Source organism: Bacteroides zhangwenhongii, from assembly GCF_009193325.2.
GTDB classification, from domain to species: Bacteria; Bacteroidota; Bacteroidia; order Bacteroidales; family Bacteroidaceae; genus Bacteroides; species Bacteroides zhangwenhongii.
Genome location: NZ_CP059856.1, coordinates 2,766,300 through 2,823,970, shown reverse-complemented (window position 1 = coordinate 2,823,970; position 57,671 = coordinate 2,766,300). Strand labels below are relative to the sequence as shown.

Here is a 57,671-nt window from a genome sequence, read left to right as displayed (position 1 = left end):
AACAATCGACTTATGAGATTAATTATTCAACCGGACTATCAGTCTGTGTCTCAGTGGGCTGCACATTATGTTGCTGCAAAAATAAAAGCTGCTAATCCAACTCCTGAAAAACCATTTGTATTAGGATGTCCTACCGGTTCTTCCCCACTTGGAATGTATAAGGCTTTGATCGACCTGAATAAGAAGGGCATTGTTTCTTTCCAGAATGTCGTAACGTTCAATATGGATGAGTATGTAGGTTTACCGAAGGAACATCCGGAAAGCTACTATTCTTTTATGTGGAATAACTTCTTCAGCCATATTGACATTAAACCGGAGAATACAAATATTTTGAACGGTAACGCTCCTGATTTGGATGCGGAATGTGCACGTTATGAAGAGAAGATTAAATCATACGGTGGCATAGACCTGTTTATGGGTGGTATCGGTCCTGACGGGCATATTGCTTTCAACGAACCGGGATCCTCGCTGACTTCACGCACTCGTCAGAAAACATTGACAATGGATACAATTATCGCTAACTCCCGTTTCTTTGACAATGATATCAATAAAGTGCCTAAGACTTCATTGACAGTGGGAGTCGGTACTGTGCTTTCCGCAAAGGAAGTGATGATTATCGTTAATGGCCATAACAAGGCACGTGCTTTGTATCATGCGGTAGAAGGAGCTATCACTCAGATGTGGACTATCAGTGCTCTGCAGATGCACGAAAAGGGTATCATCGTGTGTGACGATGCTGCTACGGTAGAACTGAAAGTAGGTACCTATCGTTACTTTAAAGACATTGAATCCGCTCATCTGGATCCGGAGTCTTTGATTAAGTAAGAAGTGGAATATACTCTATAAAAACGGGCTGCAATCAATTCAACGTTGATGCAGCCCGTTTTCTATATGAACAATCAGAGTATGAACAATTATAAATGGTTCAATTCTCCTCCAGCCAGCCTTTTCCCTGACGCACGATTTCCGGTTCGTTTTCTGTGCATTTTACGACAGTTGACGGCTCTATGCCTCCGATACCTCCATCAATAACAAGATCCACGATATCTCCGAACTTTTCGTCTATAAGTTCCGGATCGGTCATATACTCCAAGTCCTCGTTTTCCTCATGAGGCAGGGTGGTAGTCATGATGGGAGCGTCCAGCAGCCGTGCTATCTCTCGGATAATATGATTGTCCGGCATACGGATACCTACTTCTTTTCGGTTACGGAAAATCTTAGGCAACCGGTTTGTTCCGTTCAGAATAAAGGTGAATGGTCCCGGAAGGTTATGCTTCATAAGCTTAAATACATTATTGTCGACTTTGGCATATTCGCTGATACTGCTCAGGTCATAGCAGATAATTGACAAATTATTCTTGCGCGGATCTATCTCCTTAATACGACATATCCGTTCTATCGCACGTTCTTTCAAACCATGACAACCGATAGCATACATCGTGTCGGTGGGATAGATGATAAGTCCGCCATCATTCAGGATATCAATGATTCGTTGTAAATCCTGCGGGTTATTATTTTTATCATATAGCTTCAGAAGCATAACCTTTTTCTCCTTTTTTATTTGAGTTTCTTCTTTAAGAAATCCAGTGCTTTCTCTGCCGCCTTTTCCGTCACTTTCTGCTTGACAGAATCTTTATTGGCGGTAGCGGCTGAATCCAGACCTAGTTTTTGTCCCAGTTTGCTGATAGCCTCGTCGGCTACGGCCTCAACAGCCTGACTTGCCATGCTCTTTGTATCAACACTGACTTTAGGAGAGGTAAACGAGCCTCCGATCTTCAAGTCGAGGGTCATCAGTTTGGAAATGTTACCGGCAGAAGCGGGCAGCTTGATCTTTCCTGTATAATCGATGGTTTGGTCGAGCCCTGTACTACCTGAAAGATTCAAGTTGTAATCACCCATCTTGATATCAAACGGTTTTGTTTCCACACGTCCGTCTTTGATAGTGAAATCCAGCGTCATATCTTTCACTTTCATTTCCTTCAGGCTCGGCTGCTTCACAGCGTCGGCAATCTGGTCAATCGCTTTTACTCCACTCAGGCTAAGGTCGCGGGTGGAGAGGCTGCCGTCCCCTTGCATTGTGTCCAATACAGGGCTCATAGTTGCGTCCAGATCAGTCAATACATTGATACTGCCGGAGAAATTACCTTTCAGGTTTTCAAAGATAGGAGCCATCTTCTGTACCATATCCAGTTCTTTGTAAGCCTGTGCGAAAACGATATTCGACAGTTTGAATCCGGCTTTCATCTCCGGTTTCTTCACGTTGGCGGTAGAATAATATCCATTCATTACTACATTTCCTCCCATTGTATTCATGGAAAGGTTTTTCATGTCTACCTTACCGTCTTTCACAATGAGTTTGCCATTCATGTTGTTGAAGGCCATCTTATCGAACAATACTTCTTTCAGATTTGCGTCCATTTGGAAGTCAATGTTACGGGGGACTTCAAAGATTCCGGTTGAAGTAGCAACCGAGTCTGTTGTGGCTGTATTCGGTGTTGCGGCTGTTTCTTCGGCAGAATCACCCATGAAATCATTCAAATTAAAATGATTGGAGCGAATGTTCAGATTTCCCTTCAAGGTAGTTCCTTTCAGTACATATCCGATATAGTTCTCGAAGCGGCTATCGGCTGTGATATCATTCTTTCCGATATTGACGGTCGTTTCGCTCAACTGAAGATACTTCGGAGTAAAAGTGAAAAGGGATTTCTGGATTTCTACATCCGGCATATCTTTCATCTGAAGTTTCATGCCTGTCAATCCGATCGTACCGGCAGCCTGTATATGTTCATATTGTTCCTTTTCTATATAAGAAAGACGGCCGGACATCTGCATATCGGCATTGATCGTCCCATTCAGCTCCATATCACCGAGTGGATACACTTGTTTGATCATACCTAAATTAAGGATGCCCTTTGCTTCCGCTTTAAAGTCCGGGTCGCTGATTGGAGTTTTCACGTTGGCAGTCAGACTGAACGGATTTCCTGCTAGACGGAAGCTGAACGGATTGATGGTAACGGTAGTCAAGTCAATATTTCCTCCCGGATTCTGAACATTGGCGCTGATGTTGATTTGATCTACACCAGCCGGCAGAGCCGGATAGCGGAACATGGCATTCTTGACCTGCATATCGATATTGAATGCGGGTACGGTATCTCCCTGCAGAACGCCTTTGGCAGTAGCAGTCAGAGTAGCAGTCCCGTCAGTTTTCAGACTTGAGAACTCAGTAGCATAGATAGCCGGAATCAATGAAAGAATTTCTTTAAACCCGATATCATTCGTATTAAGTTTCAAATCCATGTCAATAGCGGGATCTTGTAGGGCAACCCAGCCGTCAATACCTGCCTGAATGGCATTAAGGCGGATAGTATTATCCTTCAATGTATATTTATTATTGGCTAAGTCGGCGTCTATATCCATTTTAGCGGAAATATTGGCATTTGCCAAGAAAGGAATGCCGTTCATCTTGTAAGTCAAAGATTGGGTTTCCGCTTCCAGTTGCAATGTGGTACGGTCACTTCCCAAATCGCCGGAACAAACGGCATTGAAGTCGCGGATGTCAGCATACATTTTTCCTTGCTGATCGTCATAAACCAAGTTCATGTTTTTGATGACAAACTGTTGTAGCTTCACCTTGAAAGGAGAAGATTCCTCTTCTGCCATAGGTGTTTCCTCTGTTGCTGTGGTGTCCGGCTTCATGATATCCCAGTTCACTTGCCCGTCCGGCAATACAATAGCGTGCAGCCGGGTATCTTCAATGAAGATTTTAGAAATATCATAGCCACTATCTCCGAAAAGTGAAAATAGATTGATAGCTGCGGTAACCTCTCCGGCTTGTACGAGAGTATCGTTAACGAATTCTCCTGTACCTTTCAGCCAGAAATCTTCGAGTGTGACAGAAGCCTGTGGAAAGTTGCGGAACAGGCTAATGTTAAGTCTCTCAAAATCAAATTGTGCATTAAGCATTTTGTTGCCTTCTGTTTTTACGATATCGGCTATCTTACCTTGGAAGGCGAAAGGGAGAAGGAGCATGAGGATGATAATAACTCCTACAGTGATAGCTGCGATTTTCAAACCTTTTTTCATTTACTTTTATTTTAAGAGTTTGACGAATATACAAGAGACAAAACTAATAAAACTTTTTGATAATAAAGGATAAAAGGAGAGTTTTATGATTTCTTTTTCCTTAGTTCTTCCGCAATTCTCCATTGCAGTGCAGCTTCTCCTTCTTTTCCTGCTTTTATCAGTGCATCTCCGAAAAGTTCGTGCGCGCCTGCGTGTTCCGGTTTCAGACTGGTGGCTTTATCCAAATCGGCAATAGCCCCTTCCGTATTTTCAAGTTTCAGACGGAGTTTTCCCCGGTTATAGACAGCTTTGAAGTTGGCGGGATGGAGGCTTACGGCAGTATTGAAGCAGTTTTCCGCATCAAAATATTCTTTATTATTAAAGAGGGTAATCCCCTTTCGTATCCAGGCGTCCACATAATTGGGATCGAGGCTGAGCGCTTTGTCATAATTGGCAATGGCAGCTCGCGCATCGTGGGCTTGGGTAATACATTCGTTACCCATCAATAAATATTCATGAGCATATTGCCGCAGACGCTCCTGCTGTTCCTGTAATTGTTCCTTGAGTCTCCTGTTCTGTTCTTTCAGCGTATTGATGATACCCAGTTTGCGACGGATCAGCCGACGGGGAACAGGCTTTTCTATATCATAACGGGAATGAATAGCACGGAAGAATTGTTCCAAGCATTCCTCCATGTCTCCTTTGTCGAAAGCACGTGCGGCGGCAACATATTGTACGTCGGCCTGTGCTTGTTTCAAAGCCTTGTCAATAGCCTGACGATTATTAAACCGTCCGGCAAAGTTCACAATCTCGGGCCGGACGAAAACATCTGCCCGGCTGATGGGCTTTTTAAGCTGAATCCCCTCCAGAGAAGTGCACCGGCTGAGTGCCACGTATGCTTGCCCTCCGGCAAATACACCACCTGTGAAATCGATGACTACCCGGCTGAAAGTGAGCCCCTGACTCTTATGAACAGTTATCGCCCAAGCCAGCCGAATGGGATATTGAGTAAAGCTGCCCAATACCTCTTCTTCTATTTCTTTGGTCTTTTCATTGTAACGGTAGCGGATGTTCCGCCATGATTCCCGTTTTACATCACATTCTTTTCCGTCATCGGTGATAACGTATATCGTTTCTTCTTCCTCATCAATTCCGGATATGACACCGATCGTTCCATTCACCCATCGGCGGTCGAAATCGTTTTTGATAAAGATAATCTGGGCACCGGGTTTGAGTACAAGTTCTTGCGAGGTAGGCAGGCTGCTTTCGGGAAAGTCTCCTTCGATAACTCCCTCGAAAGTGATTGGATCTCCCGGCAGTTCCGCCAACTTCTTCTCATTGATAGAGTCTACTGTATCCCGTCTTGTAGCAAGAGTGATGTACATATCGGCTTCCGATTCCTCAATCTGGCTCCCGTATCGGGTATTCAGCAGTTGCAGATCGGCTGCTCCGGCCGTATTCGTACGGATATGGTCGAGAACGCTGACAAAAACAGGATCGGTCTGTCTGTATACTTTCTGAAGCTCGATGGATACCAAGTCTATCTGACCGAATACTCGTGCGGAGAAGAAATAGGGAGTAGGATAGAAGCGGTTCAATATATCCCGTTCATCGTTCTTTACGACCGGTTCTAATTGAAAAACATCACCCACCAATAACAGCTGCTTTCCACCGAAAGGTTCGCGTAAGTTATGAGAATATACACGCAGAATACGGTCGATTGCATCAATAATATCCGCCCGTACCATTGAAATTTCGTCGATAATCACCAGTTCTATCTGTTCCAGTAACTTTCGATGCGGTTTCGTATATTTAAAGAATTCGTGGATGCGTCCCCGTTGGAGACTGAGATTCGGGTCATCCGGCGGCAGTGGATGAAAAGGCAGTTTGAAGAAACTATGCATCGTACTTCCTCCGGCATTGATGGCGGCAATACCTGTCGGAGCAAGTACAACATATTTCTTCTTGGTGTTTTCGCAGACGTAACGCAAGAATGTAGATTTCCCTGTACCCGCCTTTCCGGTTAGAAAAACAGATTGGCGTGTATATTGAATCAGGTTCAAGGCATCTTGAAACTCTGCGTTGTTAGTGTCTACGCTCATGTTGATAAATAGAGTAAATCCCCCTTGTTAAATAATTCCGAAATGTTTCATCGCTTTGCTGATACCATCCTCGTCGATCGGAGCCGTTACGTAATCGGCGGCAGCTTTTACGTCCTTTTCAGCTTGCCCCATAGCCACGCCGATAGCAGCATGACGGAGCATGCTGATGTCGTTTCCCCCATCTCCGAATGCCATCGTGTCTTCCAGTCTGATATCAAAATAACGGATTATTTCGTCTATGCCTTTTTGTTTGGTATCTCCTTTGGCGGTTATATCGGCAAAGGCGGGATACCAACGGCCTATCTCGCAAGTTGGGATTGACGGGCGGATTTCTCTTTCTTCTTCCTCCGTAATGAAAGGAGTCATTTGTATAATCTCCTTGCCGGTCGCTTCTGCAAAAGAGACGGTCGGGATAACATCCACGTGTAGGAAATCATAAAAAATCTTCTTTACCATCTCGTTGGGCTGGCAAACGGAAATATGATGTTCCTCTACAAAAATGCAGGGTACTCCTTTCTTTTCGCAGAAATCTCCCATTGCTTTTACCTCTTCCTGGGGGATGGCGTTCTTATAAATAACTTGTTCTCCGACAAAACAATAGGCTCCGTTCATCGTGATGTATCCATCAATGAGATTCCGCTTCTGTAGCTCGGAGAGATTGTTGATAATGGCTTTCGGACGTCCGGTAGCGATAAATATTTTATGTCCTTTCGCATGGGCGGCTTCCAGAGCCTCGATAGTGGAAGACGGGATACGGTGAGTATGGAAGCTGACCAGTGTACCGTCTATATCAAAAAATAAAGCTTTCGTCATAGATTCCTTTTTGAATTGAAGACAAAAGTACTACTTTTGTCTCATATAACATAAAAACATCATGCAGTATGAACTATAATTTTGATGAAATAATAAACCGTAACGGTACGGATTCCGTAAAATGGGATGGAGTGGAAGGCCGTTGGGGACGCAATGACCTGATTCCTATGTGGGTAGCCGATATGGATTTCCGTACGGCTCCGTTTGTGATAGAGGCTTTGAAAAAGAGGTTGGAGCATGAAGTGCTGGGATATACATTCGCCTGTAAGGAATGGGCGGCTTCCATTATCCATTGGTTGAAAGAACGTCACGGATGGTCGGTCACCGAAGAAATGCTGACGTTTACTCCCGGCATTGTTCGCGGGTTGGCTTTTGCTATCCACTGTTTCACGGAAAAAGGAGATAAAGTGATGGTAATGCCGCCTGTCTATCATCCTTTTTTCCTTGTGGCGCAGAAAAATGAACGCGAAGTTGTATTCAGCCCGTTAGTATTGAGGGACGGACAGTATTACATTGATTTCGACCGTTTCCGCCGGGATGTACAAGGTTGTAAAATACTGATTTTAAGTAATCCTCATAATCCGGGCGGACGAGTATGGACGAAAGAGGAACTTTCGCAGATTGCTGATATTTGTCAGGAAAGCGGTACTTTGGTTATCTCCGATGAGATTCATGCAGACCTGACTTTGCCACCTTATAAACATCCCACTTTTGCTTTGACTTCAGAAAAAGCACGGATGAACTCACTTGTCTTTATGTCTCCGAGCAAGGCTTTCAATATGCCGGGACTGGCAAGCTCTTATGTAATCATCGAAAATGAGGAACTTCTTCAACGCTTCCGTACCTACATGGAAGCGAGTGAATTTTGTGAAGGCCATCTGTTTGCCTATCTGAGTGTGGCGGCGGCTTATAGCCATGGCACGGAATGGCTGGATCAGGTGATAGCATATATCAAAGGCAATGTAGACTTTACCGAAAACTATCTGCGGGAACACATTCCTGTCGTCAAGATGATTCGTCCGCAGGCTTCCTATCTTATCTTTTTGGATTGTCGGGGGCTGGGATTGAATCAAGAGAGTTTGAATCGCCTGTTTGTAGAAGGAGCGCATCTGGCACTGAATGACGGAACAACATTCGGCAAGGAGGGCGAAGGCTTTATGCGGTTAAATGTTGCCTGCCCGCGTGCTACATTGGAACAGGCATTAAAGCAGTTGGAACGAGCAGTCAATAATGGATAAGAACTTTATCGGATATCTGACTGCCCTTGTCCGTTACAGGTGTTCGGCAGTTCTGTTGTCAGAATTTGTCGGATTGGCGTAACTGAACTGAATATTGCTTTGTTCATTTTCTTTCAGTTCCATATCGTTTCTGTTTTTGGCATACAATGTAATGTCAGATAAATTAAAGTTTCTCGTATAACATATTTTTCCGGGACTGTTTGTCGTTGCCTTGATGGCATGGAGATAGAAATTCTCCAAGCGTAAGGAGTCGTTCCATCCGGAAGCAGAGATAAATTCATTTACGTTTTCTGCTTTTACATCAGACAGATACACGTTCCGGAAATGTGGATATCCTTTTTCCGGCGGATTAACGGGAGTCAGCATTACTTTCCAATGCTCGGGAATTTCTTTGCCTTCATATTCTTTAGGCAGGACGCTGTAGCTGTAATTGGGATTCCAGTTTAGATCCGCCGCCAGAACCTGTTGCACATTCTTAGCATTGATTCGGGTCATGTAGATGTTTTCGACCGTTCCTCCGCGATTCATGGCGCTTTTCAGTCGCAGTACCGTAGAAGTTCCTTCTGCATCCAGATTGTATCCTAATATATTACGGATATTTCCTGAAGTCTCACTTCCGCAAGTGATGAGGCCGGCGCCTTTGCGGGCTATACAGTTACGTATCACAATTTTTTCGGTAGGACGGTTCACCCGCAGGCCATCTGCGTCTCGTCCGGATTTGATGCAGATATTATCATCATTGCAATCTATGTCGCAATTTTCAACTAATACATGGGTGGATGAGTCGATGTCGATGCCATCCGTACTGGGACCGTGTCCTCCGATATTATTATTGATTGTTAATCCGTTGATGGTGCAATGGTCGGAATAAAGAATCTGACATCCCCAGAAACCGGTACGCATTAAAGTGAATCCGCTTAATGTGATATCCGAGCTGCGTTCAACGAGGATTCCCCGTACACGTTTGCAGTCATAGTCGACAATCCAGCGCAGTCCTTTCGCCTCATATTCTTTCCTCATTTCCCAGTATTTATCCCAAAATACCTTTCCCCGACAGTCCAGTGTACCTTCTCCGCTGATAGATGCGTTTTTCTCATCTATGATATTGATAACTGCCGATGGCCATATCATTTCGATTCCTGCAACTCTTGAACGGAATTCCGGATAATGGTGAATTTGAGGACTGGCCAGTAAAGTCACACCCTTGTCCAAATGGAGGTTTACTCCGCTTTTGATAAAGAGTGCCCCTGTCTGATAATATCCCGGTTGGAGAGTGACGGTTCCCCCGCCGGAGACGGCACAACTGTCGATTGCTTTTTGTATAGCTGTTGTACTGAGTACAGTACTGTCTGCTACCGCACCTAAAGAATTGGCAGATAGGGTTATATGATTGATAGGTTCTTGCCGGCTACCGACACTGTCAACCCATGATAAATCAGGCTGTTGCGGAAGTGCTCCCCATTGGAAGTCTTTTCCGGTTTGTTTGGCAGGAGTGCATGCGATAAGCAATGCCCCTGTTATAAATAGAGAAAGTATACCTTTATTTTTCATATATTATATCAGTTAACAATGGAAGGCTTTAGTTCGTCCGGTGAATCTTTCGTATAAGATTTCACATCTCCGGCTATTTTAGTAAATAATGTCTGAATCTGTTCGGGACTTATGCGTGTATCCGGGCGGAAAGCATCCGAATTCATATAATCAAGAATCGCTTTATGCATCTGACGGGCAACAATCCTTTTCTCCGGTTGGGAAGTGATGTCCATGCTGGTCATTATCAGTTTGCCGTTCAATACATTAGCCTCGAACAGCATTCCTATTTTACGGCTGATAAACCAAGTGTCTATGCTTTGAATAGTCGGTTGGAATTCAGCAGGGAAATGCGTAAACTGCATAACTTGCGCTTTGTTCAATAGTTCCCACCATTGCAGGTTACTGTGATATTCAGTCGGAAAGTCACGGAAAAGCGGGTGATAATCATTCAGGAAAATACCTGTCGTATGCGGCGGGCGCATCTTGAACCAAGATGTATTCCAGAAAACGGGTGTGAAATATTGCTTGACCTCCCTGCCGTATTTTATTTTCCCGGCTGCTGTTATCAATACGTTTCCACCTTCCTGCAAGATGGATATCGCTTTCTCGTCCAATGTGTCCGTTGTGTATACGTTTCCTTGTGTAAGTTTCACTTTGTCAGGATATACCCAGAAGTCCCAATCGTTGACAATATCACTGTTTTCCAAACGTACTTCCAGATTCAGTTTTTGGGGAGTACGGATATCGTTCAGTTTCATGTCTATGCTGCCCAACGAGAATAGATTGCCGATAGGAATATCCCGTGTACTAACCACTCCGCGAGCATATATCTTGCCATATTTATCTTTTACGCAATAGACTGTATTTGCTTTTTGCAAAGCTTCTTTTCCGAAGTGGGATATTTCGATATCTGCATGAAACGTTTCGTTATTGGTGTATGTGAATTTGGGTATACGTGCCAACAGAACGGTCGGACTGCAAAAACGGCGGAACTCTGCGGCATTAATGTATCCTTTCTCTTCAAAGAATACATCCAGCAATCCTACCAGTGCCGTTCCCTGACCCGAATAATCATTGAGAGCTAATAGTTGGAATCCCGCATAGTCGGGAGTACGCAATGTCTTTTCTATCTCATGCTTGTAACAGATCGCTTGCAGCTTGCCGGAAGCCATCATAAAATCGTGTCCCATACCTCCCATGTGGTTATCATTCAATATATCCCGAAAGATTTCAAAGTTCTTGGCTTTGTTTACTCCGGTATATTTACGTATCTCGCTGAAGTTCGGGAATGCGCACCATTGTCCGGTTTCATGGGAAACATACGGCTGTTTTACCGTATCAATTCGGTTACGGTAGTCCGATGTGCTTTCCGGCTGCGCACCGGTCCAGCTGAGTCCGCGTGCACCGGCTTTTACATGATATTGGTTATGGGGCTGCCATTGCCAGCTGTTGCCTACGGAAGCTCCTGTATATACGTGGCGTGGGTCGGTTGCTTTCCAATAATCGACGAATTTGCTTACCCATGACACCCAGCGTCCGGAAGGCTCATTCCCACACGCCAACATACAATAAGAGGCGTAGTTTCCATACTGCTTGGTCAAGGCAATCGTTTCGTCCATCAGATACTTGTCGATAGGCTGGCCGTTGCCCAGTCTCGGACCGTGATTAGGCCAGCTTGGACCTTCCGGTTGCAAATAAAAACCGACAAGGTCCGCAGCGATAAATGCGGCTTCCGGCGGACAGAAAGAGTGGAAACGCATATGATTCAGCCCGTAGTTACGGCAAATGCGGAATACCCGTTCCCATGAAGCTACATCCATAGGAGCGTAGCCGGTAAGCGGAAAATCGCAATTCTCTACTGTGCCGCGAAGCATTGTTTTCCGACCGTTTACATAGAACCATTTGCCTTTGATGGTAAATTCGCGCATACCGAATTGTACTTCTTTGACTTCTCTCTCTTTGCCACAGGTCAGTGTCGCTGTCAGTTTATAGAGTGCCGGGTCAAATTCGTCCCAAGTCAGAAAACCTTCTCCCATCGGTAGTTCCATTTCGATTTTGTTATCTCCGGAACGTACTGAGATATTCTGTTGTACAGTAGGGACAGAATGCTTTTTATCCGAGTTGAAACTTTCAGCGGATAATTGTAACGTTGCTTTGGCAGAGGCTGGTGCGTACAGACTGATTCGCACTGTGGCTTTCCGGTCTTTCAAGTCCGGATATATCTGTATGTCGCTAAAATGAACTTTAGGAGTGGTCTGTAACTCTATGCGTCCTACGATACCATTCCAATTGCCCTGAGTCTGGTCGGTAATACTATGAGAATCCGGTCCTACGTTGATATCCTTGATACGGTTATCAATGCGGATGGTAATCCGACAAGATTTTCCCGGAGCAACGGCAGCAGTTAGGTCATAAACGTGCGGCACACAGAGGCTATTCTGCATTCCTATCTCCCGGTTATTTACCCAAACGGTGGTTTCTATATGAGGACGTTCTAAAAATAAAATGATCCTCTCACCTTTCCAATCGGATGGTATGGTTACGTTTTTCTGATACCAGGCCACACCTACATAATGTTTGTCCGGAGTCAGGAAGAATGGTAGTTTTACTTGCCCTTCCATTCTGTATTTCTCCATATAAGGATTAAAATAGTAGGAACTGTCGTATAAACTTCCTGTCCATTGCGTGTGTACGGTCACTTCGTCGCCTTTTAACTTCTCGGGCATGGAACCGGGCAGATTGATGTGGTCTTCCAATATTTTTCGAAACCATTGCTCTTTTACGCCTGTATCTTCCCGGTCTATTTGGAAATCCCACTTACCGGATAGATCAAGAGCATTGCTTTGACCTGTAACGGTCAGTATCGAAAGAAATGCAAGAATAATACTGCCTAGAAAATGTTTTATCATGATATGTAAGATTGATATATTTTCGTTATCTTTTAAATTCTGGTGCTAAAGTAGGGCTTTTTCGAACTTCTTGAAATATAAAGATGTACAGAAACATAAACAATCGTATCAAAAATGGGATGTATAGATGTATGTGTACAAAATTGTATGAATATACCAATTAATCTATCCCTTTGCTTTTCGGTATCTTTGGAAGATACGGTATCTTTGCGAACTGAATCTATTAATCTTAGAATGAACCATGAAAAATGTAATTGTCTGGATGATTTTGACCGTCTGGTCTATAATGAACGTTACCGCCGGAGATACCGTTTATCTCTTTTCCTATTTTATAAATAACAGTAAAGATGGCTTGCATCTGGCTTATAGTTATGATGGACTGACCTGGACGGCTTTGAATGGTGGTCGTTCCTTTTTAACTCCTACTGTGGGCAAAGATAAATTGATGCGTGATCCTAGTATTTGTCAAGCTCCCGATGGAACTTTTCACATGGTCTGGACTTCCAGTTGGACGGATCGGATTATTGGTTATGCTTCTTCCCGTGACTTGATTCATTGGAGTGAGCAAAAGGCTATTCCTGTGATGATGAATGAACCTGCCGCACATAACTGCTGGGCTCCCGAACTGTTTTATGATGAATCGTCACAAACCTATTATATCTTCTGGGCAACTACGATCCCCGGCCGTCATAAGGAAGTGCCTACCAGTGAAAGTGAAAAGGGACTGAACCACCGTATCTATTATGTAACGACTAAGGATTTCAAATCTTTCTCGAAGACTGCCATGTTTTTCAATCCGGATTTCAGCGTTATTGATGCTGCTATTGTGAAAGATCCAAAGAGGAACGATCTGATTATGGTAGTTAAGAATGAGAACTCTAATCCGCCGGAGAAAAATCTGCGTGTGACACGTACGGAGAATATAAGGAAAGGATTCCCAACTAAAGTATCGGCTCCCATCACAGGCAACTATTGGGCGGAGGGGCCTGCTCCTCTTTTTATAGGTGATACTCTTTATGTGTATTTTGATAAATATCGTGACCATCGTTATGGGGCTGTCCGTTCCCTCGATCATGGAGAAACGTGGGAAGACGTTTCCGATCAAGTCTCTTTTCCGAAAGGAATCCGTCATGGAACGGCCTTTGCGGTGGATGCTTCAGTTATTCTTGATATGATACAATAAGGTTTCCATCATTGCATCGTTGTTTTCAAGGGTTTTCAGTGCGAAGATTAAAGATTTTCAGTGCATAAAACTAGTATAGTTTATGCATTCGGGTAGTTGTCACCTTATAATGGGACAATAGTCATCTTATAACGGGACAAATGTCACTTTATAGAATGACAAATGGCACTTTATAAGGTGACCATTTGTTTTTGAGAAGATGGAAGCTTCTAAGATACAAAAATAATTAGTTAAAAGCAATAGTCGGACATGAAACTTGGACTGTATTACGGATAGATTCTACTTGTTTTTTCTGATCCGGGTTTTCTGAATTTATCAAAATATGTAATAGAACGGATATGAGATGTTCTTTTTGCCTGTTTATTCCATATATGTCCTATTCATCCCATATTCATTTGTACAAAAGGCAGTATTTTTTATGCTTATGTACAATATTGTATTGTTAATAACTGTATTGTTCTCTAAGTTTGCATCAGTTTTTAGGTATATAATATAAATAATGATGCCTGATTAAAACTTAATCTAACTTTTGTTTAACTTAAGTATAATAAAAATGATACACAATGAAAAACAAGCATTTTCTACTTTAGTTGCGATGCAAAATGAATTTTGTCGGCAACTTCTTTTCATTCCATATTATAATGGATTTAATCAACAATACATATTTATAAAAACTTTAAAATGCATGGTATGAAGAAAAACTATGTAATGACTGCTATTATTCTGTTATTCTTAGCAGGATGTAGTACTGATGTTAAGGAATCTGACATCAAATTTGCGGGAGAGACGGGGGTGAAAGTCTCTTTTAGTGCAGTGATCAATAACTCAACAGGAAGTACGTTGGCACCGACTAGAGCAACTGATACCCAATGGGAAGTTGGAGATTCTATAGGGATCTCTTGTGGAAATAATCAACAGAACATTCACTACAAATACACCGGTGATGCAAATAGTATGTTTGTAGCGAAAGGTGGAGTAGCAGAAGAAATTTGGGTGTTAGGTACACAAGAATATGATGTTGCTGCCTATTGTCCATTTGTTGGTACATCCGGTATCAGTCAAGGGGTAGTGCAGGTTTTGACTGATAGTGAAAGTCAAGCTACGGAAGCAAAGAGGAAATACCTTGACTTTCTTTATGCTACAGCAAAAGCAAGTGCTACTCAGCCAAATGTGCAGTTGTCATTTAATCACAAGATGAGCCGCCTGAAAGTGGAGTTTAAAGCTGGTGATGGAGTTGAGCTTTCGGATATTGATTGCTATCTCATCGGTTTGAAACTCGAAGGTACATTCAATACAATGACGGGGGCAACAACTGTTAACGAAACTGCAAAGCCTACTGACATTTATTGGGGTAATGTGGGAGCGGTAGATGAATATAAGATGCAGGCTATTTTATTACCGCAAACTGTAGATAACAAGGTGAGTATTCAAGCACGAATGGAAGGTCGTTTGTATGAAGTAGAATTTCCCAAATTAACGAAGTTGGATATGGGCGTTTCTTATAATTATACAATTACGGCAAATATGTCGGTGGATCAAAAAGAGTATGTATTTAGTATCACGAAAGAGGGTACGCAAATAAATGATTGGACTACGGAAGAAGAAGATATTGAAGCCGAATCCACCGCCCCTGATACAGGAGCTACGACAGAGAATCCTAATTGGAATGTAGAAGAAGGGGAGATTACTGCTACTGAAAAACAATAGTCTATCTTTTAAACCTATTTATATATACATTAATCATTCAATAAAAAAGAAATACGAATATGAAAATATATAGTTATATATCAGCACTTTTAATTGCAGGTATTGCAAGTTTCTCTTCTTGTTCACAAGAGGAAGATGTAAAGGAAATGAACGGAGACAACTCTTCTAGTGGTTTACAAATCAGTGTATCTGATGGTGGATATTTTGATACAACTTCGGGTACACGTGCTATAGAGAAAGGATATGCTACCGAGTTTACCGAAGGAGACGAGATTGGTATTTTTGGAGTGGACGCTAATGGAATAGTAGAGAATATCAATAATCGGAAATGTATGATGACGGCAGACGGTAATTGGAAAATAGACGGTGAACAAATCAAATACAACGGAGCTGAATTCAAACAAATGAAGTTTTATGCATATTATCCATACGATGTCAATGTGAAATTTAATGTTACGGAGGGGGATCCTTTTGCTGAGTATATTAGTGAGTGGACACTTGGTAATGATCAAAGCGGTGAGAAATATACGAAATATGATTTGATGACAAGTTCAAGCAGTGCTGTGGTAGACAATCGCTTTAAAGGGGAAATCAACTTTAAGATGCAGCATTGTATGGCTTTAGCTGTATTGAAGATGCCTAATCTAGTCTATAACTTTGTTAATTCGGATGTAACGATCGATGATTATGAGTTACCGATAACGAATGCTTCTTTCAAACTGAATAATAAAGAAGTAACTCCGTATTATCAAAAGAGTACAGGTGCATATCGTTTTTTAGTAAAACCGGGAGAGGAGTTTAAAATAGAAGGCTCTTATACAGGAGTAAAGGAAATGACGTGCACTGCTACTGCTAAGTTAAATGAAGGAACTGCTAAAGTGTATACAGTTAGCGATACGAATAAAAAAGAATATACGTTGTCAATAGGAGATTATTATTGTGCAGATGGTTCAATCGTAAGCAAAGATATAGAATCAGTACCTGATAATGTAATTGGTATTGTATGTTATGTTGGTAATCCGCAACCTTCGGTTACGCATCCTCAGAATTATACAGAAGCAAATGATGCGTTACGTCGTGATTATGCTAAATGTAAACATGGATTAGTGTTGGCATTGAATAATGCGATTAATGCTAAGGCACCTGTTATTTCTAATGCTGATTATACAGTTTCTAATCAATTCCATGAGAATAAAGATCTGGGAATTACTTATGGTGATTGGTTTAGTGCGGATGAAGAGTGGAAGAGCAAATTTGATAATTGTAATACAGCTAACTCATCTACAGTTCCAGAGACTAGATATCCTGCCTTTATGGGTTATAATAATACTGTATTGCTGACTATGTGTTATGAAGGTAAAGGAGATCAAAAAGTGTGCAACATAGCTTATGATTTCATTAACGCCTATCGTGTGGCGGTTGAGGTTCCTACTGTCGCTACCTCGTGGTATCTTCCTTCAGTAACTTGTTGGAATCAGGTCGCAAAAAATTTGGGTACGATTAACGGTAGTTTAAATAAAATAACAGGTGCTGATCAAATGGTATCATCTACCATAAATGATAAAAAAAATGCAGGAACAGATCATTACTGGAGTAGTACCCAACGAAATGGAAGTACGCAATGGGTACATGGAATGGGAAATGGTAATTATGCTTTAACAGGTGAACGTGCAGGGAATCGAGGCTATTTTCGCATGATGCTTGCATTTTAAGATAAAATCAAAGGCGGCGTATTTTGCCGCCTTATACTCCTCTATCATGAAAATAGAAATATATGAATAAGAAAAACTTAATAAAAGGAACAACTTTACCTGTTGCCCTGTTTTTCTCTTTCGCCCTGATGCCGACTTTCGGCAATCAAGGACAGGCTGTAGCTGCTGTTGACATCGTTCAGCAACAAGGCAGTATTAAGGGAACTGTGGTGGACGATAAAGGCGAGCCGGTGATTGGGGCCAATGTCCTTGTTGTAGGTACTTCTGTCGGTACTATTACTGATATCGACGGTGTGTTTAAAATCAATGCGAAAGCAGGGGCGAAGCTGAAAATCACCTTTATCGGGTATACCGAACAAGTGGTAGTAGCCCAGAATAATATGCGAGTGGTTTTATCTGAAGACGCTACCACTTTACAAGAGGTGGAAATCGTGGCGTATGGTGTGCAGAAGAAAGTGACGATGACAGGTGCTGTGGCAAGTGTTAAGACCGAAGCCCTGACACGTACTTCTATCGGTTCTGTATCTAATGTATTAGGAGGTCAGATGGCAGGTCTGACTACCATTCAAACATCCGGTGAACCGGGTGCAGATGCCGCCGAGGTTTTTATTCGTGGTAAAGCGACGTGGGGAGATGCGTCTCCATTAATTCAGGTAGATGGTGTGGAACGTAGTATGAATGATATAGATCCGAATGAAATTGAGTCTATATCTATCTTGAAGGACGCTTCTGCTACTGCTGTGTTCGGTGTACGCGGAGCTAATGGCGTTATTTTGATAACTACCAAGCGCGGTAGAGAAGGAAAGGCACACATCTCTTTTAGTACTTCTGCTTCTATACAAATGCCTACTAAAATGGTGGAAACTGCCAACTCTTATGAATATGCAATGTTTTATAATCAAATGATGGCCAATGATACACCTGCGGGGGAAAAACCTGTCAAGACATTCTCGGATGGAGTTATTCAGAAATTCCGGGATGGTTCTGATCCTATCCGTTTTCCAAGTATCAATTGGATTGATTATATCATGGGAGACGCTACTCTGCAGAGCCAGCATAATCTGAATATTTCCGGAGGTACGGATAAGGTACGTTATTTTATCTCAGCAGGTGCTTATACGCAAGGCGGACTTTTCAATGAGTTTAGTTTGCCTTATGGTATCAGTTATCAATATCGCCGTTTCAATTACCGAAGTAATTTAGATATAGATGTAACGAAAACTACTACTATCTCGTTCAATGTGGCAGGAAACGTTAATTCTTCTGAGAAGCCACGCACTAGTCAAGGGTCATCCGGAATGGTTAAAAATATCTATTATTCTACTCCGTTTAGAAGTGCCGGCTTTGTAAATGATAAATTGGTATATACTACTACTGACTCACAGTCCGATGGGTTGAACTTACCTTTTGTCGGTGATGCAGATCCATTCACTTATTATGGGGGTGGGGCAGCACATAGTATCAACAACTCGTTGAACGCCGACCTTATTTTGAATCAGAAATTGGATTTTATCACTAAAGGACTTTCATTCAAATTGAAAGGTTCATACAATAGCTCATTTACCATTAATAAGAATTTGTCGGGTGGTACGGAAATGACTTATACACCGGTATTGCAGAGTGATGGAAGTGTAGGACTACGACCGATAGACGGTAGTAAGTATACTAATGTGAGCTATGGAATTACTCGGGGAAAATCACGTAACTGGTATATGGAAGCCGCATTGAATTATAATCATTCGTTTGGTGATCATAATATAGGGGCATTGGTGCTTTATAATCAGTCTAAAGAATATTATCCTAAAGAATATTCGGATGTTCCGCGAGGATATGTCGGTTTGGTAGGACGTGTAACTTATGACTGGAAAAACCGTTATATGGTAGAAGCTAACATGGGTTATAATGGTTCGGAGAACTTTGCTGCGGACAATCGTTTTGCTCTCTTTCCGGCAGCTTCCGTAGGATGGGTAGCGAGTGAAGAAAAGTTTTGGGAACCGGTCAAACCGGTAATAAGCTTTCTGAAACTACGTGCCAGTTTCGGTTTAGTAGGTAACGATAAAATCGGTGGCTCTCGTTTTATGTATACTGCTAATCCTTATCATGTTAATTTGAACGGATATGTAAGTAACTCTGGTTATGGAACTGGTAATCTTGCTCAATTACAGGCTGCCTATGGATATCTTTTCGGTCAGGGAGGACAGACTTCTACTGTGAGTTTAGGAGCACATGAGTGGGCGATTAACAATGCGAATGTGACATGGGAAAAAGCGTTTAAACAGAACTATGGTGTTGATATCAACTTTTTAAACGATCGTTTATCTGCTACAATAGAATACTATAAGGAACACCGGTGGGACATCCTTCTGCAAGACGGAACAGCTCCGAGTATGTTAGGTTTTGCTCAACCTTTCTCCAATTTAGGTGAGGTAAATAACTGGGGATGGGAACTTTCGTTGAAATGGAACGATAAGATTGGAAAAGATTTCCGTTATTGGGCGGGTATAAACCTTTCTTATAATCAAAATGAAATTATCGAGCGTAAAGAAGCTCCTCAGGAGTACGACTATCTGTACCAAAAAGGACATCGTATCGGCTCACGTAAGCAATATGCTTTCTGGCGTTATTATGATGAACAGACACCGGCACTGTATGAACAAACATTCCATCGTCCGTTTCCTACTCATTCGGTTGTTCTGCAAGACGGGGATGCTGTGTATGTCGATTTGAATGGTGATCGAAAAATCGATGAAAATGATATGGGCTATGATTACGGATTTACGGATGATCCGGAATACATGGTAGGTATGAATCTCGGATTTTCTTGGAAGAATCTGGAAGTGAATACGCAATGGACCGGTGCATGGAATGTGAGTCGAATGATTTCGGATGTGTTCCGTCGGCCTTTTTTATCTAGTTCCGGTAATGTTGCGGGTGGTTTGCTTGCCTATCACTTGACGAATACATGGACAAAAGAGAATCCGTCGCAAGATGCGAAATATCCACGTGCTACATGGGAGAACGCTGATAACAACTATGCGGAATCAACCCTTTACGAACAGGATTCCAAATATTTGCGTCTCAAGACCCTTACTATTGCTTATAATTTTCAGTTCCCTCTGATGAAGAAGTTGGGGATGAGTACTTGTCAGCTATCGTTTAGCGGTTATAATTTGTGGACTCTTACACCTTATCTATGGGGAGACCCGGAAGCAAGAGCTAGTAATGCACCTTCGTACCCATTGACAAAGACATATACATTGGGGCTGAAACTGGGATTCTAAAAACAGATTTAAAGATTGATTATTATGAAACAAAAATATAAATGGTTTATCGGAGCAATGATAGCAGGAGTGCTTGGTATAGGAGCGACTTCTTGCGTAGACGAGATTAAATTCGGTAACAGCTTTCTCGAAAAAGCACCGGGTGGATCTGCTACTCAAGATACTATATTCAATAGTGTCACTTATACCCGGCAGTTTCTGAACACCTGTTATAGCCGCCAATATTATGGTTTACCTTACGTAAATTCTTCTGTTGACGACTTTCCGGATTCTTCTAATCCCTATACAGGAAAGTTTGATGCATTGACTGATTGTTGGCAACTTCACTATTCGGGAACTACAATTTATAACAGTTATTATAGTGGTACACATACTGCTAATTACGGTGTTCGTGGGGATATTTTCGGATATACTCGTGAAGGTGTTTGGCAGACTGTGCGGTGGTGCTGGTTACTGTTGGAAAACGTAGACAGAGTTCCTGGCATGGGAGAAGATGAAAAAGTGCAGATGAAAGCAGAAGCAAAATGCCTTATTGCTGCTCGCTATTTTGATATGTTCCGCCACTATGGCGGGTTACCGCTCATTTATTCATCGTTTACGGGAACAGAGACAAATTACCAATTACCGCGCGCTACGGTGGAAGAAACCGTGAACTATATGGATAAAATGCTGGAGGAGGCTATTGGCTCCGGTGGCCTGAAATGGTCGTATGAAGGAGCTGATTTTAATTCCGATGGTGGTCATTGGACATTAGCAGGGGCTATGGCATTGCGATGTAAGCTATGGCAGTTTGCTGCTTCTCCTTTGTTCAATGATACTCAAGGATATGCCGGTGGACGTAGTGAGGCGGAGCAACAACATTTGGTGTGGTATGGAAGTAAACGTCCCGATTTGTGGAATAAATGTCTTGAATATTGCAGGCAGTTTTTCAACGCCATAGAGTCAAATGGCTTCTATGAGTTGCGGAAAGCAGCAGGTGACAATCCTACTCCTACTGAATATCGGTATGCTTATCGGATGGGATATATCCTTCTGGATAGTCCTGAGGTCTTGCATTCCGTACGTGTAGCGGGCTATGAACGTCCGGGTGGGTCCTCTACTTATATATGGCGTACTTGGTGTAATAATGGACGTAACTCTTATACTCCCACCCAAGAGTATGTTGAAATGTTTCCTTGGGCGGATGGAACACCTTTTGACTGGAATAAGGCGGATACAGAAGGTAAGTTGAACGATATGTTTTTGACTGGCGAGTTTGTTAATGGAGAAAATACTCTTTCCAATCTCATACTGACTCGTGATCCACGGTTATACGAATCTGTTATTGTGAACAATATACCTCGAAATTTGGGATGGTCTTCTCCTAAAATGAGTGATTACCCATGGGAATTGTGGGTGGGAGGTACAGATGCAAAGACGGCTCCTGCATTGGAAAATATGCGTTTTGCTACCGGATATGATAATATGAAATATTATTTGAGCGATAGTGATTATGAACGCCAACCTATTCATTGGGTTTATCTTCGTTTGTCTGATCTCTTTTTGACGTATGCAGAGGCTTTATTACAAGCCGATAATAATTTCACAGATGCTCTTTATTGGGTGAATGAAGTACGTAAGCGCGTTGGTTTAGGTAAACTGGAAGATTGTCTCCCGAATAAGAATCTGACGAGTGATAAAGATGCTTTATTAGAGGAAATACTTCGTGAACGTGCTTGTGAATTAGGTATGGAAGACAGTCGATATTTTGACTTGATTCGTTACAAACGTGCAGATCGCTTTGAAAAGAAACTGCATGGCCTATTAATTTATCGCTTGGATGAGGCGGGTAACCGTATAGAGAAACCTTGGAGAGATGGAACAGATGCGTTTGGTAAAAATGCCATGCAGCCTACGAGATTCGAATATCAGAAATTTGAGTTGCATAACAGAGCACGTGTTTGGTGGACGCAGGGATTCGATCCGAAATGGTATCTGTCTCCGTTTCCTCAGAATGAAATCAACAAAGGATACGGTTTGATTCAAAATCCCGGCTGGTGATGAGAAACATGAGTAAAATTGATTTTAGAACAGTGATATGAAAAATAATAAAATGCTGGTACTGGCTCTGTTGGCATCTTTGGGTATGCCGATAGGAGCACAGAATATGGATAATAAAGGAAGAGTGTCTGGAGATTCCGTCACTGTAGATGTAGGGGCTAACCGGACGTTCAGTCGTCATGAATCGACTGCGGCAGTCTCTACCGTTTATAATGAAGAATTTGATAAAAGGGCGTCAAAGAATATCTCTAACTCTCTTTTCGGACAGGGACTAGGATTAACAGCCTTACAGAATGCGGGTAACTTTTCCAGTACGGAACCTACTTTTTACGTACGTGGTTTACAAAGCCTATCTAGCAGTTCACCGTTAGTTTTGGTAGACGGGTTGGAACGTGATATGAGCCTTGTGTCACCGGAAGAGGTAGAATCGGTCTCTATATTGAAAGATGCCGCTGCAGTGGCGTTATATGGTTATAAAGGTATTAATGGAGCTATTCTGATAACAACCAAACGGGGAAAATATCATTCGAGGGAAATAAAGTTTACTTACGATCATGTAATCAATTTCCAATCACGTCGTCCTGATTTTGTAAATGCGGCTACTTATGCCGAAGCTGTGAACGAGGCACGAGGTTACGAAGGATTAGACGTACGTTATACTCCTCTCGAAATTCATGCGTTCCGTTATGGAAGAGTGAAGGGGCTAGGTGATCGTATCAATGTGCAATTGCCTTATTTTTATCCGAATGTGGATTGGATTGATGAAACATTCCGTGATATGGGAGTTTCTAATAAATATAATATTGAGTTTACAGGAGGTGGCAGTAAATTCCGTTACTATGCTATGTTGGGGTTGATGACAGACAAAGGGTTTGTTGCCAATGCTAATATGAATGACGGTTATTCTACACAAGACAAATATTCTAGTGCTAACTTACGCACAAATTTAGATATTGACCTGACGAGTACTACCAAACTCAAATTAAATCTTCTCGGCTCATTGTCTGAATCAAGTCGTCCGGGAACCTCTAGTACGGATTTGTGGGATATGGTTTATTCGATTCCTTCCGCAGCCTTTCCTATACTATCAGATGATGGCTCGTGGGGAGGAAGTTCCACTTGGTCAGGTACGATGAATCCGGTGGCACAATCGCAAGGAGCAGCTTATAGTAAGGGACATACACGTAGCTTGCTGGCAGATTTGACTTTATCTCAAGATTTGTCCGGATTAGTGAAGGGGCTAGGTGTGAGTTTTCGTTTGGCTTATGACAACTACTCTTCCATCTGGGAAGATCATAGCAAGACGTATGCTTATAGGGGATATACACCTAGCTGGCAGGATTCAAGCGCCGGTGGTCCGTTGTACACAGTTGTTACAGGTGGAAAACCCAGTGAGATGGCAACCGGTGCCGATACAAACGATTGGGCACGTCAGTTCAATTTCTCCGGAGGTTTTGATTATAGTCGTTCGTTCGGCAAACATGATGTTTATTCGCAGTTGAAATGGGAGTATGAATTTCGTGACACTTATGGAGTGAATACCAGTATATATCGTCAAAATGTATCGTGGTATACTCACTATGGCTTCAATAAGCGTTATTATGTAGATCTGGCATTGGTCGGATCGGCCTCAAATCTATTGGCTCCGGGACATAAATGGGCTTTCTCACCAACTGTTTCTGCAGCTTGGGTGCTTTCGGAAGAAGACTTTATGAAAGAGGTTTCTTGGGTTGATCTTTTAAAGTTACGTGCTTCGTTTGGTGTTATTAATGCTGATTATCTACCGAAAGACGGTGACAACTCAGTGTATAACTATTGGGAACAAATCTATACGACAACGGGTACACGCTATCTGTTTGATGTCGGTTATGGATCCAATTTTGGAACTACTTACATGAATCGGTTGGCTACAATAAATTCGACACATGAGAAAGCTTATAAATATAATGTGGGGGTGGATGCGACACTGTTCAAAGGATTGAATTTGACGGTAGAAGGATATTATCAACGTCGAAAAGATATTTGGGTGGACCCTAGCGGTCAATACTCAACAGTACTTGGTATGGATTCTCCTTATGAAAATGCTGGTATTGTGGATAGTTGGGGCACTGAGTTCGGTTTGGATTATACGAAGCGATGGGGTGACTGGACTGTTAATGCCGGAGGAAACTTTGCTTTTAACCGGAACGAGATTAAGGAACAGAGAGAAGAACCGCGTTTATATGATAATTTGAAACGGACAGGACACCGGTTGAATCAAGTATATGGCTTGGTAGCAGAAGGAATTTTCAGAGATGAGGCAGAGATCGCGAGTAGCCCGGTACAGAACTTCAGTACAGTAGTTCCCGGTGATATCAAATATAAAAATGTAAATGGAGATGAAGTGATTGATGCAAACGATGTGACCGCTATTGGATATAGTACGGCTGCTCCGGAAATTTATTATTCTTTCCATTTGGGAGCAGAATGGAAGGGGATTGGATTAGATGCTATGTTTCAGGGAACAGGAAACTATTCTGCCGTCTTGAATACAAAGAGTATGTTTTGGCCGTTGATTAACAATACATCACTTTCCACGCACTATTATGAAAATCGCTGGACTCCGGAGAACTTGAATGCAAAATATCCGCGTCTGAGTTCGCAGAGTAATGCCAATAATTATCAGACTAATACGATCTGGCTTGCCGACCGTTCATTCTTGAAATTGCGCAATGTGGAAGTTTATTATAAATTCCCTCAACGTCTGATGAAGCGGACAAAAATATTAGGTAGTGCCAAATTGTATGTACGGGGAGTAGATTTGCTCTGCTTTGACCATATTGACGTGGCGGATCCTGAATCTTACGGTGCGACGAATCCATTGACTAAGAGTGTGATAGTAGGTGTTAAGATAGGGTTTTAATTATTAAAAACGAGGTAAAGAATGAAACTGAATAATTTGATATATGGTGTTCTGACCATCTTCGCTTTTTCTTCTTGTGCGGACCAGATGGAATATTCGGAATACAATCCTTATGATGCGGGTTATGTAAAGCGTACTTTTTATGATGTAGGAGGATTGGTATCTAACATTTACCAGTCGCTCGACTCTGATTTCGGAAATTATAGTGGTGCTATTCTTGGTTCTGCTACGGATGAATCACAATATTCCTATACAGGCAATGCTATTGAGACTTTTTACAATGGGGCATGGAGTCCGGTGAATGCGCAAAGCAGTATGTGGACTTCCTGTTATAAAGCAATTGCTAATTGTAATAATTATCTGGAGGAATTTACCGGACTGACATTCTCGGAGTATGAACAAATTTCCGACTATGAAGCTGAAATGTATCGCTATAATAACTATCAGTATGAAGTCCGTTTCCTGCGGGCGTATTTCTACTTTAATTTGGTAAGACAATATGGGGATGTACCATTTACCGACCATGTATTGTCAACCACTGAGGTGAATACGCTAACACGTAAACCTGCCCAAGAGGTATTCGACTGGATTATTAAAGAATGTGACGAGATAAAAGATCTGATTATACCGGATTATAATAACCTGGGGGCTTTGGTACCTTCCGGTGAATCGGCGGAAACAGGGCGTGCCAACAAACGTACTGTACTGGCATTGAAAGCGCGTACGGCTCTGTATGCTGCAAGTCCGTTATTCAATTCTCACCAGGAAGGGAGTCAAGGGTACAAGGAGTTGTGGTATCGCGCAGCCAAGGCCAATAAGGAATTGATCGAGACTTGCGAAGATGCCGGTATGAGACTGATAGATGACTACGAGAATTTATGGGATGCAAAAAGTTATAGTATTGCAATCGATGAACTCATTTTCGGTTGTCGTGCCATACGTGCTACCAATTCTTTTGAGAAATATAATTTTCCTGTCGGACTGGAGAACTGTCGAGGTGGAAACTGCCCTACACAGACATTGGTGGATGCCTATGAGTTGAAGGACGGTGGTGAAAGACCTGATAAGAAAGCGGATTATGATAAAAATAAACCTTATTACGAAGGACGTGATCCTCGATTTGAGAAAACTATTGCTAAGAATGGTGATACAAAATGGCCGAATTGGAATGAAACTGCGTTGGAAACCTATCAGGGAGGTGCAAATGCGGAACCCCTGAGTGGAGGGACGCCTACAGGTTATTATTTGAAAAAATATTGCCAAACAAGTATTAATACTACGACAGCGAAACCTACGACGGATAATCATACATGGATTATATATCGTTTGGGTGAGTTCTACCTGAATTACGCAGAAGCGTTATTCAAATATTTAGGTACTGCTTATGCTACCAATAATGAATTCCCTATTCCTGCCAATGAGATGGTGAGCAAAACTCGTCGGCGTACAAAGGTAAATATGCCTAAATTTCCCGCAGGTCTGGATAATAAGTTATGGTGGGAGAAATACCAGAATGAGCGTATGGTAGAGTTAGCATTCGAGGGACATCGTTTTTGGGATGTGCGCCGTTGGAAGGAAGGCGACAAACATTTCAGCAGTATTGATGAAATGAAAATATATAAGAGTGGGGATTCGTATTCATATAGGCGTGTTACTGTGAATAGACAATGGGATGATAAGATGTATTTCTTTCCTATTCCGCAAAGTGAGAAAGCAAAGAATCCTAATTTGACACAGAATCCGGGGTGGTAGAGGTTACCCCGGAATTGAAAAATGATTGTTTAATATTAAAAGCAGAATATGAAGAAGTTATTATATATACTAGGACTGTTTGGATTATTAACATTTGGAGCATGTTCGGATACTGAACCGATAGTGGATGAGGAACCGGATTTCAATAATAATATTGTGGAAGAACCATTGAAAGACCTGCCTACGGAGATTATTACGGGAAGCCGTGCAATGTGGGTGAGCTATGACCCTATGTCGGATACTAATGAACATAATGCAACAGGAATTTCTTCTGCGTTAGTTAGTTGGAGAATGTTATTGACAGATCCGGAAGATGTAGGTTTCGATATTTATAAGTCGGAGGATGGGGGCGAAGAAGTTAAGTTGAATGAAGAAGCGATAACGAAGACTACTTGTTGGGTGGATGAGAATATTGATCCCACAAAGACTAATTATTATCGGGTGACATTGGCCGGTCAAGAAGAAACATTATGCGACTATACGTATACTTCTGATATGGCAACAAAATTTTATCGGGAAATTGTACTAAGAAGTGATGTACCTGATGCAGCATTGACGTATGCTCCTGATGATATACAATTGGGTGAATTGGATGGAGATGGAGAATTGGAAATTGTAGTCAAGAGAGAACCGTATGATGGAGCTAATCAAGGAGGATGGCACAATGGGACCACTCTTTTGGAGGCTTACAAAATGGATGGTACCTTTTTATGGCGTATAGATTTAGGACTAAACATTCGTTCCGGTTCACATTATACCTCTTATATCTTATATGATTTCGATGGAGATGGTTTGTGTGAAATTGCATTCCGTTCATCCGAAGGTACTAAATTCCCTAACGGAAGAATTATTACTGATGCCAATGGGTTCGTGAATGATTATCGTTTAAGAGATACGAACGGTGTGGGATGGTATTCCGGAAAAAGTTTGTATTCTACTGCCGGACTAGTGTTGGAAGGTCCTGAGTATATTTCTATCTGTCGTGGCTTTGACGGTTGTGAAATTACCCGAACTCCCAATATACCTCGTGGCCGTGAGGATGAGTCAAAAGTAGCACGTGCCCAATATTGGAATTCTTATTGGGGAGATGATTATGGAAATCGTATGGACCGTTTCTTTATCGGAGCAGCCTATCTGGATGGTATACCTGATGAGAAGACTGGTGTAAGAAAAAGCAATCCAAGCCTGATTATTTCTCGAGGTATTTATAAAAACTGGCAAGTATGGGCACTTGATTTGCAAAGTAACCAGTTAGTGAATCGTTGGAAATTTGATACTGCTGATCATAGCGAAAAATGGTTGGCAATGTGTTCGCACGCTTTCCGTGTTGCAGATTTGGATGGTGATGGAAAAGATGAGATACTGTATGGTTCGGCGGCGATTGATGATAATGGGAAAGAATTATGGTGTACCGGAAACGGACATGGTGACTGTCTGTATGTGGGTAAATTCATCCAAAATCGTAGCGGATTACAAATAGTTGCCAGCTTTGAAGAAGAGGATACTTATAGCGTGCAGGGGCTTGGATATGCTTGTCAAGTAATTGATGCGAGAGACGGCAGCCTGATAACCGGGCACGGAGCGGGTAAGAATGGTGATGTGGGACGTTGTATTGTTGGCGATGTAGATCCGGACAGTCCGGGATTTGAGTATTATTCATCTTTACAGTCCGGTATGTATAGTTGTAATGGTGGTGGAGTTGTTTCTACCAATTACCCGACAGGTATCGGTAGTGGTGTGATGTATAATGCTGCTATCTATTGGAGCGGGCAAGGAACACGGGAAATGTATGATCGTGCTTGTATTGTAAGTTATAAAGATAATCCGGATGTAAATAAAACGAATAAGAGCCGTTTAGTGTATTTTGGTCATTATGGTAGTAATGATGGAAATCATGGAACCAAATATAATCCTTGTTATTACGGAGATTTCTTGGGAGATTATCGTGAAGAGGTTATCTTAGGCTCTAGTGATTATCGTTCTATTTATATTTTCTCTACAAATCATCCGACTACTCACCGACTTCGCCATCTGATGACAGATCATAATTATGATATGTCTCAAGCTATGCAGAATATGGGGTATAACCAAGGTACTAACCTGGGATATTATGTAGGTGCGGAAACAATGAAATAAAACATAAAAATCCCTCGATATACGTAAGAGCCACGTCATATCGAGGGATTTTTATGTTTTATTTCTTCAAATAATCCTTCAACGGACAATTAACCATTTTCAATCCTTCCGCAATACTTTCGGCATTCATGTGTGCTCCTTTTAAAGAAGTATGCGTATGGTCGTGATTGTAATAAGCGGCTGTCTTTTCGATACCTTTTTTTTCCAGTTTGTCGGCACTGATTTTATTCAAATCAATAAAATAGGCTCCGGTAGCTTCTGCTGCTTCACGTGTCCATTTCCCAAAAGAATCGGTATTGCGTTCTATCTTTCCGTCTTTCCATTTGTTGCGTGGAGTGTGGCTCAATACGATAGGAATTGCTCCTTTTTCCTGGGCATCCATGATGAATTTGCGAAGATACCAGCCAAAAGTATATACTACCTGATATTTGCCGGTCTTTTCCATTAGAAAAACTTTGCTTTCCTCTCCGGAACCACGTAGTTCTGCACGGGCTTTTCCTGTATTGATAGCTCCTGCATCGTTGTGTCCGAACTGAATGAGTACAAAATCACCGGGCTGCAAAGCTTCGTATACTTTATCCCAACGTCCCTCATCCAAGAAAGTGCGGGCACTACGTCCTGCCATAGCACAGTTCTCGACGGATATTTTGTCAAGGTTGAACTCATCGGCTATTACGCTGCCCCATCCCCACATACCATTTTTGTCGTTATCTTTATTTTTCACCGTGCTGTCACCGATGGTGAATAATACCGGTCGTCCTTTTTTCCGGCTGGAACCGGTCTTTGTGTCTTGCGAGACAGGCTTTAGGTAATTGGCAAGTTCCAGTCCCTCGTAGGCTCGTATACCGTCAGCGGCAGATTCGGCATTGACCTTTGCTCCGAATGCACTGGTATGAATACGGTCGATATAGAACATATACTTCACTTTGTTTTTACCGAACTTTTCAAATTTGCGGGCTGAAATGTCATTCAGATCAATAAAAGGTACGTTCTGTTCTTCTGCTATTTGCTTTGCCCATAGACCGAATGTTTTATTGACACGTTTGATGATAGTACTGTCTTTATCTTCATAGGCATAACGTGGAGTAAGGGAGAACAAGATGGGATGTCCGCCTTTGGCTTTGACATCACGGATGAAACGACGCATATATTCTCCGTATGTATATACCGTTTCTTTCACTCCGGTTTCTTTGATTGTCACGTTCAGGCTGTCTGTGCCTACTCCCGGAATAGAGGCACGGGCACGGCCGCTGTCATAAGGGCCATTGTCGTTATGGCCAAGTTCTATGATAACCCAGTCTCCGGGACGTACCCCTTTGATGACATCCGGCCAAAGACGGTTATAAAAAGTACGGCTGCTGGTTCCTCCCAATGCGTGATTCTCTACTGTGATCTTGTCCGGATCGAAGTAGTCGCCCGCATAAAATCCCCATCCCCATTGTCCGTTGTTTCCGTTTCCCAATGTACCTGTACGCATGGTGGAGTTACCGACTAGGAATAATACCGGATTATCGCCTTTCCGGCTGGAACCGGCTATCGGTCTGGCTGTACGTGCCTTGTTCAGACTATCCAACGTGTTGTCGATTACTTGATTGACATCTTTCATCGGAGCAGCCACTTTATTTTGTGCTTGCGCCTGCAAACTGCCTGTGACGGCTGTCAGCCAACATAAATAATAAAATAACTTGTTTCTCATGATTTATTTTTTATAGATAATTGGTGCAAAAGTACGATGTGTTCTTCTTCTTTTCAATATAAATTCATTCATACTTATTCAATATTGTGCATAGTACAGTCTGAATGAGGTTATATCACAATTTCTATATAATTACGTACAATATTCTATTTTAATAAAAAGCTATGGCCTGTACCTTTGTGTATTGTTTTTTTAGTACTTTTGCCTGTCTAATTCATTATTAATCTGAAAATCTATTATGATAAACAGACATATCTTATTCTTCATCTTATCTATTGGTTTTGTGCTGAACATTTACGGGGCGACTGAACTTCGCTCTACACAAATGAGAACAAGTGATGGTTTGCCCAACAATTCTATTCGCTATATATATCAGGATACTAAAGGATTCTTATGGCTGGCAACCTTGAATGGACTGAGCCGTTATGATGGTAATTCGTTTCTGACATTCCGCCCGCAAGCCGGAGATAAAGTATCGTTGTCTGATAACCGTATTTTTGACCTTACTGAAGACAAGGATGGCTTTCTATGGATTTCTACGACACCGGAATTGATCAGTTGCTATGACCTTCAGCGTGCACGTTTCGTTGATTATACAGGTTGCGGAGATTTGAGGCAGAACTATTCGACTATATTCGTAGCGGACAATGGTGATGTGTGGTTATGGCATTCCGGAAATGGTTGTCGGAGAATCGTTCATCAGGATAACGGAGAGATGACATCGACTGTGTTTAAAACAGAACGGGGCAATATGCCGGACAATAGAGTGCGGTTTGTCAGTGAGGATGCGGATGGGCGGATATGGATTGGGACACAGAGCGGATTAGTATCCGTTTCTAACGGTCAGTACAGGATTGAAGACCGGTTGGTTCATTTTGCTTTTTCTCAGTCCTATAAGAATGATATGTATTTTCTGACGGAAGAGGGAGATGTCTATTGTTATCAGGCTACTACGCAAAAGATGAAAAAATGTGCTTCTATTGCTTCTATTGCGGGAAAAACATCACCTACCGGGAATTTTCTGTTGAAGGACCAATGGGTGATCCTTACTACTACCGGAGTGTATACGTATGATTTCAGTACCGGAGAAATAGCTGCGGATTCCCGCCTGAATATCAAAAATGGCAAATTAACAATGGACAATCGTGGTGATTACTGGATTTTTAATCACACAGGGTGTCTTACCTATATCACAGCCGATAGTGGAAAAATAAAGGAATTCCGGTTGATTCCCCAAGATAAGTTGAGCTATATCGATTTTGAGCGTTATCATATTGTGCACGATTCGCGTGGCATTATCTGGATATCTACGTATGGTAATGGTCTCTTTGCCTATGATACGGCTGAGGATAAATTGGAACATTTTCTGGCCAATATAAACGATAAAAGTCATATCGCTTCAGATTTCCTGCTTTATGTGATGGAGGATCGTTCCGGTGGAATCTGGGTAAGTTCAGAGTATTCCGGATTATCCCATATCTCTGTTCTGAACGAAGGTACTTCCCGTATTTATCCGGAATCTCCCGATTTGTTCGACCGTTCGAATACCATTCGTATGCTGACTAAGACATCCGACGGAGATATCTGGTTTGGTACGCGTAGGGGAGGACTGTATACCATTGACTCGGATTTCCATTCGAAGATGACAAATCAGTATTTTCATTCCAACATTTATGCCATTACTGAGGATAAAGAAGGGAAAATGTGGATGGGTACTCGTGGAAACGGATTAAAGATAGCGGATTCATGGTATGTCAATGATCCTTCGAATCCGACTACATTATCCGCTAATGATGTCTTTTCGATCTATCGTGACCGGAAAGGCCGGATGTGGGTAGGTACTTTCGGGGGAGGACTTGATTTGGCTGAACCGACTGCGGACGGGGGATATAAATTCAGGCACTTTTTTCAGGAAAGGTTAGGCCTGCGGATGGTTCGTGTGATAGAAGAAGACGAGAACGGTATGGTTTGGGTGGGAACCAGCGAGGGAATATGCATTTTCCATCCGGACTCATTGATTGCCGATGCTGATAATTATCATTTGTTCAGCTACACGAACGGTAAATTCTGTAGTAATGAAATTAAATGTATCTATCGGGACGATGAGGGGCGTATGTGGATTGGTACGTCGGGGTCGGGATTGAATCTTTGTGAACCACAAGAAAACTATGATTTGCTGAAATATGAGAATTACGGAACAGACGAAGGGTTGGTAAATGATGTTATCCAATCCATTCTCGGAGATAAAAACGGTGACTTATGGGTGGCTACCGAGTATGGTATTTCGAAGTTTAATCCGGTTACTCATTCTTCTGATAATTATTATTTCTCTTCTTATACTTTAGGAAATGTATATAGTGAGAACAGTGCTTGTGTGGGAAAAGACGGCAAGTTGCTTTTTGGAACAAACTATGGAATGATTGTCATTGATCCGGAGAAGATACAAAACAATGATTCTTTTTCTCCGGTTGTTTTCACTAATTTGTATGTGAATGGAATCCAGATGAATCCCGAAATGGAGGATTCGCCTTTGCAACAGTCACTAGCCTATTCGGATGAGATTTCTTTGAAATATTATCAAAGTTCCATTCTGATAGACTTCTCAACACTGGACTATTCGGATAGCGGACGTACGAAATATATGTATTGGCTGGAGAATTATGATAAAGGATGGAGTGCTCCGTCTTCTCTTAATTTCGCATCTTTTAAGTATCTCAATCCGGGAACCTATCTGTTGCATGTAAAATCTTGCAATGGCTCGGGAATATGGAATGAAAATGAGACTACTTTGAAGATTGTTGTGGTTCCTCCGTTTTGGAAGACTAATTGGGCGGTATTCGGTTATATTCTGGTATTGATTATAGCCTTGTATCTTGCCTTCCGTATTATCCATAATTTCAATAGCTTACGCAATCGTATCAATATAGAGAAGCAACTGACGGAATACAAGCTTGTGTTTTTTACAAATATATCTCATGAGTTCCGTACCCCTCTGACATTGATTCACGGGGCTTTGGAAAAGATACAGCGTGTGACTGATATTCCGCGTGAGTTGGTACATCCGTTAAAGACAATGGATAAGAGTACTCAACGTATGCTGCGCCTTATTAATCAGCTGCTTGAGTTCCGGAAAATGCAGAATAATAAACTGGCTCTTTCACTTGAAGAGACGGATGTAATTGCTTTCCTCTACGAGATATTTCTGAGTTTCGGTGATGTGGCGGAACAAAAAGCGATGGATTTTCGATTCCAGCCTTCCGTCCCTTCTTACAAAATGTTTATTGATAAGGGTAACTTGGATAAGGTGACTTATAATTTGCTTTCCAACGCATTTAAATATACTCCTTCCAACGGCATTATTATCCTGTCTGTAAATGTGGATGAGGTGAAGAAGATTTTGCAGATTCAGGTTTCAGATACGGGAGTCGGTATTCCGAAAGAGAAGCAGAATGAGTTATTCAAACGTTTTATGCAAAGTAATTTCTCAGGTGACAGTATTGGAGTAGGTTTGCATTTGAGTCATGAACTGGTACAGGTGCATAAGGGGACTATTGAGTATAGAGATAACGAAGGTGGCGGTTCTGTGTTTACGGTATGTATTCCGACAGATAAGACAGTTTATGAAGAGAAAGATTTTCTGGTTGCCGGTAATGTGCTGTTGCAAGAAGCGGATAGCCGGAATCACCATTCCGAACAATTGCCGGAAGAATTGCCCGAACAGGATAAAATGACGACTCCTTTGAATAAACGGAAAATCTTGATCATTGAGGATGATAATGATATCCGTCAATTCCTGCAGGAAGAGATTGGCGTGTATTTTGAGGTGGAAGTGGCTGCTGATGGAATTTCCGGATTCGAAAAAGCGACTACGTATGATGCGGACTTGATAATCTGTGATGTGCTAATGCCGGGAATGACAGGGTTTGAATTGACAAAGAAGCTGAAAACGGATTTTGCAACCAGTCATATACCGATAATTTTGTTGACGGCATTGAATTCTGCGGAAAAACACCTGGAAGGTATTGAGGCCGGAGCCGATGCATACATTGCGAAACCTTTCAGCATCAAACTATTGTTGGCACGGGTATTCCGTTTGATAGAACAGCGTGATAAACTGAAAGAGAAATTCTCCAGTGAGAAGGGAGTGCGCACTACGATTTGTGCTACTGACCGGGATAAAGAGTTTGCCAAAAGGCTGGATATTGTGATGGAGCGTAATCTGTCCCGACCGGAGTTTTCTGTGGATGAGTTTGCACAATTTATGAAATTGGGGCGGACGGTATTTTATAGAAAACTGCGTGGCTTGACAGGCTATTCCCCTAATGAATATCTACGTGTAGTACGTATGAAGAAAGCTGCCGAGCTATTATCGTCGGATGAACGGTTGACGGTTTCGGAAGTGGCTTATCGGGTAGGGATTAATAGTCCGTTCTATTTCAGTAAATGTTTTAAGGAGTATTTTGGTGTAGCGCCTTCTGTGTATCAGCGCGGAGTAGACGGAGATGCTGTATCGGAGGAAGAGCTACCGGAAGAGAAAACCGGTGAACAAGAAGAAAATAGACCGGAAAACTAATAGGAATGAACGATTTTATATGAATTATTAAAGAAGAATGTACAAAAGTGCATTCTTCTGTTATTTTAGTCCATTCCTATTTACGGTGGATGTGATAACTTTGCAATGTACAAGTTTAATCAAAAAAAGTAATATCGAAGATGAAATTGATCATTGCATTTATCACACTTTGCTGCGGCTTGCAGGTTTTGGGACAAGATAAGTTCCCTGATGGTAAACTGATTCCTGACTGGTTCAGGAATAATGAGAGCGTGAATATAAATTCGCTCGGTAAGCAGTATAGGATAACAGATTATGGAGTAGTTAATGACAGTACAAAACTACAAACCGAACAGATACAGAATGTGATTGACCGGGCGGCGGAGAATGGCGGGGGAGTCATTGTGATTCCTAAAGGGACTTTTCTAAGCGGTTCGCTTTTCTTTAAACCGAAGACGCATTTGTATCTTGAAGAAAATGCCGTATTGAAAGGAAGTGATGATGCGGGTGATTTCCGAATTCAGCTTACCCGCATGGAAGGACAAACGGTAAAGTATTATACAGCTTTGATTAATGCAGACGGCATTGACGGTTTTACTATCTCTGGAAAAGGCATGCTCAATGGCAATGGTTTCCGTTATTGGAAAGCGTTTTGGTTGCGTCGGGAGTGGAATCCGAACTGTACGAATATGGATGAGCAGCGTCCCCGTATCATTTATTTGTCTAATTGCAAGAATGTTCAGATAGAAGGAATCAGTATTGCCAATTCTCCGTTTTGGACTACTCATTACTATAAATGCAGTTACGTGAAACTATTGAATCTTCATATAACGTCTCCCCGCAAGCCGATGGAGGCCCCGAGTACGGACGCTGTTGATCTGGATGTCTGTAACAATGTGTTGATAAAGAATTGTTATATGTCAGTGTGCGATGATGCGGTGGCATTAAAGGGAGGCAAAGGTCCTTGGGCGGACAAAGATGTCAATAATGGCGGCAACTATGATATTGTTATTGAAGATTGCCGATATGGTTATTGTCACAGTGCTTTGACCTGCGGGAGTGAGTCAATACATAACCGCAATGTAATATTCCGTCGCAGTACGATGGATCAGGCACGTATTCTTCTGCATTTAAAGATGCGTCCCGATACTCCGCAGAAATACGAATATATTTTGGTGGAAGATATAAAAGGAAATGCCGGAGATTTTATCTATGTGGCACCGTGGACTCAGTTCTATAATTTAGGAGACCGGAAAGATATCCCTATCTCATATTCTAATAATATTACTATGCGTAATATAGATTTGGATTGTACTACTTTCTTCAATGTGAAAAAGTCTGACCAATATCAGTTGTCAGATTTTTGTTTTGAGGATTTGAATATCCGGGCGAAGAAAGGCCAGTTTGATAAGGGTATTGTTGACCGTTTTGTAGTTAAGAATGTAAAGGTCAATTCGCAAGAGGTACGCTAACGGGGTGGATGGAAATTCAAAAGTAAAACGCTGATTAACGCAAATTATCGCAGAAATAATGTTATAAGTCGTTGATTAATAACCGAAATAATACGATAATTTGCGTTAATCCTGCGTTTTTTTATCACCCTCCTTCTTGTTTATTTAAGATAAACTTTGATTGCTTCTCCGAAAGGATTAAAATCGAATATGAATTTATCGCCAATTTTATGAACTGCCAGTTTTTTCTTTCCTTGTCTGGCTGTCATCTTTCTGACACCTTCTTTTTGAATGACCATTGTAAGCGGTTCTGTGAAAATCTCTTTATCCAGATCCAGTTGCGGGGTTATGATGAGTCCTTTCTTTTGTTGGCGAATGTCCAGGCGCGTATGTTTCTGTTCTTCGGTATAAGCTGCTACTTCCCGGAAAGTACCTACCCAGATCTTATCTTCCATAGCTTTTACTTTGTCCCAATGATCCCATAAACGTTGTGGATTCGGGAAGGCATCGTAACCATACGTCAAACCATGTGTCATACCCACTCCCCAATCATTTGTAGCAATTAATGTCGCCACCCATTTTTCCAAGTCTCGTGGAGTGGATTTTCTTCCTATGGAACGTTGTTTGGTCCTTGTTCCTACCCGGTTCTGTACGGCAATTCGTTTGCCTTCTTCTTTTTTGTTATTATTGGGATAAAAGAAAGTACGGGGCATGACGCCGGTATTGGCTAATATGGCACTATCATTCTTTACTATATCTTCCCGGATTTCCTCTAAGGGAAAACGGGAGAAATTCTTATGTGCCCATCCGTGATTTGTGATTTCATGACCTTTGTCGGACATTTCTTTTAACTGTGTCCAGGTCACTCGTGTGGTATCTGTGATGTGTTTGTTGTCTTTGTTGACTTTGGCGCCATTCACACAGAAAGTTCCCCGAAATCCCCGTTTCTCCAGTTGGGGAGCAGCCAATGTATATTGTTCTGCCAATCCGTCATCAAAGGTATAACTGATGGCACAAGCTTTGTCTCCTTTATATCGGGCGACGTAAATGCTATCTGAACTGAAAGCATAGTTTGAAAAGAGTCCTAAAGTAAAAAGGTAAAAAAGAAATTTCTTCATGATATTTGAGTTTATTATATTAACTATGCAAAAGTAGGGAATATGATTTAGCATTTCTATGGATATATGTGCGGATTTCATGAAAAATAGTACATGAGGAAGTTGTAAGTGTATTATTTTATATGCATTCGGTAGAATTTATATAGGGATAGATGATTTTCCGGTTTATCTTTGTTGGGTGAATGATGACTATATGGATCATCCGTACAATTATTTAAGAATAATACTAAGAAAACAATCTAAGATGAAAAATTTTATTCTATTATCCTTTTTAGTACTGCAATCAGTGTTAGTCTTTGCGCAAGAACAGCCGCGTGTATCGCAATTATTTAATTTTGATTGGAAGTTTCGGGCCGGTGATTTGAAAGAAGCTCAATTGGTAACTTATGATGATGATAATTGGCGTGTGCTGGATTTGCCCCATGATTTCCAGATAGAGCAAACGTGGGATGAGTCCGCCGGAGGGGCACGTGGCTTTAAAGCTATGGGGACAGGTTGGTATCGTAAACATTTTAAGGCAAATCCTGCATGGAAGGGTAAACGTATCTTGCTTGACTTTGAAGGCATTATGCTTGTTGGAGATGTTTGGGTAAATGGCAGGAAGGTAGGAAGTACCGATTATGGTTATCTTGGTTTTGAAACGGATATTACTGATTTGCTTAAATATGATGAGGATAATGTAGTGGCTGTTTGGGCCTCAACGGGTAAAAAAGACGGATCGCGTTGGTATACGGGCGGCGGTTTGTTTCGGGATGTTCATTTGGTCATCAAGAATCCCATTGCCATTGCAAGACATGGCGTATTTGTCTCTACTCCTAAAATCACGGAGCAAAGGGCGGAAGTCAGTGTGCAAGTAGAGTTGGAAGGAATTCGCAATAAAAGTCTGGATATTGAAATCAATGCCCGAATATTGGCTCCTGACGGAAAAACGGTTGCCGGTACGAGAGGGAAGGCTCCTCAAAAATCGAAATTACAAACAGTTGAGGTTTCTCTTCCGATAGTAACGGTAGACAGTCCCGAGTTATGGTCTTGTGAGGCCCCTAATCTTTATACTGCTGAAGTTTCTTTGGTGCAGGATGGTAAAGTTATTGATTGTGTGACGGAGACATTCGGCATTCGTACGTTAGAGTTCTCTCCTGATTTCGGATTTAAACTGAACGGCAAGAAATTGTTCCTAAAGGGTATTTCCAACCATCATGATTTGGGAGCTGTAGGAGTTGCCGCTTTTGACAGAGCTATCGAGCGGCAGTTTCAGCTAATGAAGCGGTTCGGTTATAATCACATTCGTTCGTCTCACAATCCTTATTCCGAGTCGTTCTTGAAACTAGCTGATAAATATGGTATTTTGGTAGTGGATGAGCTGATTGATAAATGGAGCGACAATAGCTATTGGGGTGGTAGAGTTCCTTTCACGCAACTATGGTATCAGATGATTCCCGAATGGATCAAACGTGACCGCAATCATCCGTCTGTTATATTATGGAGTTTGGGAAATGAATTGCAGATGCGGGAAGACTTAGCCGGATTTCCTACCGGTGATTGGGGTGTCACCACTTACCGTATCTTCGATGTGCTTGTCAAGCGTTATGATAAAACTCGTAAAACGACTGTGGCTATGTTTCCGGCACGTGCCGGAGCTATCGGAAAGAATGAACCGGAATTTAACACAAAAGTATATCCTCCCGAGCTGGCAACTGTAACAGAAGTGTCAAGTTTCAATTATCGTTATCTGAACTATGCCCAATATCTGGAAAAGTGTCCGCACATGACCGTATATCAGAGCGAAGCTACAACGAATGAACTTGCTGCTCCTTTCTTTGGCATGGATCATGATAAGATGGTGGGACTCGCCTATTGGGGAGCTATCGAGTATTGGGGGGAATCGAACGGATGGCCGAAGAAAGGCTGGAACTTTTCTTTCTTCAATCATTGTCTGGAACCTTATCCGCAAGCCTATCTGATAAAGAGTGCTTTCTGCGAAGAGCCTTTGGTGCATATCGGAGTGATGGATAATGGCAAGGAAGCCATTGAATGGAATGATATTATGGTGGGAAGTTTATCTTTGGCTTCTCATTGGAACTGGGCAACGGGCAGTATGCAGAACTTATATACATATACCAACGCCGATGAAGTGGAATTGCTGGTTAATGGCAAATCTATGGGGATACGTAAGAATGACCGGACGGATATCACCCGGCGCAATATCATTTATTGGGAAAACATACCATATGGTAAAGGAGGAAAGATTATAGCAGTTGCCCGGAATAACGGAAAAGAGGTGGCACGTCATAGGTTGGAAACGACCGGTGAGGCGACTGCTTTGAAAATGGTGGTAGAGAATCCGGAGGATTGGAAAGCGGATGGGATGGACTTACAATATGTAAAGGTATATGCGGTGGATAATAAAGGAAGGGTAGTACCTGATACTAAAGACGAGGTTACTTTTAAGGTTTCGGGAGCTGCAAGGCTGATTGCTGTAGACAATGGGGATCATTTTACAGATGAGTTATTTACCGGAAATACGAAGAAGTTGCATAAAGGATTCATCATGGCGATCTTACGTTCGGACCGTTCCGGTGGCGAAGTAGTAATAACTGCATCCTCCAAAGGACTGAAGGATGCAGTAAAGAAGTTGGTTACAAAGTAGTTATCGGAATCAGTTTCACACCTCCATTGAGGCCTGAAGGAAGGACTTCCCAACTGTCGTATTTATTCTTTTTGTAGTTGAGTCCTACAAAATTGATTTCTTTAAACTTGCGCCAGGGAACGTTTTGTCTGTCTAATTCTGCAATACGGTTAGCGGGAAGATTGGTCACCTCAATCTCAATCAGATTCTTGCCCGGTTGCAGATATTTGCCGACCTTTAACCGGAAAGGTGCGGCCCAGACAGTTCCCGCTTCTTTACCGTTAATGCGTATGCGGGCGCTTTCCCGTAAATCTCCCAGATCGAGAATCCAATCATCGGCGTTTAGCGTAGGCAGAACTGTCTCAAGACTGTATAACCCTGTACCCATATTGATTTTTGCGTTCGGATGGTTGATTTCCGTCCATGAAGTCGGGCTATCGATAGCGAAAGTTCCTTCGATAGCGGGGGTACTTTGTACAAAACGCAACGTCCAGTCATGGTCGAGGCTGAGGCTGACAGGTTGCTCTTGGATATATTTCCATGCTTGAGTCTCAACCGGATGATCGAATGTTTGAAGAATCACACTTTCGCCGGACTGTAATTGCAGATATACTTGTAACTTTCCGTCCTTTATCCGGGTTTGCGCTTTTCCTTTTTCTCCGGTCATCGGATCAAACAGCATGGCTGTTGGTTCATTTACACTGAGAGTAATCCAATTATCCACTCCTTTGTCTTGCAAGGAAGAGATGAAATAATGGTGTCCGGTGCTGTGTTGGCGGCGGATATATTGCAGACCGAAGTTCGTCTTCATCTCTTCAGGCATTACCTTGCATTTACCTAATGTCGCAGCATAATCCGTACCGGTTATGATATGTCCTTTTCCGAATGAACTGCTAATGCTTTGGTTAAAATCGCTGATGTCGGGAAGCTGTTTTTGAACTTTTGTGAAAGCATTTCTGCGACTTTCCAGATTACCAAATCCGGGAACATCTTTAGGATAATTCTCCATGAATACAATTGTTGCTCCTTGTTTTGCCAATGAAACAAGATGTGCCAATACTTTCTCCGGCATATATTTTACAGCGGGCACGATAATTGCTTTATAGTTACTGCCTCCTTCTGTACGGAGATTTCCTCCCTCGTAGCGGGTATTCTGGAGGTACTTGTCCGAAATATAGTCTACATCGTAACCATTGGAGGTTATCTGGTGGATGGTTTTTATAAACTTCGGAGCACGCTTGGCCATTTGGTGGATGTCGAATAAGAGAAGCCGTCCCGGTTGTTCTTCCCACATATCATATACTGGAAGATAAACAAGGAAGTCATTATCAGGCTTACCCATTTGCAGGAAACTCTGGCAACGGGTGATGTATTGGAAAAAAGCCGGGGCGTCGCGCCAGATGCTATTGGTCGGTGACATATTGATAGTGGCGTAAAATAACCAGCCCGGCCATTCCGCTTCTTTGGGAGAATAGGGAGTGCCGTGAAAAAACATATGGTTCACTCCGGAGACAAACATCAGATCCATATCCGGTTTACATTGAGACAGTGAAGTCCGGAAATGTTCCGTCAACCAGGTAAACGTCTCACTGGATGTATATGGCTTTCCTGTGATATGGGCAGCGGAAGAGGCATATTTCAGCATTGAAATGTCCGAATCGTTCTTGCGGGTAAGTGAATCCTGGCGTAATCCTTTGATATGGAATTGGGAAAGTCCGAAACCTTCACATTCCGGAATATCTACGGAGGCATATACATCAATCAGATTGGCGGGTGAACCATGCCCTTGGTTACGCGTGATACTTCCATGCTTATGTGCCCATGCGGTCCATTGCCGGGTGAAGTTCTCAATCAGTAAGTCGGAGATCGTCTCCCGGTAATCCGTTATGATGCGTGTAGTTATTTCCGGTCGTTTTTCATCCAGAAACTCGGGGAAGTAGTTTTCTAATTTGTATCCTCTTCGGTGGGCGAACTCTTCCAATAGGGTAGGTGTCCAATCGGCTTGGTACACTTCATACGAATCATTGAAGAATGTTTTGGGGTAAGTGACCTTATCTCTTTGAAAAGCCCTGTCGAATTTGTCAAGATAACGTTTAACGCTTCCCTTATCCAAGTGGTTCATTACATAACCTTCCCCTCCGGGAGCGGCACGCTTTACTTTTTGCTGTGTCTTTCCTATATATAATGCAATGATTCGCCACTCTCCTTTGGGAGCTTTCCATGTGAGCCGGTAATCTTTTACTTTTGAGGTAATATCCAGTTTCTGTCCCTGTGCATTGTAGGCCATAACTTTATTCAACTTTGCAACCTTTGCTTGCTTAGGGTCTTTTACCTCCAGATTGAGAGTGCTTTCTTCCCCTCCTTCTATCTTGTATTCCTGAAATATGGCTTTGGTGGCAGCGTCCTCCAACGTAACTTCCGGTCCTCCGAAAGGCCAACCGGTTCCGGTATTCATATCAATCTGCATACCGTTTCTATTTGCTTCTGCCTGGGTATGCTTTAACATAGTCGTCCATTCGGGTGACAGGAATTTCAGTTCTTTGTCGTCCATTCCTTGTACCCCGTAGATTGGAGTCACTTCCAATGTTCCCAATCCGGCTTTAGCATATTCATCGATGTTGTAAGTCAGATTTGGAATATCGACTGTATTTCCCATCCACCACCATCTGCTTCCGGGACGTGCTTCTGTTTGGACTGCCGGCCAATCTTGTGCCGCTAAGGTTCCGCTGACAAGCAGGAGACCTATCAATAGTGTATTTTTCTTCATGTTTTTATATATGTATCATTAGCTTTGTGAGGCTGTTTCTTTTCACGTTGCTAAATTACGGCATTCTTTCCTCAAAAAAATGCATATTTGTACTAATACATAGAATTATGTACAAATGTACATTGTTTCGTACGATTAATCCATCTACTTTTGCGGCATGAAGTTTAATTAATCATTTTGAATACACATGAAAAATAATTTAGTGCTCTTATTCTTTCTTGCGTTGACGGTTTCTGTCAGTGCCCAATCTTTGCCCGACCGGAAGGAAACGCTGGAAGTCATGAAAAAAGTGAACGGTTACTTTATGAAAAAGTATGCCGATTACACGATTCCCAGTTTTTACGGCCGTGTACGTCCGAGCAATATTTGGACACGAGGTGTTTATTATGAAGGACTGATGTCGCTCCATTCTATCTATCCGCGCGAGGATTATTATGAATATGCTTATGATTGGGCAGCTTTCCATAAATGGGGAATGCGTAATGGCAACACTACCCGCAATGCCGATGACCATTGCTGCGGACAAACCTATATTGATTTATATAATATCTGTCCCCAACCGGAGATGATTAAGAATATCAAACTATCCATTGATATGCTGGTAAATACTCCGCAAGTCAATGACTGGTGGTGGATTGACGCCGTACAGATGGCAATGCCTATTTTTGCCAAATTCGGAAAAATGACCGGAGAGCAGAAATATTATGATAAGATGTGGGATATGTATTACTATACACGCAGCCAGCATGACGAAACGGGTATGTTCAATCAGAAGGACGGCTTGTGGTGGCGCGATCAGGATTTTAATCCTCCTTATAAGGAACCGAACGGTGAAGACTGCTATTGGAGTCGTGGCAACGGATGGGTATATGCCGCTTTGGTACGTGTGCTGAACGAGATCCCGTCAGACGAGCTGCATCGTCAGGATTATATAAATGATTTCCTTACCATGAGTAAGGCATTGAAGAAATGCCAGCGTGAAGATGGTTTCTGGAATGTCAGCCTGCATGATCCTACCAACTTCGGTGGAAAAGAAACTTCCGGAACGGCTCTTTTTGTATATGGAATGGCTTGGGGAGTGCGTAATGGCTTGTTGGACCGTAGTGAATACCTGCCCATTCTCTTGAAAGCATGGAATGCTATGGTAAAAGACGCTGTCCATCCGAACGGATTCTTGGGCTATGTTCAAGGGACAGGTAAAGAACCGAAAGACGGACAACCGGTGACTTATAAGAGTGTACCTGATTTTGAAGATTACGGTGTAGGTTGTTTCCTGCTTGCCGGAACGGAAGTGTATAAACTGAAATAAGCATTCTTTAAGTAATAAAGAAACCAACTGTATTTTATTGAAACGGTTGAAAACAATTCATCGGAAAAGATGCATTGGCTTTCAACCGTTTTTGTATATATGTAGAAGAACCAGGCTTTGGGGGACAGGAAAATCCGCGAATGGATAATCCTCCCTGCATTAACGTATAATTTTCCATTATCCGATTACCTGATTCCCGCTATCTTTGCGATAATTGAGAGAACGCGATGAAATGTTCAACTTTAAATAATTCAGATATAATGAAAAAGATTGCATTATTGCTAAATGTTTTACTGGTTGCAACGATATGTGTTGCCCAAAAGCAGACCTATAAGTTCGATTTTAGTTCGGATAAGAAAGTAAAGGAGGGATATTTGAAGGTTACGCCTCAGACTTTGTTTAACAATGAACAAGGCTATGGGTATGATTTACAACCCGCATGGGATGGCAAAAGTAACAAACCTTTCTTCTTTTCGGTGAATGTTCCTGATGGAAATTATAAAGTGACAGTGGTAATAGGCAGTAAGAATGAACCCGCCAGCACTACGGTACGTGGTGAGTCGCGCCGTTTGTTTATAGAAAACCTGTCTACCAAGAAAGGGGAATTGAAAACAGAGACGTTTACAATTAATAAGCGTAATATTAAAATATCCGGGAAAGAGAGAGTACGTATCAAATCCCGTGAGAAGAATAAACTTAATTGGGATGATAAACTGACACTGGAATTTAACGGAGAATCTCCCCGTTTGAACTCTTTAATAATAGAACCTGTGGAGAATGTTCCGACCGTTTATCTTTGTGGCAATTCAACGGTTGTGGACTACGACAATGAACCTTGGGGAGCTTGGGGACAAATGATTCCCCGTTTCTTCACGGATAAAGTGTGCATAGCCAATCATGCCGAATCCGGTTTGTCCGCTAATACCTTTATCAGTGGCAACCGTTTGAAAAAAATCATGTCCCAGATTAAAAAAGGAGATTATCTTCTCGTTGAATTCGGTCATAATGATCAAAAGCAGAAGCAACCGGGAACAGGGGCTTACTTTTCTTTTGTCTATAATCTGAAAATATTTATTGATGAGGCCCGTGCTAAGGGAGCCAATCCGGTGCTGGTCACTCCTACTTGTCGCCGTCGTTTTGACAAAGAAGGAAAATCTGTAAATACGCATGGGGAATATCCGGACGCCATTCGTTGGGTAGCACAAAAGGAGAATATTCCTTTGATAGAGCTTAATGGGATGACAACCATGCTTTGTGATGCTTTAGGAGTTGACGGCTCCATGAAATTATATGTTCACTATCCGGCAGGAACTTTTCCCGGACAAACGAGAGAGTTCAAGGATAATTCTCATTTCAGTACGTATGGCGCTTATGAGACTGCGAAGTGTGTGGTGGAAGGAATGAAAAAGGCAAAATTGGATATTGCCAATTATTTGAGAGCAGATTATAAAGGATTCAACCCTGCCCAACCGGATAAATTTGAAACTTTCAAATGGAATTTATGTCCATTTACGGAGATAGAAAAACCGGACGGTAATTAAAGAGGGAGCAATGGATGATTACCAAGTCATTTGCGTACAATCGTCCATTGTGCACTTCAATAAGTAGGCTTACATTTGCAAAAAAACAATCGGAAAATAATAACTTAAAAATGAAGACATCAATGAAAAACATGTATCTGGCTGCCGCTATGGCAGTATCATTGGCTTTTACAGCTTGTAGTGATGATGAATCGGGAAAAGCGGACCGTGCTTATAATCCAATCGAGATTTTGGGGACTATCAATGATGCGACTGATGTTCAGAATACCCGTGCTGTCGGCTCAAGCTGGGGAGCTGACGACCGTATCGGAGTCACTGTGGACGGACCGGCGAGTGGTAATGCAGTCGATACTTATATCAATATTCAGTATCGTAAAGACAATGGTAATGCATTCCGTGTTGTGAACGAAGGTTCTGTGGATAACAATATCCGTTTGAAGGGTGATGGCGCATACACATTGGCGGCGTATTATCCTTATCAGGGAGAGAACGGTACTTTGCCGGGAGAAGAAGGAGTGATAACAAAGAAAATAAGCGGAGCAGACCAGTCTGCCGATAAACAACCTCAGATTGACTTCCTTTTCGCAGAGGCTACCGAAGTATATGCGGATTCTCCCGTAACATTTAATTTTACACATCGGATGGCTAAAATCATTCTTCGTTTCGCGGCAAAGAATGGTGCTACATTGAATGATATGACTGTACATCTGAAAAGTCTGCAACTGGAAGGTACATTTGATGTGAATACCGGAGAGGCGGTTGCTAAAGAAGGATCTACTCCCGATTCTGAGTTGACAGTGGATGTAACCAAACCGTCGGAAGGGGAAATGAATGTTTCCATCATCCTGTTCCCGCAAGAAATGACTGAAAATGTGTTGTTGGAAGTCAGAATGAATAATGAGACTTATACTGAATATGTTCCTGCACAAAATCTGTTGGCCGGTCATGCATATCCTTACAATGTGACATTTGAAAATCCTGCCATGACTATTAAGACTGCTGAAATTGCCGATTGGGTTGTGGAAAGTGACAAGGATGTGACAGCGTCAGTGACAGAGTGAATAAAGCATGATAAGGATTCAAAAAAAGAACGGTATGAAAAGAAATAAATTAGCCCTTTCTTGCTTATTGATGGTAACAGGTTTCTTCGGAGCGTGTACCGATATGGCAGAAGATGACTTTCAGAATAATAAGTATCCGGTAGAATTGATGGCGGAAAAGGCGGATATGACCTTTACCCGTGCTATTGGAGAAAAGACCTCTTGGAATGGTGGAGAGGAAATATCTCTTTATGATGGCGTTACGCAGAAATTATATGAGGTTTTGGCTTCCAAGGAAATGATAGCCAAGAATAACGATCCTCTTTATTGGTACACAACTACGGAGGAAGAGACTTTATTTGCCTGGTATCCGGCTTCGGAGACATTGCTGACCGGATGGTCTGTACCGGAAGATCAGACTATTGAAGAGGCGTACAATCAGGCGGATTTCCTTTATGCGTATGAAAAGATGAAATTCCGTAGCGATCGGAAACTTACTTTCCGTCATGGAACGGTTAAGTTGATTATTAATGTAAAAGGAGATGACGATACGGTATCAGAGAAAGATTTGGAAGGTGCGGTATTTACTGTAAGAACTGTGACTAAAGCAACTATTTCCGAAGGGAAGATCAGCCCTGCGGAGGGTGTGGAGACTTCCGTGATGCATCCGTTTGTATCGGAAGTTAGAAAAGATTATGTTGCTTCTTATCGGATGTTGACGGTTCCTCAGGATATGTCAGGTAAACTGTTTTTTCAGGTAGAGTTGAAAGATGGGAGAAAGTTTACCCATACACCGGGCAATGGTGAAGGAATTTTGGAAAGCGGACACCAGTATACATATAATATAGGAGTAGGAAAACCGGGACTCGTGGTGGAAGTAGAGAAGAATTCAGCGTCATGGGATGGTGATGATGAATCAGTGGAAGGAACTGATGATGCAGAGTAATATTCAAAACTAAGAATCGGATATGAAACAATATAAATTTATACAAAAACTGTTGTTGGCAGTGTTGGCATTGGGTTGTGCAAGCTGCTCACAGGATGAAGAAACACAAGTAAATCAGCAAAATCTGGTTGTATTGAATGTGACTGATGCAGGGTTGGTAAGTAGTGAATCGCAGACGCGCACGGCTGACAAAGGATTTGTGACTACCTTCACGCAGGGTGATCAATTAGGACTGTTCGCAGTGAAGAATGGTGTGATTATGGATGAAATAAATAATATGCTGCTCACTTACAATGGTTCTAGTTGGTCGGGTAAACCGATATTATATGATGAAAGATTGGAGGGTGTAGTATTTTATGCGTATTATCCTTATCAAGCAGATATGACAGGTAAAACTGATTTGCAGGGAGAGGATTTCTTTACTCCTCTTGTGGATAGTTGGAATTTGACTAATGCACAAAGTGACCAGAAAGAGTACGCAAAACAGGATTTGATGACTTCGGGTAAGACGGAGCTAATTGGTGAAAATGGAAATTATTCATTGAGTTTTCAATTATCGCATCGTATGAGTTTGGTTGTGGTGAAGTTGCCTTCTACACATTATCTATTTACGGATGCAGAGGGAACGGTACTTCCGGAAGAAACTCCTTATATTGCGAAACCGAATCCGGCGAGTATTTCGTTTGAGATAGAAGAAGAGAAAATATTACCTTATTATGATGCAGCTAAGGATGAGTATCGCCTGTTGAGAAAACCGTCGTCTGCAGAAACGATTACAGGGTATTATAATGGAAAGAAATGTTCATTAGTGACAGAAGGTAAAATGGAGCAAGGCAAATATAAACGCTTTGTTGTTGATGGTGGTCATCAGGAAAAGAAACATCATTTGCAGGTGGGTGATTTTTATTATGCAGATGGTAACATTGTCTCTGTGACAGATGAAAATCCTTCGGTCAAAGGATGTATTGGCGTGGTTTATTATGTGGGAAATCCTCAGCCTTCTGTTTTGTATAATAAAATGGAGAATCCTACGGATGGGTATACGGCAGACCAGGATGTATTATTAAGAGAACATGCGAATTGTACTCATGGATTAGTTGTATCTTTAGGGAACGAAACTTATGATGAGGCTATACTTTGGTCTGATACAAGGAGGTTCTTTATTAATGATTGGCTTAAAGAACAATCGTTTAGTGATGATTATATTTCAATTTATGGCTATAATTATCCTGAACAGAAAAGAATGTTAGGTTATAATAATACTAAAATTTTAGAATTGTATACTGCTGTTAAAATGAATGTTATAGAACAAATGAAAAATTATAGACGAGAAGTATTAACACCTAAAACAGTAAGTACGGAATGGTATTTACCTTCACAGTATGAACTTCTTACTATACTATATGATGAGACAGACATTCTAAATTCACAATTGTCTAAAATTGGAGGTCAAACATTACAGGTTGGTGAATATTGGTCAAGTACAGAAAGAGCGAATTATCTTATGTATTCTCTTGTTTTAGGCTCTAATTCTATAAAAGAAACTGCAGCAAAAGATACAGATAAATGTTTCTATCGGTTTGCTCTTGCTTTCTGATAAAAGTAATTAATTAATTGAATAAATTATGACAAAAGCAGTATTATCTATGGCATTAGCGGTGTTTACACTATTACCAGCCAATGCTCAAATCGTTAAGAATGACCTCTTGAAAGGTTATAAAGAAGGTGATGTTTTGGAAAAAACAGTTTATAATGATAAAAGAGCGCCTATCAACGTAGATACTTGGTGTGGTGGTTTTACTTCTAAACCGGTTGAAGGATCGGTAAGCCCTACGATAGGAAAGGCGTTGACTTATGAGGGATATAGTGAAGCGGGACCATCTATCACTTTGGGTTTTCCGCAAGGTGTGAAAGGCTCTCGTGTCAGCGTATATTCATTGGTTGAATCCGGAAAAGTATATTCTAAAGGTACATATTATATTGCCTGTCTGGTGAACTTCTCTAAAGTCGGAACAAACTTGGCCGACTTCTTGGCTGCCAGTGCCAGTTATGTAGGTGGTGGAAATCGTGGTCAGGTATATGTGAGACGCGAAGGAAATGATAAAATCAAATTTGCAGTAGGATTGTTGAAAGAACGTGCTGAAGCTCCGATGGCTTATGATTGTAATAAAACTCATTTATTGGTCTTGAAGGTAGATTATACGAAGAATGAAGTTTCATTATTTGTAGATCCGGAATTGGGACAGAGCGAGCCAAAAGCTGATATAGTAGTTACTGGTGAAGAAGGTGCTTTGAAAGCAGGTCTGAAGTCTGTCGCACTCAGAAACCGTAATGGGTTTAAAGGAAGTATCGGTAATTTCCGCTTTGCCAAAGACTGGGCTGGTGCCATAGGAAAATAATAGAAGATTCATTTTTTATAAGACTGGGGAAAGCTGTATGTAAGGACAGTTTTCCCCAGTCTTATTTTCTTCAGTGCAACAAAATTGTCTTTATTTTAAGTTTTATACGGGGAAAAACAAAAATGTCACATCGCTTATAATCAGATACTTAATACTGAAAATACCCCTAAATTAAAGTAAGTTTACAGAAAACATAAGGTCGTTTTCGCTCTTTTGGGAAATAAAATTGCACTTTCTGGATAACAGTCTGTTCATCAGTCTATTAGTTCTATATTAGCCTGCCTGTTTACGATTAGTCTGTTGCTGTTGGGCAACCGTGATGATGCACAAGTCTGACTTAATGGTTACACTTGTGTATTATTGAGGTTGCTCAAGTGTAATATCTTAATTCTATTAGGAGACTTTATTAGTATTACGGTATGCGATGATTAGTTTGTGCGGGAGAAGTGCTTACCTCGTCTATATGTTTCCGATAAAGCATACGGTCTTTACGTTCCAAAGCTACGGGGAATTGATACAAGTAAGCCTTATATAATAAAGAAAAATATAATAATAAAGAAAAGTCCTCCGATCCGTAGAACCAGACCGGAGGACTTTTCTTATCAACCTTTTAATAAATGAGGCACTATAAAATATTTTGTGTAAATGTAAAATACGGGATTCAGTACGAGTTTCGTATTTTTTTATTTAATAGATTTGCAAAATGAAAAAGATTATGAAAGAGAATCATGTAGTGCCTGATGAGGTTTTAACCAAGGAGTTCCTCAGCCATTTCAAAACTGAGGCAGACGTAAGCAAGTTCCTAAAGCAGCTCCACGCCCAAGTGCTGGAGAAGATGCTTGAAGGTGAGATGGATGCTCATTTGGGTTATGAGAAACATTCTGTTTCCGGCAATAACAGTGGTAATTCCCGTAACGGCAGTTACCCCAAGAAAATCCAGACCGAGCACGGCGAGGCTGTCATACCCATCCCTCGTGACCGCAACGGTCAGTTTGAACCCATAGTAGTCCCCAAGCATGAAAGCCGCGGGCTTTCCATAGAAAAGCTTGTTATCTCCTTATATGCCAAAGGAATGAGTGTGTCCGATATAGAAGAAGAGATGCGCGAGATCTATGAGATAGAACTCTCCACCTCTGCCATCTCCATCATCACAAACAAAGTAAACCAGGCTGCTCAAGAATGGCAGAACCGTCCTTTGGACCCGGTCTATCTCATCGTTTGGATGGACGGTATTGTCTTCAAGGTCCGTGACAACGGGAAGATTATCAACAAGACTGTCTATCTCTGTGTCGGCCTGAAACAAAACGGCTTGAAGGAAGTTCTTGGCATGTGGGTGGGTAAATCAGAGAGTTCCGCCTTCTGGATGGGTGTTCTCACTGACTTGAAGGCCCGTGGGGTACAAGATATACTGATAACCTGTACCGATAACCTGAACGGATTTACGGACACTATACGTACCGTATTCCCTCAGTCATCAACTCAGATTTGTGTTGTACATCAGATAAGAAACTCATGTAAATATGTCGTTTACAAGGACAAAAAAGAGTTCACGGCAGATATGAAGAATATCTATAATGCGCCAAACAAGGAAGTTGCTGCCGCGGAGCTTGATAATCTGGAAAAGAAATGGGGAGGGAAGTACCCTTATGCCATTCTTTCATGGAGGAACAACTGGGATGATCTGACTGTTTTCTTTCAGTTCCCATTGGAAATCAGAAAAATAATCTATACCACAAATCTCATTGAAAATCTGAATGGAAAAATCAGAAAGTACACTAAATCAAAGCTTTCATTCCCGTCGGATGACGCAGTGAAGAAGATGGTATACCTTTCCTTGATGGAGATTGAGAAGAAATGGACAATGCCGATTACTAACTGGGGATTGATTATGAACCAGTTTATGCTTATTTTTGAAAACAGAATCCAGATATAAGAGAACTTATAACTGAATCCCGTTTACATTTACACAATATTATGGACACTGCCATAAATGAATGCCAGTATTGTGTCGTTTAATTATATCCTTTATTTTGTTCATATAGCCCTTCTTTCACCTTCATTTGCGAGTCGGGTATCGGATAGATATATGAGTCTTTTGTAACCAATTTATATAGTTCGTATGTTTCCGGTTTGCTAATCACGCCGTTCTCGTCCGAGCCATTAAACTTAAACATTTCCTGCAATACCTCTACATAACGGTTTTGGCGTACGAGGTCATGCCAGCGAATGCCTTCGGAAGCCAGTTCAAGACGGCGTTGCCAGTCTACGATTTCGGCAAACCTTTCGGGAGTAACATGATCGGGTACGGTTGGAACACCGGCACGTTCGCAAATGTCATTGACCAATGATTTTGCTTTATCGGTAGGTCCTACAATTTCGGCATACATCAACATTACATCTTCAAGACGGATTATCGGATAATTGATCGGGAAATAAGTACGGTCTGCAATCTGTGCATCAATATCTTCGTAACCTAGCATCTTGCGTTTCATCTTATGTTCAAAGAACTTCTGGAAGAAAGGACCGCCCGTATAAGGCACACCGTCGTCATCCACGAAATCATCCGTGTAAATCGTGCTTGGACAACGTATATCCAAAGACACCCCTTCCGTATCCATTAATTTGAAACGTCCTGCCAGTCTGGCTTCACACCATATTCTATTACCGGACATTTCTAGTTTTGTATACGAATCATTCACTTGCGGAACCGAGTTGAACACCATCGGATTACCATAGTTTTTGGAAGCTATGTATTGAATTTCAAAAATATGGTATTTGTTATCATTGTCGCTGATCCACACTTTCTGCCATTCGTCACCCGTTTGTGCCCAATATTTGTTATTGGCGCGGGCATAGTCTATCACCTCACTGAATAGCTGTTCCGCCAATGCTTTCTTGGATTCGTCTTGCACGGGATACCCCGCCATTGTCAGATAAACACGTCCCAGCAAAGATTTGGCAGCGACTAAGGTGGCGCGTCCGGCAGAAGCATTGTTTCCTTGATAATTCAAGGGAGTGTCTACCAGCTTTCTCACTGCATCTTCCAGATCGGGGACAATTGCGGTCTCGTAAACATCGACTTGTTTTGACTGTTTGATGGTCATTGCTTCATTCACCGATACAGGTTCCAATACGATGGGGATATGTCCGAAGTAACGTACCAGGTCGAAGTAAGCCAATGCCCGGAGGAATTTGGCTTCACCGATAAACTGATTCTTTATCTTTTCGTCGGAGAAAGTAACACCGTCCGTTTTGCTGAGGAACATATTGGCACGCGCTACGATTTCATACAAATCATTCCATGCAGACGAAAGAGTGCTGATGGTGGATATATTGGGATTAAACGTACCTATGTCGATATAGTCGCGCTGTTTGTCGGTGGTTTTATCTACCCAAGCATTGTCCGAACGAACTTCCGACAACATCCATGAATAATTGGCAATCGGCAACAGACCGTTGTAGATACCGATCAATGCCTGCTCCATTTCGTTGGGAGTGGTGTAGAAATAATCAGTGGTACGTGTATCGTTGGGTTCTACTTCCAACCAGCTTTCACAAGAGGACAGAGTCAATGTCAGCGCCAGTCCTCCGCAAATGATATATTTATATAGTTTCATAGTTTATTGCTTTTTTAGAATGTAACATTAACGCCCAAAGTGATGACTCTTGCCTGCGGGTACGAACCGTAGTCGTAGTCTCCGCTTGAACCGGCGTTGTTGGCTTCCGGCGAGAACCCGCCGTCGTACTTATCCCACATCAGCAGGTTTTCTCCCGACAGATAGACGCGTGCGTTCTGAATAAATTTCTTTTTGAACGGAAGACGATAGCCCAATGTAATATTCTTGATCTTGATGAAGTCGGTACTGTACAGCCAGCGGCTGTCGTAGAATTGTCCGGTGTTGGCATTGTCGATACCGGGAGTCTTGCCGTCACCGGGTTCTGCTTCCGATTTCCACATATTCTTCCAATGTGCAAGCACGTTGATATTGGCGCCCATACCCGGACGGTCCATTGCACGTCCCAATACTCCGTAAATATGTCCGCCTGTCTGTCCTGTGATCAGGATGGAAAGATCGAAGTTCTTGTATTTGAAAGTATTGGTCATACCGAAAGTATAATCCGGATCAGGTTTCCCCATCAATGTACGGTCACTGTCGCTGATCACTCCGTCACCGTTTGCATCCCGATAGCGTACATCACCAACTTTGGTGTTCTGCATGACAGGATATTTCTGTAAGTCGGCTTTCGTCTGATACACACCGACTGCATCATACATATAGAATGATCTTAAAGGCTGGCCTACCATGAACACTTGTGTCGTCTTGTCGTATCCGGTGAATACGGTGCTGTTGTCATCTCCCAGACTGAGAACTTTATTCTTGTTGTAAGATACATTCAGAGAAGTCGTCCATTTCAGTTTTCCCGTCAGGTTCTGGGTAGTCAGCTCCAGTTCAAAACCTTTATTGCGGATCGAACCGATATTTCCCCAAGCTTGGGTGAAACCGAGCAAGGCGGGAACGGTAACTTGATACAGCAGGTCTTTGGTTGTTTTTACATAATAGTCGGCAGATAGAAAGATACGGTTGTTGAACATTCCCATATCGAATGCGATATTCCAGCTTTCCGTCTTTTCCCAGCCAAGATCCGGATTGGCAAGCGATGTCGGTGCAAAACCGTTAATGATGTTTCCGGACGAGTAATTGGCGCTGCTTAGTTTGGCAAGGGCGGTGTTGGTAGGGATTGAGTTGTTACCGTTGGCTCCCCAACTTCCGCGTATTTTAAGAGAGTTCATAAAGAAGTCTTTCGGCCAGAATTTCTCGTTTGAGATGCGGTAAGCGGCAGAAACGGCAGGGAAGACTCCCCAACGGTTTTCCTTACCGAAACGTGAAGAACCGTCGCGACGGATACTGGCTGTCAGCAGGTAACGGTCATCATATTCGTATTGCACACGTCCGAAGTAGGACATCAGTCGGGAAGGAGTGGACAAAGAAGCTGCGGCTGCTGTCAGCACTACATCTGCCATGTCGAACACTTCCAGAGAATTATCAGGAAACTGCGTAGCGCTTAATTTGCTGGAAGAGCCTCCGGAGCTTTCCATCGAATAACCTGCCATCGCTCCGACAGTATGCCTGCCGAACGTTTTGTTATAATGTAGAATCGTTTGGAGAAGGAATTTATTGCTGCGTGCTTCCGAACGGCTTGCAGTCGTTTTGTACCCTTCGCTGTCTGTTCTGTATTTGGTGACGCTGCTCGGAATGAATGAGCGGCTTTGCGTACTGCTGAAATTGTAGGAACCGGTAACTTCCGCTTTCAGCCCATCCCATATATCCGCTTTCACATAGGCAGCGGAATTAAAACGGACACTTTCACCATGATTGGTCACTTCCTCCATATATGCGATGGGACTTACCTTGCTTGAACTGGTCCAGCGATAATAACCTTTGGAGCCTGAACCGGTATATATACCGTCTTCCGGTTCCGCAACGGGCACCATAGTAAGAACGTTGGTTGCCTGGCGGTCCTTGCCGTCTACCCGTCCGCCGTCACTCCAGTTGGCAGAAGGCGCCAGATTCACTCCGACGGTAATCCGGTTGAATAGTTTAGACTCTACATTGGCACGGAAGTTCAAACGTTTGTAACTGCTTTCGATAGCAATACCTTTCTGGTCGGTGTAGCCCAAAGATACACGGTATTTGGTATTGCCGCGACCGCTTGAAAGTGACAATTGGTAATTTTGTATCGGCGCCAGACGGAAGAATTCATCTTGCCAGTCAATCAACTGCAAGTTGCCGTAGCCGGGTTCTGTCCAGCGCGGGTCATTCAGGAAATAATAGCTTTCTTTGCCTCCTATCATTGCCAGACGGGTGGCGTAGTCGTCTTCAATAGTAGCTCCTTTACTTCCGTATTGGGAAATATACCGGTTATTATTGTATGCGGTGCGGAACTCAATCCACTCTTCCGGTGACAGGACATCCACTTTCCTTTCCAATGATTGGATACCGAAAGAAGCTTGAAACTGTACTTTTACTTTATCATCGGTGCTCGCTTGCTTGGTTGTGATCAAAACAACTCCGTTGGCACCGCGCGAACCGTAGATTGCCGATGAAGAAGCGTCTTTCAATACCTCGATAGATTGTATGTCACCCGGATTGAGACTGCCTAGATCGTCTACGGGAATACCGTCCACCACATACAATGGGGTAGCATCCGCATTGATCGAAGCGGCTCCACGTACGCGAATCTGAAGTTCCGAACCCGGTTCTCCGGTAGTGCTGCGCACTTCCACACCGGCTAACTGCCCTTGCAGTGAAGAGGCAATGTTGGTTGTTGCCCGGTCTTCCAGTTTCTCAGCATTGACTTTAGCGATAGCGCCGGTCACATTTCCTTTCTTTGCGCTACCATAACCGATAGCAACAACCTCATCTAGGGCAATGGCAGATTCGGTCAGCTTGATTTGGAGAGTTTTACCGGCGATTGTAACAGTCTGGGTGTTGTACCCTATAAAAGATACTTCCAGAAGTTTGGCATTCGCGGGAGCGGAAATCACAAATTTACCGTCCAAGTCTGTAATCGTTCCTTTGGAAGTACCTTTCACTGTGACGTTTGCACCGATAATCGGCTCATCTTTTTCATCTACTACCACTCCCGTCACAGCTCGGTTCTGTGCGAGCGACAGGGTAGATTGTAATACGAACAGAGTCATCAAAAAGAGAGATTGCATCTTCCTTCCCAGACTACCATTTCCATGCAGAATGTTTTTCATGTTGATATATCTAAGTGATTAAATTAGTAAATAACGGAAGAAACAAACAGAGCCTGACGGTCTGTCCGACTTCCGTTGCAAAGGAAGCGTATC

Annotated in this window: 30 protein-coding genes and 1 pseudogene; 20 read left to right on the top strand and 11 right to left on the bottom strand. The window is 42.2% G+C overall.

The window, feature by feature from the left end:
- The first annotated feature begins 12 nt into the window (after positions 1-12).
- Positions 13-825 carry a glucosamine-6-phosphate deaminase gene (gene nagB / locus GD630_RS11370; protein WP_007764825.1) on the top strand — a complete coding sequence of 271 codons (813 nt, stop codon included), beginning with the start codon at positions 13-15 and terminating at the stop codon, positions 823-825.
- Between the two features lie 100 nt (positions 826-925).
- Here nagB and GD630_RS11365 read toward each other — a convergent pair whose 3' ends face one another.
- The 4 genes from GD630_RS11365 to GD630_RS11350 form a co-directional block, all read right to left on the bottom strand.
- Positions 926-1,540, bottom strand: coding sequence for an L-threonylcarbamoyladenylate synthase (locus GD630_RS11365; protein WP_007764827.1), 615 nt, complete (start codon positions 1,538-1,540; stop codon positions 926-928).
- 17 nt (positions 1,541-1,557) lie between these two features.
- Complete coding sequence (locus GD630_RS11360; RefSeq protein ID WP_143864903.1) at positions 1,558-4,083, bottom strand: AsmA family protein; 2,526 nt, start codon at positions 4,081-4,083, stop codon at positions 1,558-1,560.
- An 83-nt stretch (positions 4,084-4,166) separates the two neighbouring features.
- Complete coding sequence (locus GD630_RS11355) at positions 4,167-6,164, bottom strand: tetratricopeptide repeat protein (protein ID WP_143864904.1); 1,998 nt, start codon at positions 6,162-6,164, stop codon at positions 4,167-4,169.
- Positions 6,165-6,191: 27 nt separating this feature from the next.
- Entirely contained in the window at positions 6,192-6,977 is a 786-nt protein-coding gene (locus tag GD630_RS11350) for a Cof-type HAD-IIB family hydrolase (RefSeq protein WP_007764841.1), read from the bottom strand.
- Positions 6,978-7,045: 68 nt separating this feature from the next.
- Between GD630_RS11350 and GD630_RS11345 the strand changes: the two genes are divergently transcribed.
- Entirely contained in the window at positions 7,046-8,215 is a 1,170-nt protein-coding gene (locus GD630_RS11345) for a MalY/PatB family protein (protein ID WP_143864905.1), read from the top strand.
- A 33-nt stretch (positions 8,216-8,248) separates the two neighbouring features.
- On the opposite strand, the gene GD630_RS11340 is transcribed toward GD630_RS11345, so the two are convergent.
- Positions 8,249-9,766: a glycoside hydrolase family 28 protein gene (locus GD630_RS11340; protein WP_143864906.1), complete on the bottom strand. Its 1,518-nt coding sequence runs from the start codon at positions 9,764-9,766 to the stop codon at positions 8,249-8,251.
- An 8-nt stretch (positions 9,767-9,774) separates the two neighbouring features.
- Entirely contained in the window at positions 9,775-12,657 is a 2,883-nt protein-coding gene (locus GD630_RS11335; RefSeq protein ID WP_238483398.1) for an exo-beta-1,4-galactosidase, read from the bottom strand.
- A 241-nt stretch (positions 12,658-12,898) separates the two neighbouring features.
- Here GD630_RS11335 and GD630_RS11330 point away from each other — a divergent pair.
- From GD630_RS11330 to GD630_RS11295, 8 genes and pseudogenes are all read left to right on the top strand, one after another.
- Positions 12,899-13,834 (top strand): annotated as a pseudogene (locus tag GD630_RS11330) (glycoside hydrolase family 43 protein); the annotation flags it as partial.
- 696 nt (positions 13,835-14,530) lie between these two features.
- Entirely contained in the window at positions 14,531-15,547 is a 1,017-nt protein-coding gene (locus GD630_RS11325) for a fimbrillin family protein (RefSeq protein WP_229092572.1), read from the top strand.
- A gap of 146 nt (positions 15,548-15,693) precedes the next feature.
- Complete coding sequence (locus GD630_RS11320) at positions 15,694-17,259, top strand: fimbrillin family protein (RefSeq protein ID WP_317168822.1); 1,566 nt, start codon at positions 15,694-15,696, stop codon at positions 17,257-17,259.
- Between the two features lie 62 nt (positions 17,260-17,321).
- The gene (locus GD630_RS11315) at positions 17,322-20,540 is read left to right on the top strand and encodes a SusC/RagA family TonB-linked outer membrane protein (protein WP_143864910.1); all 3,219 of its coding nucleotides are present in this window, start codon (positions 17,322-17,324) and stop codon (positions 20,538-20,540) included.
- Positions 20,541-20,564: 24 nt separating this feature from the next.
- Entirely contained in the window at positions 20,565-22,580 is a 2,016-nt protein-coding gene (locus GD630_RS11310; protein WP_143864911.1) for a RagB/SusD family nutrient uptake outer membrane protein, read from the top strand.
- Positions 22,581-22,617: 37 nt separating this feature from the next.
- Positions 22,618-25,482 (top strand): SusC/RagA family TonB-linked outer membrane protein, encoded by a 2,865-nt coding sequence (locus tag GD630_RS11305; RefSeq protein ID WP_143864912.1) that lies wholly within the window; start codon positions 22,618-22,620, stop codon positions 25,480-25,482.
- Positions 25,483-25,503: 21 nt separating this feature from the next.
- Entirely contained in the window at positions 25,504-27,234 is a 1,731-nt protein-coding gene (locus GD630_RS11300) for a RagB/SusD family nutrient uptake outer membrane protein (protein WP_143864913.1), read from the top strand.
- A 48-nt stretch (positions 27,235-27,282) separates the two neighbouring features.
- Complete coding sequence (locus GD630_RS11295) at positions 27,283-29,370, top strand: rhamnogalacturonan lyase family protein (RefSeq protein WP_143864914.1); 2,088 nt, start codon at positions 27,283-27,285, stop codon at positions 29,368-29,370.
- A gap of 58 nt (positions 29,371-29,428) precedes the next feature.
- Here GD630_RS11295 and GD630_RS11290 read toward each other — a convergent pair whose 3' ends face one another.
- Complete coding sequence (locus GD630_RS11290; RefSeq protein ID WP_182505591.1) at positions 29,429-31,066, bottom strand: rhamnogalacturonan acetylesterase; 1,638 nt, start codon at positions 31,064-31,066, stop codon at positions 29,429-29,431.
- A 238-nt stretch (positions 31,067-31,304) separates the two neighbouring features.
- On the opposite strand from GD630_RS11290, the gene GD630_RS11285 reads away from it, so the two are divergent.
- Together GD630_RS11285 and GD630_RS11280 are read left to right on the top strand one after the other, a co-directional pair.
- Positions 31,305-35,639 (top strand): hybrid sensor histidine kinase/response regulator transcription factor, encoded by a 4,335-nt coding sequence (locus GD630_RS11285; RefSeq protein ID WP_143864915.1) that lies wholly within the window; start codon positions 31,305-31,307, stop codon positions 35,637-35,639.
- Positions 35,640-35,779: 140 nt separating this feature from the next.
- A complete protein-coding gene (locus tag GD630_RS11280) occupies positions 35,780-37,090 on the top strand; it encodes a rhamnogalacturonidase (RefSeq protein ID WP_143864916.1) in 1,311 nt (436 codons plus the stop codon).
- A 140-nt stretch (positions 37,091-37,230) separates the two neighbouring features.
- Here GD630_RS11280 and GD630_RS11275 read toward each other — a convergent pair whose 3' ends face one another.
- Entirely contained in the window at positions 37,231-38,187 is a 957-nt protein-coding gene (locus GD630_RS11275) for a polysaccharide deacetylase family protein (protein WP_143864917.1), read from the bottom strand.
- A 244-nt stretch (positions 38,188-38,431) separates the two neighbouring features.
- On the opposite strand from GD630_RS11275, the gene GD630_RS11270 reads away from it, so the two are divergent.
- Positions 38,432-40,834, top strand: coding sequence for a glycoside hydrolase family 2 TIM barrel-domain containing protein (locus GD630_RS11270; protein WP_152276039.1), 2,403 nt, complete (start codon positions 38,432-38,434; stop codon positions 40,832-40,834).
- Here the strand turns inward: GD630_RS11270 and GD630_RS11265 are convergent.
- Positions 40,824-43,580, bottom strand: coding sequence for an alpha-L-rhamnosidase (locus GD630_RS11265; RefSeq protein ID WP_143864919.1), 2,757 nt, complete (start codon positions 43,578-43,580; stop codon positions 40,824-40,826). The genes GD630_RS11270 and GD630_RS11265 overlap by 11 nt on opposite strands.
- Before the next feature lie 187 nt (positions 43,581-43,767).
- Between GD630_RS11265 and GD630_RS11260 the strand changes: the two genes are divergently transcribed.
- The 7 genes from GD630_RS11260 (at position 43,768) to GD630_RS11230 (ending at position 52,748) form a co-directional block, all read left to right on the top strand.
- Positions 43,768-44,889, top strand: coding sequence for a glycoside hydrolase family 88/105 protein (locus tag GD630_RS11260; RefSeq protein ID WP_143864920.1), 1,122 nt, complete (start codon positions 43,768-43,770; stop codon positions 44,887-44,889).
- A gap of 260 nt (positions 44,890-45,149) precedes the next feature.
- Positions 45,150-46,430: a rhamnogalacturonan acetylesterase gene (locus GD630_RS11255; RefSeq protein ID WP_143864921.1), complete on the top strand. Its 1,281-nt coding sequence runs from the start codon at positions 45,150-45,152 to the stop codon at positions 46,428-46,430.
- A gap of 122 nt (positions 46,431-46,552) precedes the next feature.
- Positions 46,553-47,491 (top strand): fimbrillin family protein, encoded by a 939-nt coding sequence (locus GD630_RS11250; RefSeq protein ID WP_238482901.1) that lies wholly within the window; start codon positions 46,553-46,555, stop codon positions 47,489-47,491.
- Between the two features lie 34 nt (positions 47,492-47,525).
- Positions 47,526-48,416, top strand: a complete 891-nt coding sequence (locus tag GD630_RS11245; RefSeq protein WP_143864923.1) for a fimbrillin family protein — start codon at positions 47,526-47,528, stop codon at positions 48,414-48,416.
- A 22-nt stretch (positions 48,417-48,438) separates the two neighbouring features.
- A complete protein-coding gene (locus GD630_RS11240) occupies positions 48,439-50,013 on the top strand; it encodes a fimbrillin family protein (RefSeq protein WP_143864924.1) in 1,575 nt (524 codons plus the stop codon).
- Between the two features lie 28 nt (positions 50,014-50,041).
- Positions 50,042-50,815 (top strand): hypothetical protein, encoded by a 774-nt coding sequence (locus GD630_RS11235; RefSeq protein WP_143864925.1) that lies wholly within the window; start codon positions 50,042-50,044, stop codon positions 50,813-50,815.
- A gap of 715 nt (positions 50,816-51,530) precedes the next feature.
- Positions 51,531-52,748: an IS256 family transposase gene (locus GD630_RS11230; RefSeq protein ID WP_431834204.1), complete on the top strand. Its 1,218-nt coding sequence runs from the start codon at positions 51,531-51,533 to the stop codon at positions 52,746-52,748.
- A 79-nt stretch (positions 52,749-52,827) separates the two neighbouring features.
- Here the strand turns inward: GD630_RS11230 and GD630_RS11225 are convergent, their stop codons facing one another.
- Together GD630_RS11225 and GD630_RS11220 are read right to left on the bottom strand one after the other, a co-directional pair.
- A complete protein-coding gene (locus GD630_RS11225) occupies positions 52,828-54,432 on the bottom strand; it encodes a RagB/SusD family nutrient uptake outer membrane protein (protein ID WP_143865604.1) in 1,605 nt (534 codons plus the stop codon).
- 14 nt (positions 54,433-54,446) lie between these two features.
- Positions 54,447-57,578, bottom strand: coding sequence for a SusC/RagA family TonB-linked outer membrane protein (locus GD630_RS11220; protein WP_143865602.1), 3,132 nt, complete (start codon positions 57,576-57,578; stop codon positions 54,447-54,449).
- Between the last annotated feature and the right edge of the window lie 93 nt (positions 57,579-57,671).

Excerpts from the sequence above, each read along its gene's own strand:
- nagB (WP_007764825.1), top strand. The coding sequence starts at position 13 with ATGAGATTAATTATTCAACCGGACTATCAGTCTGTGTCTCAGTGGGCT.
- GD630_RS11365 (WP_007764827.1), bottom strand. The coding sequence starts at position 1,540 with ATGCTTCTGAAGCTATATGATAAAAATAATAACCCGCAGGATTTACAA.
- GD630_RS11360 (WP_143864903.1), bottom strand. The coding sequence starts at position 4,083 with ATGAAAAAAGGTTTGAAAATCGCAGCTATCACTGTAGGAGTTATTATC.
- GD630_RS11355 (WP_143864904.1), bottom strand. The coding sequence starts at position 6,164 with ATGAGCGTAGACACTAACAACGCAGAGTTTCAAGATGCCTTGAACCTG.
- GD630_RS11350 (WP_007764841.1), bottom strand. The coding sequence starts at position 6,977 with ATGACGAAAGCTTTATTTTTTGATATAGACGGTACACTGGTCAGCTTC.
- GD630_RS11345 (WP_143864905.1), top strand. The coding sequence starts at position 7,046 with ATGAACTATAATTTTGATGAAATAATAAACCGTAACGGTACGGATTCC.
- GD630_RS11340 (WP_143864906.1), bottom strand. The coding sequence starts at position 9,766 with ATGAAAAATAAAGGTATACTTTCTCTATTTATAACAGGGGCATTGCTT.
- GD630_RS11335 (WP_238483398.1), bottom strand. The coding sequence starts at position 12,657 with ATGATAAAACATTTTCTAGGCAGTATTATTCTTGCATTTCTTTCGATA.
- GD630_RS11325 (WP_229092572.1), top strand. The coding sequence starts at position 14,531 with ATGAAGAAAAACTATGTAATGACTGCTATTATTCTGTTATTCTTAGCA.
- GD630_RS11320 (WP_317168822.1), top strand. The coding sequence starts at position 15,694 with ATGAACGGAGACAACTCTTCTAGTGGTTTACAAATCAGTGTATCTGAT.
- GD630_RS11315 (WP_143864910.1), top strand. The coding sequence starts at position 17,322 with ATGAATAAGAAAAACTTAATAAAAGGAACAACTTTACCTGTTGCCCTG.
- GD630_RS11310 (WP_143864911.1), top strand. The coding sequence starts at position 20,565 with ATGAAACAAAAATATAAATGGTTTATCGGAGCAATGATAGCAGGAGTG.
- GD630_RS11305 (WP_143864912.1), top strand. The coding sequence starts at position 22,618 with ATGAAAAATAATAAAATGCTGGTACTGGCTCTGTTGGCATCTTTGGGT.
- GD630_RS11300 (WP_143864913.1), top strand. The coding sequence starts at position 25,504 with ATGAAACTGAATAATTTGATATATGGTGTTCTGACCATCTTCGCTTTT.
- GD630_RS11295 (WP_143864914.1), top strand. The coding sequence starts at position 27,283 with ATGAAGAAGTTATTATATATACTAGGACTGTTTGGATTATTAACATTT.
- GD630_RS11290 (WP_182505591.1), bottom strand. The coding sequence starts at position 31,066 with ATGAGAAACAAGTTATTTTATTATTTATGTTGGCTGACAGCCGTCACA.
- GD630_RS11285 (WP_143864915.1), top strand. The coding sequence starts at position 31,305 with ATGATAAACAGACATATCTTATTCTTCATCTTATCTATTGGTTTTGTG.
- GD630_RS11280 (WP_143864916.1), top strand. The coding sequence starts at position 35,780 with ATGAAATTGATCATTGCATTTATCACACTTTGCTGCGGCTTGCAGGTT.
- GD630_RS11275 (WP_143864917.1), bottom strand. The coding sequence starts at position 38,187 with ATGAAGAAATTTCTTTTTTACCTTTTTACTTTAGGACTCTTTTCAAAC.
- GD630_RS11270 (WP_152276039.1), top strand. The coding sequence starts at position 38,432 with ATGAAAAATTTTATTCTATTATCCTTTTTAGTACTGCAATCAGTGTTA.
- GD630_RS11265 (WP_143864919.1), bottom strand. The coding sequence starts at position 43,580 with ATGAAGAAAAATACACTATTGATAGGTCTCCTGCTTGTCAGCGGAACC.
- GD630_RS11260 (WP_143864920.1), top strand. The coding sequence starts at position 43,768 with ATGAAAAATAATTTAGTGCTCTTATTCTTTCTTGCGTTGACGGTTTCT.
- GD630_RS11255 (WP_143864921.1), top strand. The coding sequence starts at position 45,150 with ATGAAAAAGATTGCATTATTGCTAAATGTTTTACTGGTTGCAACGATA.
- GD630_RS11250 (WP_238482901.1), top strand. The coding sequence starts at position 46,553 with ATGAAAAACATGTATCTGGCTGCCGCTATGGCAGTATCATTGGCTTTT.
- GD630_RS11245 (WP_143864923.1), top strand. The coding sequence starts at position 47,526 with ATGAAAAGAAATAAATTAGCCCTTTCTTGCTTATTGATGGTAACAGGT.
- GD630_RS11240 (WP_143864924.1), top strand. The coding sequence starts at position 48,439 with ATGAAACAATATAAATTTATACAAAAACTGTTGTTGGCAGTGTTGGCA.
- GD630_RS11235 (WP_143864925.1), top strand. The coding sequence starts at position 50,042 with ATGACAAAAGCAGTATTATCTATGGCATTAGCGGTGTTTACACTATTA.
- GD630_RS11230 (WP_431834204.1), top strand. The coding sequence starts at position 51,531 with ATGAAAGAGAATCATGTAGTGCCTGATGAGGTTTTAACCAAGGAGTTC.
- GD630_RS11225 (WP_143865604.1), bottom strand. The coding sequence starts at position 54,432 with ATGAAACTATATAAATATATCATTTGCGGAGGACTGGCGCTGACATTG.
- GD630_RS11220 (WP_143865602.1), bottom strand. The coding sequence starts at position 57,578 with ATGAAAAACATTCTGCATGGAAATGGTAGTCTGGGAAGGAAGATGCAA.